The 55,740-nt window shown below is 61.8% G+C and carries 56 protein-coding genes (1 of these 56 only partly in view); 27 read left to right on the top strand and 29 right to left on the bottom strand.

Annotated features, from left to right (window positions below; translation table 11 throughout):
* Positions 1-275 precede the first annotated feature (275 nt).
* A complete protein-coding gene (locus tag LC298_RS04685) occupies positions 276-551 on the bottom strand; it encodes a hypothetical protein (protein ID WP_131568623.1) in 276 nt (91 codons plus the stop codon).
* Positions 552-1,013: 462 nt separating this feature from the next.
* Between LC298_RS04685 and ugpB the strand changes: the two genes are divergently transcribed.
* The 4 genes from ugpB (at position 1,014) to LC298_RS04705 (ending at position 5,193) form a co-directional block, all read left to right on the top strand.
* Positions 1,014-2,330, top strand: a complete 1,317-nt coding sequence (ugpB, locus tag LC298_RS04690) for a sn-glycerol-3-phosphate ABC transporter substrate-binding protein UgpB (RefSeq protein ID WP_131568621.1) — start codon at positions 1,014-1,016, stop codon at positions 2,328-2,330.
* A gap of 62 nt (positions 2,331-2,392) precedes the next feature.
* Positions 2,393-3,274, top strand: coding sequence for a sn-glycerol-3-phosphate ABC transporter permease UgpA (gene ugpA / locus LC298_RS04695; RefSeq protein ID WP_131568618.1), 882 nt, complete (start codon positions 2,393-2,395; stop codon positions 3,272-3,274).
* Between the two features lie 23 nt (positions 3,275-3,297).
* Complete coding sequence (ugpE, locus tag LC298_RS04700) at positions 3,298-4,134, top strand: sn-glycerol-3-phosphate ABC transporter permease UgpE (protein ID WP_131568855.1); 837 nt, start codon at positions 3,298-3,300, stop codon at positions 4,132-4,134.
* Positions 4,135-4,137: 3 nt separating this feature from the next.
* Entirely contained in the window at positions 4,138-5,193 is a 1,056-nt protein-coding gene (locus LC298_RS04705) for an ABC transporter ATP-binding protein (protein WP_131568616.1), read from the top strand.
* Positions 5,194-5,260: 67 nt separating this feature from the next.
* Here LC298_RS04705 and LC298_RS04710 read toward each other — a convergent pair whose 3' ends face one another.
* The 4 genes from LC298_RS04710 to LC298_RS04725 form a co-directional block, all read right to left on the bottom strand.
* Positions 5,261-5,584 carry a hypothetical protein gene (locus tag LC298_RS04710; protein WP_131568614.1) on the bottom strand — a complete coding sequence of 108 codons (324 nt, stop codon included), beginning with the start codon at positions 5,582-5,584 and terminating at the stop codon, positions 5,261-5,263.
* Positions 5,585-5,685: 101 nt separating this feature from the next.
* Positions 5,686-6,814, bottom strand: a protein-coding gene (gene prfB / locus LC298_RS04715; protein ID WP_131568612.1) for a peptide chain release factor 2 whose coding sequence is annotated in 2 segments (ribosomal slippage) — positions 5,686-6,744 and positions 6,746-6,814 — 1,128 coding nt in all. Because the reading frame shifts where the segments join, the coding sequence is not laid out codon by codon here.
* A gap of 75 nt (positions 6,815-6,889) precedes the next feature.
* Positions 6,890-9,337 (bottom strand): penicillin-binding protein 1A, encoded by a 2,448-nt coding sequence (locus LC298_RS04720; RefSeq protein WP_131568853.1) that lies wholly within the window; start codon positions 9,335-9,337, stop codon positions 6,890-6,892.
* A 170-nt stretch (positions 9,338-9,507) separates the two neighbouring features.
* A complete protein-coding gene (locus LC298_RS04725; protein ID WP_131568610.1) occupies positions 9,508-10,764 on the bottom strand; it encodes an N-acetylmuramoyl-L-alanine amidase in 1,257 nt (418 codons plus the stop codon).
* A 517-nt stretch (positions 10,765-11,281) separates the two neighbouring features.
* Here LC298_RS04725 and LC298_RS04730 point away from each other — a divergent pair.
* A complete protein-coding gene (locus LC298_RS04730; protein WP_131568608.1) occupies positions 11,282-14,104 on the top strand; it encodes an Rne/Rng family ribonuclease in 2,823 nt (940 codons plus the stop codon).
* Between the two features lie 77 nt (positions 14,105-14,181).
* On the opposite strand, the gene LC298_RS04735 is transcribed toward LC298_RS04730, so the two are convergent.
* A complete protein-coding gene (locus tag LC298_RS04735) occupies positions 14,182-15,336 on the bottom strand; it encodes a pyridoxal phosphate-dependent aminotransferase (protein WP_131568606.1) in 1,155 nt (384 codons plus the stop codon).
* 126 nt (positions 15,337-15,462) lie between these two features.
* Between LC298_RS04735 and LC298_RS04740 the strand changes: the two genes are divergently transcribed.
* From LC298_RS04740 to aat, 6 genes are all read left to right on the top strand, one after another.
* Positions 15,463-16,824 (top strand): M48 family metalloprotease, encoded by a 1,362-nt coding sequence (locus tag LC298_RS04740; RefSeq protein ID WP_223385551.1) that lies wholly within the window; start codon positions 15,463-15,465, stop codon positions 16,822-16,824.
* A 23-nt stretch (positions 16,825-16,847) separates the two neighbouring features.
* Positions 16,848-17,618 (top strand): DsbA family protein, encoded by a 771-nt coding sequence (locus LC298_RS04745; protein WP_131568604.1) that lies wholly within the window; start codon positions 16,848-16,850, stop codon positions 17,616-17,618.
* A 143-nt stretch (positions 17,619-17,761) separates the two neighbouring features.
* Entirely contained in the window at positions 17,762-18,235 is a 474-nt protein-coding gene (aroQ, locus tag LC298_RS04750) for a type II 3-dehydroquinate dehydratase (protein WP_131568602.1), read from the top strand.
* The gene (gene accB / locus LC298_RS04755; RefSeq protein ID WP_131568599.1) at positions 18,228-18,713 is read left to right on the top strand and encodes an acetyl-CoA carboxylase biotin carboxyl carrier protein; all 486 of its coding nucleotides are present in this window, start codon (positions 18,228-18,230) and stop codon (positions 18,711-18,713) included. Before aroQ ends, accB begins: the two co-directional genes overlap by 8 nt.
* A 19-nt stretch (positions 18,714-18,732) precedes the next feature.
* Entirely contained in the window at positions 18,733-20,079 is a 1,347-nt protein-coding gene (accC, locus tag LC298_RS04760; RefSeq protein ID WP_131568597.1) for an acetyl-CoA carboxylase biotin carboxylase subunit, read from the top strand.
* Positions 20,080-20,098: 19 nt separating this feature from the next.
* Complete coding sequence (gene aat, locus LC298_RS04765; protein WP_223385552.1) at positions 20,099-20,719, top strand: leucyl/phenylalanyl-tRNA--protein transferase; 621 nt, start codon at positions 20,099-20,101, stop codon at positions 20,717-20,719.
* Positions 20,720-20,741: 22 nt separating this feature from the next.
* Here aat and LC298_RS04770 read toward each other — a convergent pair whose 3' ends face one another.
* The 8 genes from LC298_RS04770 to LC298_RS04805 form a co-directional block, all read right to left on the bottom strand.
* Positions 20,742-21,158, bottom strand: a complete 417-nt coding sequence (locus tag LC298_RS04770; RefSeq protein WP_199223259.1) for a DUF2155 domain-containing protein — start codon at positions 21,156-21,158, stop codon at positions 20,742-20,744.
* A 67-nt stretch (positions 21,159-21,225) separates the two neighbouring features.
* Positions 21,226-21,624: an NADH:ubiquinone oxidoreductase subunit NDUFA12 gene (locus LC298_RS04775; protein ID WP_131568591.1), complete on the bottom strand. Its 399-nt coding sequence runs from the start codon at positions 21,622-21,624 to the stop codon at positions 21,226-21,228.
* A 96-nt stretch (positions 21,625-21,720) separates the two neighbouring features.
* Positions 21,721-22,389, bottom strand: a complete 669-nt coding sequence (locus LC298_RS04780; protein WP_131568589.1) for a DNA-3-methyladenine glycosylase I — start codon at positions 22,387-22,389, stop codon at positions 21,721-21,723.
* A gap of 6 nt (positions 22,390-22,395) precedes the next feature.
* Positions 22,396-22,794: a DUF427 domain-containing protein gene (locus tag LC298_RS04785; protein WP_131568587.1), complete on the bottom strand. Its 399-nt coding sequence runs from the start codon at positions 22,792-22,794 to the stop codon at positions 22,396-22,398.
* Positions 22,791-23,273, bottom strand: a complete 483-nt coding sequence (locus LC298_RS04790) for a DM13 domain-containing protein (protein WP_131568585.1) — start codon at positions 23,271-23,273, stop codon at positions 22,791-22,793. The genes LC298_RS04785 and LC298_RS04790 overlap by 4 nt, the downstream gene beginning before the upstream one ends.
* A 73-nt stretch (positions 23,274-23,346) precedes the next feature.
* Positions 23,347-23,835, bottom strand: coding sequence for a GNAT family N-acetyltransferase (locus LC298_RS04795; RefSeq protein WP_131568583.1), 489 nt, complete (start codon positions 23,833-23,835; stop codon positions 23,347-23,349).
* A gap of 14 nt (positions 23,836-23,849) precedes the next feature.
* The gene (gene gatB, locus LC298_RS04800) at positions 23,850-25,349 is read right to left on the bottom strand and encodes an Asp-tRNA(Asn)/Glu-tRNA(Gln) amidotransferase subunit GatB (RefSeq protein WP_131568581.1); all 1,500 of its coding nucleotides are present in this window, start codon (positions 25,347-25,349) and stop codon (positions 23,850-23,852) included.
* Positions 25,350-25,384: 35 nt separating this feature from the next.
* Positions 25,385-25,603 (bottom strand): hypothetical protein, encoded by a 219-nt coding sequence (locus LC298_RS04805; protein WP_131568579.1) that lies wholly within the window; start codon positions 25,601-25,603, stop codon positions 25,385-25,387.
* A gap of 164 nt (positions 25,604-25,767) precedes the next feature.
* Here LC298_RS04805 and LC298_RS04810 point away from each other — a divergent pair, with 164 nt between their 5' ends.
* Positions 25,768-26,058 (top strand): DUF6455 family protein, encoded by a 291-nt coding sequence (locus tag LC298_RS04810; protein ID WP_131568577.1) that lies wholly within the window; start codon positions 25,768-25,770, stop codon positions 26,056-26,058.
* A 16-nt stretch (positions 26,059-26,074) separates the two neighbouring features.
* On the opposite strand, the gene LC298_RS04815 is transcribed toward LC298_RS04810, so the two are convergent.
* Positions 26,075-27,715, bottom strand: coding sequence for a vWA domain-containing protein (locus LC298_RS04815; protein WP_131568575.1), 1,641 nt, complete (start codon positions 27,713-27,715; stop codon positions 26,075-26,077).
* A 125-nt stretch (positions 27,716-27,840) separates the two neighbouring features.
* The gene (locus tag LC298_RS04820; RefSeq protein ID WP_131568573.1) at positions 27,841-28,131 is read right to left on the bottom strand and encodes a hypothetical protein; all 291 of its coding nucleotides are present in this window, start codon (positions 28,129-28,131) and stop codon (positions 27,841-27,843) included.
* A gap of 128 nt (positions 28,132-28,259) precedes the next feature.
* On the opposite strand from LC298_RS04820, the gene LC298_RS04825 reads away from it, so the two are divergent.
* Positions 28,260-28,733 carry a hypothetical protein gene (locus LC298_RS04825; protein ID WP_131568571.1) on the top strand — a complete coding sequence of 158 codons (474 nt, stop codon included), beginning with the start codon at positions 28,260-28,262 and terminating at the stop codon, positions 28,731-28,733.
* Positions 28,734-28,751: 18 nt separating this feature from the next.
* Here the strand turns inward: LC298_RS04825 and gatA are convergent, their stop codons facing one another.
* The 4 genes from gatA to LC298_RS04845 all read right to left on the bottom strand — a co-directional run bounded on the left by gatA (position 28,752) and on the right by LC298_RS04845 (position 31,899).
* Positions 28,752-30,233: an Asp-tRNA(Asn)/Glu-tRNA(Gln) amidotransferase subunit GatA gene (gene gatA / locus LC298_RS04830; protein WP_131568569.1), complete on the bottom strand. Its 1,482-nt coding sequence runs from the start codon at positions 30,231-30,233 to the stop codon at positions 28,752-28,754.
* Positions 30,230-30,700 carry a GNAT family N-acetyltransferase gene (locus tag LC298_RS04835; RefSeq protein WP_131568567.1) on the bottom strand — a complete coding sequence of 157 codons (471 nt, stop codon included), beginning with the start codon at positions 30,698-30,700 and terminating at the stop codon, positions 30,230-30,232. Before LC298_RS04835 ends, gatA begins: the two co-directional genes overlap by 4 nt.
* 7 nt (positions 30,701-30,707) lie before the next feature.
* On the bottom strand, positions 30,708-30,995 hold the full coding sequence (gatC, locus tag LC298_RS04840; RefSeq protein ID WP_131568565.1) for an Asp-tRNA(Asn)/Glu-tRNA(Gln) amidotransferase subunit GatC: 288 nt from the start codon (positions 30,993-30,995) through the stop codon (positions 30,708-30,710).
* A gap of 196 nt (positions 30,996-31,191) precedes the next feature.
* The gene (locus LC298_RS04845; protein WP_131568563.1) at positions 31,192-31,899 is read right to left on the bottom strand and encodes a metal-dependent hydrolase; all 708 of its coding nucleotides are present in this window, start codon (positions 31,897-31,899) and stop codon (positions 31,192-31,194) included.
* A gap of 78 nt (positions 31,900-31,977) precedes the next feature.
* On the opposite strand from LC298_RS04845, the gene ruvX reads away from it, so the two are divergent.
* Positions 31,978-32,448 (top strand): Holliday junction resolvase RuvX, encoded by a 471-nt coding sequence (gene ruvX, locus LC298_RS04850; protein ID WP_131568560.1) that lies wholly within the window; start codon positions 31,978-31,980, stop codon positions 32,446-32,448.
* Here ruvX and LC298_RS04855 read toward each other — a convergent pair.
* Entirely contained in the window at positions 32,430-32,765 is a 336-nt protein-coding gene (locus tag LC298_RS04855) for a DUF6105 family protein (RefSeq protein ID WP_131568558.1), read from the bottom strand. The two genes, ruvX and LC298_RS04855, sit on opposite strands and share 19 nt — an antisense overlap.
* Positions 32,765-33,358 carry a hypothetical protein gene (locus LC298_RS04860; RefSeq protein WP_131568556.1) on the bottom strand — a complete coding sequence of 198 codons (594 nt, stop codon included), beginning with the start codon at positions 33,356-33,358 and terminating at the stop codon, positions 32,765-32,767. Before LC298_RS04860 ends, LC298_RS04855 begins: the two co-directional genes overlap by 1 nt.
* Positions 33,359-33,498: 140 nt before the next feature.
* Between LC298_RS04860 and LC298_RS04865 the strand changes: the two genes are divergently transcribed.
* A complete protein-coding gene (locus LC298_RS04865) occupies positions 33,499-34,437 on the top strand; it encodes an AEC family transporter (protein WP_131568554.1) in 939 nt (312 codons plus the stop codon).
* Here LC298_RS04865 and LC298_RS04870 read toward each other — a convergent pair.
* Entirely contained in the window at positions 34,419-36,080 is a 1,662-nt protein-coding gene (locus tag LC298_RS04870) for an acyl-CoA dehydrogenase family protein (RefSeq protein ID WP_158284766.1), read from the bottom strand. The genes LC298_RS04865 and LC298_RS04870 overlap by 19 nt on opposite strands.
* A gap of 134 nt (positions 36,081-36,214) precedes the next feature.
* Between LC298_RS04870 and LC298_RS04875 the strand changes: the two genes are divergently transcribed.
* Genes LC298_RS04875 through dprA form a run of 4 tightly spaced genes read left to right on the top strand, consistent with a single transcriptional unit; the run spans position 36,215 to position 40,286 of the window.
* Positions 36,215-37,177 carry an aspartate carbamoyltransferase catalytic subunit gene (locus LC298_RS04875; RefSeq protein WP_131568552.1) on the top strand — a complete coding sequence of 321 codons (963 nt, stop codon included), beginning with the start codon at positions 36,215-36,217 and terminating at the stop codon, positions 37,175-37,177.
* Complete coding sequence (locus LC298_RS04880; RefSeq protein WP_131568550.1) at positions 37,177-38,478, top strand: dihydroorotase; 1,302 nt, start codon at positions 37,177-37,179, stop codon at positions 38,476-38,478. Before LC298_RS04875 ends, LC298_RS04880 begins: the two co-directional genes overlap by 1 nt.
* Positions 38,479-38,513: 35 nt before the next feature.
* The gene (plsY, locus tag LC298_RS04885; RefSeq protein WP_131568548.1) at positions 38,514-39,122 is read left to right on the top strand and encodes a glycerol-3-phosphate 1-O-acyltransferase PlsY; all 609 of its coding nucleotides are present in this window, start codon (positions 38,514-38,516) and stop codon (positions 39,120-39,122) included.
* A 3-nt stretch (positions 39,123-39,125) separates the two neighbouring features.
* On the top strand, positions 39,126-40,286 hold the full coding sequence (gene dprA, locus LC298_RS04890; protein ID WP_131568546.1) for a DNA-processing protein DprA: 1,161 nt from the start codon (positions 39,126-39,128) through the stop codon (positions 40,284-40,286).
* Here the strand turns inward: dprA and LC298_RS04895 are convergent.
* Positions 40,251-40,448: a hypothetical protein gene (locus LC298_RS04895; RefSeq protein ID WP_131568544.1), complete on the bottom strand. Its 198-nt coding sequence runs from the start codon at positions 40,446-40,448 to the stop codon at positions 40,251-40,253. The genes dprA and LC298_RS04895 overlap by 36 nt on opposite strands.
* Positions 40,449-40,719: 271 nt before the next feature.
* Between LC298_RS04895 and topA the strand changes: the two genes are divergently transcribed.
* The 5 genes from topA to rpmG all read left to right on the top strand — a co-directional run bounded on the left by topA (position 40,720) and on the right by rpmG (position 47,162).
* Positions 40,720-43,371, top strand: coding sequence for a type I DNA topoisomerase (gene topA / locus LC298_RS04900; protein WP_131568542.1), 2,652 nt, complete (start codon positions 40,720-40,722; stop codon positions 43,369-43,371).
* Entirely contained in the window at positions 43,364-45,697 is a 2,334-nt protein-coding gene (rnr, locus tag LC298_RS04905) for a ribonuclease R (protein ID WP_131568540.1), read from the top strand. The genes topA and rnr overlap by 8 nt, the downstream gene beginning before the upstream one ends.
* Complete coding sequence (locus LC298_RS04910) at positions 45,694-46,125, top strand: DUF983 domain-containing protein (protein WP_131568538.1); 432 nt, start codon at positions 45,694-45,696, stop codon at positions 46,123-46,125. The genes rnr and LC298_RS04910 overlap by 4 nt, the downstream gene beginning before the upstream one ends.
* Positions 46,118-46,846, top strand: a complete 729-nt coding sequence (locus LC298_RS04915; RefSeq protein ID WP_131568536.1) for an NUDIX hydrolase — start codon at positions 46,118-46,120, stop codon at positions 46,844-46,846. Before LC298_RS04910 ends, LC298_RS04915 begins: the two co-directional genes overlap by 8 nt.
* Before the next feature lie 148 nt (positions 46,847-46,994).
* Positions 46,995-47,162, top strand: a complete 168-nt coding sequence (gene rpmG / locus LC298_RS04920) for a 50S ribosomal protein L33 (RefSeq protein ID WP_131568534.1) — start codon at positions 46,995-46,997, stop codon at positions 47,160-47,162.
* A gap of 82 nt (positions 47,163-47,244) precedes the next feature.
* On the opposite strand, the gene LC298_RS04925 is transcribed toward rpmG, so the two are convergent.
* From LC298_RS04925 to LC298_RS04940, 4 genes are all read right to left on the bottom strand, one after another.
* Positions 47,245-49,509 (bottom strand): amylo-alpha-1,6-glucosidase, encoded by a 2,265-nt coding sequence (locus tag LC298_RS04925; protein WP_131568532.1) that lies wholly within the window; start codon positions 49,507-49,509, stop codon positions 47,245-47,247.
* Positions 49,510-49,523: 14 nt separating this feature from the next.
* A complete protein-coding gene (locus LC298_RS04930) occupies positions 49,524-50,702 on the bottom strand; it encodes a glycosyltransferase family 4 protein (protein WP_131568530.1) in 1,179 nt (392 codons plus the stop codon).
* A gap of 193 nt (positions 50,703-50,895) precedes the next feature.
* On the bottom strand, positions 50,896-52,272 hold the full coding sequence (locus tag LC298_RS04935; RefSeq protein ID WP_131568528.1) for a PleD family two-component system response regulator: 1,377 nt from the start codon (positions 52,270-52,272) through the stop codon (positions 50,896-50,898).
* Positions 52,273-52,296: 24 nt separating this feature from the next.
* Positions 52,297-52,653: a response regulator gene (locus LC298_RS04940; RefSeq protein ID WP_317851175.1), complete on the bottom strand. Its 357-nt coding sequence runs from the start codon at positions 52,651-52,653 to the stop codon at positions 52,297-52,299.
* 128 nt (positions 52,654-52,781) lie between these two features.
* Between LC298_RS04940 and LC298_RS04945 the strand changes: the two genes are divergently transcribed.
* From LC298_RS04945 to LC298_RS04955, 3 genes are all read left to right on the top strand, one after another.
* Complete coding sequence (locus LC298_RS04945) at positions 52,782-53,084, top strand: DUF3572 domain-containing protein (protein ID WP_131568524.1); 303 nt, start codon at positions 52,782-52,784, stop codon at positions 53,082-53,084.
* Positions 53,069-53,752: a hypothetical protein gene (locus LC298_RS04950; protein ID WP_131568522.1), complete on the top strand. Its 684-nt coding sequence runs from the start codon at positions 53,069-53,071 to the stop codon at positions 53,750-53,752. The genes LC298_RS04945 and LC298_RS04950 overlap by 16 nt, the downstream gene beginning before the upstream one ends.
* A 122-nt stretch (positions 53,753-53,874) precedes the next feature.
* Positions 53,875-55,176 (top strand): DNA polymerase IV, encoded by a 1,302-nt coding sequence (locus LC298_RS04955; protein ID WP_131568520.1) that lies wholly within the window; start codon positions 53,875-53,877, stop codon positions 55,174-55,176.
* 10 nt (positions 55,177-55,186) lie between these two features.
* Here LC298_RS04955 and LC298_RS04960 read toward each other — a convergent pair whose 3' ends face one another.
* On the bottom strand, positions 55,187-55,740 hold the 3' portion of the coding sequence (locus tag LC298_RS04960) for a maleate cis-trans isomerase family protein (RefSeq protein ID WP_131568518.1). It continues 190 nt past the right edge of the window; 554 of the gene's 744 nt are visible here — the last part of the coding sequence; its start codon lies beyond the right edge, outside the window; its stop codon occupies positions 55,187-55,189.

Consider the following 55,740-nt stretch of genomic DNA (forward strand, 5'->3'; position numbering starts at 1 on the left):
CCTTCTTCCGGCCCGACGTGGGGGCTCATCACCCAGGCAGGGACCTCTCCCCGCCCCGTCAGGCGCCGGCCTCTCCCCTGTGCCGGTGTGCACCCAGGCTTCCTGCGAGAGACGGGAACAGTATGCGGCAGCGGCGAGAAGTGTGGATAAGTTTTTCGCGGGAAAATGCGAATGTCTCGTGATTTCAGCGGTGTGGGCGGAAGGCGGCAAAAAACCTGTCGACGTTTTGCGGGCTCTTTCACCAATCGCCAATGGTAGCCCAGTGGCAAGGCAACCTATGCCACGCGGCCAAGCCGTTCGATTTGCTGGGAAAATTCCTCGCACAGCGCAGTGGCTTCATCCTCCGGCAACCACCGGGTCATCTGCGGGAAGACCGTGCGGTAATACCCCTGTTTGGCACGATCCCACGGCATGGTCTTGGCGGCGCGCGCTTCCGCGAGGATGCGCTCAAGCTTCAGGCGCACCTTGTCGGGATCGGCGCGATAGACGACCGGGCCGGAAGGCGCCGGTTCCTCATGCGTCGAAAACATGTCGAGTTGATGCTTGTTCATTTGCCCGGAAGCGCTGTCACGAATCGTCTTCACTATCGCCAGCGGCGTTCAACTCTTCAAGCTTGACCAGAGGTTGTTCCAAGATTCTTTCGAGCAGATCGGCTTGCGCCGGTTCCAGCCGGACGAGTCCGTCGCACTCTGTCCGAAAAGGGAGACAATTTCGGCAAGTGTTGATTTGGCCATGTGATTCCCGTCGTTCCGCCAACCGTATGGAGCAGGATACGAAATTCAATAACCAAATCTGATGGGAGGCAAATACTTGAGCCGAATTATGGAATTGGGACGTTCACGGAAGCACCCTCACTCGCCGCACATCGCCCCTGTCATCGCCGTGACACATGCCGCATCCACGAATTGACAGCCGTCCGAGAAAGGACAAGTCTTGCCGGAGCCCCGCAGAGGGCACCCCGGAAGACGGTCCTGCCGCGAACGGGGATCAAATCAATTACGGGAGAAAACACCATGGGTGTGAAAACAGCTTACGTCGCCGCGCTTCTCGCGGGTTCGGTGGCCTGGTCGGGGCCCGCCCTCGCCGCAACCGAGATTCAGTGGTGGCACGCCTTCACCGGGCGCCTCGGCGATCTTCTGGCCGAGCAGGTGGAACAGTTCAATTCGAGCCAGGACGAATACACCGTCGTCGCGTCCCACAAGGGCAATTATTCCGAAACGCTGAATGCCGGCATCGCCGCCTTCCGCGCCGGCGAGCAGCCGCATATCCTGCAGGTGTTCGAGGTCGGCACGGCAACGATGATGGCCGCCGAAGGGGCGATCAAGCCGGTTTACGAGGTGATGGAGGAAGCCGGCGTCGAGTGGGACCCGGACGCCTATATGGGCGCGGTGAAGGGATACTACACCACGACCGACGGCAGGATGCTGTCCCTGCCCTACAATTCGTCGACGCCGGTGCTCTACGTCAACCGCGACCTGTTCAAGGAAGCCGATCTCGATCCGGACATGGATCTGTCGACATGGGAACAGGTCGGCGAGGCGCTGGACGCCCTGAAGGAAGCCGGCATCGGCTGCCCGTTGACCACCGCATGGCAGAGCTGGGTGCATCTGGAGAACCTGTCGGCCTATCACAACGTCCCGTTCGCGACGAAGGATAACGGTTTTGCCGGGGTCGACACCGAACTCAGCTTCAACGGGCCGGTGCAGGTGAAGCACATCGAGACGATGGGCGAATGGGCGAAGGACGGCAAGTTCATCTATGCCGGGCGGCGCAACGAGGGCGGCGCGAACTTCCGCGGCGGCGAATGCGCGCTGTTCACCGAAAGCTCCGCCGGTTACGCAGGCGTGAAGGCGGAAGCCGATTTCGAATTCGAAATCCGCCCGCTGCCCTACTGGTCGGACGCCGAGGGCGCCCCGCAGAACACGATCATCGGCGGCGCGTCGCTGTGGGTGCTCTCGGGCCATGAGCCGGAAGACTACAAGGGCGTGGCGGAGTTCCTGAAGTTCCTGTCCTCGTCCGACGTGCAGGCGGCATGGCACCAGAACACGGGCTATCTACCGATCACCACGGCGGCGGCCGACCAGACCAAGTCGGAGGGCTTCTATGACGAGAACCCAGGCACCGACATCGCCGGAATGCAGATGACCGGCAAGGAGCCGACGGCCAACTCGAAGGGCCTGCGCCTCGGGTCGTTCGACCAGATCCGCGGGATCATCGACGAGGAGCTGGAAGCCGTGTGGGCCGGGGACAAGGAAGCCCAGGCGGCGCTCGACAGCGCCGTGGAGCGCGGCAACCAGCTGCTGCGCCGCTTCGAACAGGCCAACAAATAAGCTGAAGACGCCCCCGTTCCGGCGGGGGCGTCCTCCGTTACGCGGAGGACGGTGGGGGGCCGATGGAAAAACGGGTCATCTTCAAGGGCTGGCTGCTGCCGCTCCTGCTTTTGACGCCACAGGTCGTGGTGACGGCGGTGTTCTTCTTCTGGCCGGCGGGCCAGGCTGTCTGGCAATCGCTGTTCATTCCCGACCCGTTCGGCCTGAAATCGCAGTTCGTCGGACTCGGCAATTTCGAGTTCCTGCTGCGCGACCCGTTCTACCGGGCGAGTTTCGTCACGACGGCGGTGTTCTCCCTGCTGGTGACGGCCGTCTCGATGGGCGTCGCGCTCTATCTCGCCGTGCTCGCCGACCGGCTGATCAAGGGCGCGGGCACCTACCGCACCCTGCTGATCTGGCCCTATGCCGTCGCGCCTGCCGTCGCCGGCGTGCTGTGGCTGTTCATGTTCAACACCCGCGTCGGCGTGGTGAGCTGGTATCTCGGCCTGCTCGGCTATGACTGGAACCACGTGCTGAACGGCGGCGAGGCCATGGGACTCGTGGTCGTCGCCTCGGCCTGGGGGCGGATCAGCTACAACTTCCTGTTCTTCCTTGCCGGCCTTCAGGCAATTCCGCGCTCGGTCATCGAGGCGGCGGCGATCGACGGAGCGCATTTCTGGACGCGGTTCCGCACGATCGTCTTTCCGCTGCTGTCGCCGGTGACGTTCTTCCTGCTGGTGGTCAACATCGTCTACGCGTTCTTCGAAACATTCGGGGTCATCCACACGATCACCAGCGGCGGGCCGCAGCAGTCGACGACGATCCTCGTCTACAAGGTCTATGCGGACGGCTTCGTCGGGCAGGATCTCGGATCGTCGGCGGCGCAGTCGGTGATCCTGCTGATCGTTGTCGGCATCCTCACCGTCATCCAGTTCAAGTTCATCGAGCGGCGGGTGCATTACTGATGGCGCGTCTTCCCGAAAGCGGAATGGTGGAAAAGCGCGGCGCGGGGCTGTGGCTGACGCATCTGGGGCTGATCGCGGGCGTTCTGGTGATCGTCTTTCCGATCTGGCTCGCCTTCGTCGCCTCGACCGTCAGCCAGCCGGAAATCGTGCGGCCTCCGATGCCGCTGTGGCCGGGCGACCAGTTCTTCGAGAACTACAGCAAGGCGCTCGTTTCGGGCATCAACGCACCGGTGGCGCGGATGCTTTTCAACTCGGCGGTGATGGCGTTCGGCATCGCGATCGGCAAAATCGTGATCTCCATCCTGTCGGCCTTCGCGATCGTCTATTTCCGGTTTCCGGGACGGAATTTGTTCTTCTGGCTGATCTTCCTGACGCTGATGCTGCCGGTCGAGGTGCGGATCGTGCCGACCTACGAGGTGGCAGCGAATTTCGGAATGCTGAACAGCTATTCCGGGCTGATCTTCCCACTGATCGCCTCGGCCACCGCAACCTTCCTGTTCCGGCAGTTCTTCATGACCGTCCCGGACGAACTGGCCGAAGCGGCGCGGGTGGACGGCGCGCGGCCGATGCGGTTCTTTTGGGACATCCTGCTGCCGATGAGCCGCACCAACATCGCGGCGCTATTCGTCATCCTCTTCATCTATGGGTGGAACCAGTATCTCTGGCCGCTGCTCATCACCACCGACCCGTCGATGAACACGATCGTCATGGGCATCAAGCAGATGTTCCCCTCCGGTGACGACATAGCCGACTGGCCGGTGATCATGGCGACCTCGATCCTGGCGATGCTGCCGCCGGTGGTGGTTGTGATCTCCATGCAGAAACTTTTCATCCGCGGCCTCGTGGACAGCGAGAAATAGACCATGGCAACCATCAGAATCGACAATGTGAAGAAACGCTTCGGCCAGACCGAGGTCATTCACGGCGTCGACATCGACATCAATGACGGAGAGTTCATCGTCATCGTCGGCCCGTCCGGCTGCGGCAAGTCCACGCTGCTGCGGATGGTGGCAGGACTGGAAACGGTCACCTCGGGCGAAGTGCAGATCCACGGCAAGCGGGTCAACGAACTGGAGCCGATGGACCGTAACATCGCCATGGTGTTCCAGAATTACGCGCTCTATCCGCACATGAGCGTGTTCGACAACATGGCCTACGGGCTGAAGATCGCGGGAACGGCCAAGGCCGAGATCGCCGAGCGTGTCGACAAGGCGGCGCAGATGCTGCAGCTCGGCGATTATCTCGACCGCAAGCCGCGGCAGTTATCCGGGGGACAGCGTCAGCGCGTGGCGATGGGCCGGGCGATCGTGCGCAAGCCCGCCGTCTTCCTTTTCGACGAGCCGCTCTCCAATCTCGATGCAAAGCTGCGGGTGCAGATGCGCCTCGAAATCAAGGCATTGCAGCGCGATCTGGGAATCACCTCGCTCTACGTCACGCACGACCAGGTGGAAGCGATGACACTGGCGGACCGTATGGTGGTGATGAATGCGGGCGTTGCCGAGCAGATCGGGGCGCCAATGGATGTCTATCAGGACCCGCGGACGATGTTCGTTGGCGGGTTCATTGGATCTCCGCCCATGAATTTTCTGCAATTACGGCAGGCCAGTGACGATTCGATGCGGCTGCCGCCCCAAATCGCCGACAGGATCGAGAAGGCGGAAGGACCGGTGACGGTCGGCGTCAGGCCCGAGCATCTCTCCCTAGACGCCAATGGCGAGGCGCGGTTTTCCGGCCGCCTGCGCTACGTGGAGCCGCTGGGTGCCGAGACGCTCGTCCATCTCGTGACGGAGGGCGGGGAGCAGATAACCGTAAGACAGGACGGCATCGCGCAATTGCCGGAGGCCGGATCGCAATGCGTGATGAGCAGCGCGGCAGAACATATCTGCCTGTTCGGGAAGGACGGCGCGCGCATCGACTGACGAAAAGAAAATGGCCCGCAGAGGCGGGCCATCCCAAATGTAATTTCTTTTCAGGAACTGCTGCGCTCTAGAACCGCTCGGCGCTGGCCATCTGCAGCTCGCCGCCAACAGTCATCGGCTTCGTATCGTCGATCCGCGCCTCGGCCAAAAGGCCGCCGGTGGGATCGAACTGCCAGTCGATTGCCACGCGCTCGCCCGTTGCGGCGCCCTCGACGGGCAGGCACTTGGCGACGGCGACGGGATAACCGTCGATTTCGCGGACGCGGGTCTCGATTTCATTCTCGCAGGCCTCGACGGACGCGTAATGCCGAACGGGCTCCGGATTTTCACGGCAGACCATCATGGCGTCGTCGCATCCCAGCATCAGCATTACAGCAATAATCGGTTCCATCGTTCCTCTCCTTGTCAGAAGATGAAACGATCTACCTGTGATCCGGTTCCATCGCTGTGCGTTCGATCACAAAACGTGGACGCCGGTTCCGCCGGCTGGCGTTATTCGACGTCCTCGATCTCGGCCCCGTCACCGCCGTGAACCTTATGGGCCAAAGCGGCTTCCATGAACGGATCGAGCGCACCGTCGAGAACGTCTGACGGGGCGGTCGACTCGACGCCGGTACGCAGATCCTTGACCAGTTGGTAGGGCTGGAGAACATATGAGCGGATCTGGTGCCCCCAGCCGATGTCGGACTTCGAATCGTGCGCCGACTGCGCCGCTTCCTCGCGCTTCTGCATCTCCAGGTCGTAAAGCCGACCGCGCAGCGCCTTCATGGCATTGGCGCGGTTCTGGTGCTGCGATTTCTCCGAGGATGTAACCACGATACCGGTCGGCAGGTGGGTAATGCGCACCGCCGAGTCGGTGGTATTGACGTGCTGGCCGCCGGCACCGGAGGAGCGGTAGGTGTCGATCCGGATATCCTTGTCCTGGATATCGATCTCGATGTTGTCGTCGATGACCGGGAAAACGCCGACCGAAGAAAACGACGTGTGACGGCGGGCATTTGAATCGTACGGGCTGATGCGTACCAGCCGGTGGACGCCGCTTTCCGTCTTCAGCCAGCCATGGGCGTTGTGGCCCTTGACGAGAATGGTCGCCGACTTGATGCCCGCCTCCTCGCCTGCCGAATATTCCTGCAGTTCGACCTTGAAGCCGCGGCGCTCGGCCCAGCGCGTGTACATGCGCAGAAGCATGTTGGCCCAGTCCTGGCTTTCGGTGCCGCCGGCGCCGGAATGAATTTCGACAAACGTGTCGTTGGGGTCGGCCTCGCCCGACAGCAATGCGTCGACCGCGCGCTTGTCAATCTCCGACTGAATGCCGCGAATGGCCTTCTCGGCCTCGGCGACGGTTTCCTGGTCGCCCTCTTCCTCGCCGAGCGCGATCAGTTCGACATTGTCCTCCAGATCCTGATCAAAGCGGCGGATGGCCGTGACCATGTCCTCCAGACGCTGACGCTCCTGCATCAGCTTCTGGGCTTCGGCGGGGTCGTTCCAGAGTTCGGGATCCTCGGCGCGTGAATTCAGATAGTCGAGGCGTTTGATTGACTGTTCCCAGTCAAAGATGCCTCCTCAGCAGGGCGATCGCCTGCTCGATTTCGTCGACGAGCGTCGCGGTTTCGGCGCGCATGAAGCTTTCCTCGGATTGCAGTGAATGTCTTGGGCGATGTAAGCGGCGCGTTCCAGCCTGTAAAGAGCGGAGGCATCAGAACAGACCGCCCTGCCCGCTCTGAATGGCTTCTTGGGCGCGCGGTGAAATTCGGCGCTGTTCCTCTGCCTGGATGGCGACGGTCTCGATGCCGATGACCTGATAACTGTCCGCCGGTCCCGTGCCGGGCTTGAACGCCTCGAGGATCGTGTCGCCACCCGACGAGCGCATGCCGGTCTTGCGATCGATCTCGACAACATTCATGCCATCGGGCAGACGGAAATCGGCGATCGGCTGACCTTCGAGCGCGGCCGCCATGAACTCCTTGAACACCGGCGCTGCCAGCTGGCCGCCGGTCGAGCCGCGCCCCATCGGCGTCGGCTGGTCGTAACCAATATAGACGCCCGTTACCATGTTCGGCGTGAAGCCAATGAACCAGGCGTCCTTCTCGTCGTTGGTGGTGCCGGTCTTGCCGGCGAGCGGGCGGCCGAGTTCCCGCAGGAGCGTTGCCGTTCCGCGCTGCACGACGCCTTCCATCATCGAGGTAATCTGGAACGCCGTCATGGGATCGAGCACCTGCTCGCGGTTGTCGACCAGTTGCGGCTCGTCCTGCTGCAGCCACTGCGAGGCATTACAGCCCTCACAACCACGCTGGTCGTGCCGGTAGACCGTCCGGCCGTAGCGATCCTGAACGCGGTCGATAAGCGACGGCTCGATCGAACGCCCGCCATTGGCGATGACGGAGTAGGCCGAGACCATGCGCAGCACCGTCGTCTCACCAGAGCCGAGCGCCATGGCGAGAACCGGGAGCATGTCGTCGTAAATGCCGAAACGCTCGGCGTATTCCGCGACAATCGGCATGCCCATATCCCTCGCGAGGCGGACCGTCATCAGGTTGCGTGATTTCTCGATGCCAAGCCGCAGCGTGGAAGGGCCGGCAAAGCCGCCACCATAGTTCTTCGGCTCCCACACATCGTTGCCGCTGGTGATCGAGATCGGCGCATCCATCACCACGGAGGCGGGGGTGTAACCGTTGTCGAGCGCGGCGGCGTAAACGAACGGCTTAAAGGCCGATCCAGGCTGCCGGTAGGCTTGCGTGGCGCGGTTGAACTGAGAATCGGAGAAGGAAAAGCCGCCGGCCATGGCGAGGACGCGGCCGGTATTGGGATCCATGGAGACGAGCGCGCCGGATACTTCCGGCACTTGCTGGAGTACGACCCCGGCGTCGCCCTTGTCTTCCACATAGACGACATCGCCCGGTGCGACCACTTCTCCGAGCGACTTGACCTTGGTGACCTTGCCGTCCTCGTTTCTGGTGAACGCCCACTTGGCGTTTTCCGCCGCCAGCGTCACGGTTTCGCGTTTCGAGGCGATCCTGCCCGAGATTTCGCGCTTCGGCTGGAGACCGAGTTCTGCGCCCTGCTCGCCGATCGACAGAACGGCGGCGAGTTGCCACTCCGGCACGTCGGACAGGCGCTCGACATCGGCGAGCGGGACACCCCAGTCCCCCGCCACGTCTATCCGGGCAACAGGACCTCGATAGCCGCGCTTCCGGTCGTAGTCGATCAATCCATTGTGGAGCGCCTCGCGGGCGAGAACCTGAAGGGCGGGATCAAGGGTCGTGCGGACAGACAACCCGCCTTCATAAAGCGCATCGTTGCCATAGCGGTCGATGATTTCCTTGCGCACTTCCTCAGTGAAATATTCCGAAGCGAACACGAAATCTCCAGAGCGGCGGAAGTTGACGCCAAGCGGCTCCGCCTTGGCGGCATCGGCCTCCTCGCGGGTGACGTAGCCATTGTCCAGCATCCGGTCGACGATCCAGTTGCGGCGCGTGATCGCGGCTTCGGTGTCGTCGAACGGGTGATAGTTGCTGGGTGCCTTTGGAAGCGCCGCCAGATAGGCCGCTTCCTGGATGTTCAACTCGTTGACGGACTTGCCGAAATAGGTCAACGCAGCGCCGGCGATACCGTAGGCGCCTGAACCGAAGAATATCTCGTTGAGATAAAGCTCTAGAATGCGGTCCTTCGAATAGGCCTGCTCGATACGGAACGCGAGGATCGCTTCGCGGATCTTGCGGTCGATGGTCCGATCGTTGGTCAGGAGGAAGTTCTTCGCCACCTGCTGTGTAATGGTGGACGCGCCAACAAGGCGGCGGCCGCTCTGGTAATTCTCGAGATTGGTCACCATGGCGCGCGCAAGCGCAACGAAGTCGACGCCGCGGTGATGGTAAAAGTTCTTGTCCTCGGCCGACAGGAACGCCGCCTTAACGCGATCGGGGACGGCCTGGATCGGCAGATAGAGGCGCTTCTGACGCGCAAACTCGCCCATCAACTGGCCGTCGGACGAATAGACGCGGGTCGTTACCGGCGGTTCGTAACTGGAGAGAACCTCGTAGTCGGGCATATCCTTCGTCAGACCGCCGATATAAACAACAACGCCACCGGCGACCAGCAGAAACAGGACCGTTGCGATTCCAAAGAAATAACCGAGCAGTCGAAGCATCATCTCACTTTCGTACGCTGACGAGGCGCGTCGTCCAGACCGTAGATTAATAGACTCTCGCCACCCGCGAAACAGGCTTCCGTCGCAATTGGGACCTCAACGTGGCATCCCAGGGAAAAAGTCGTGGCTTTTCAGCAACAAGTGTGTGCGGAGTCGTCAATCAGCGCTGGCTATTGCGCATCGGGCGCGAGTGCAAGGTCTTTTGACGAAAGGGCAGCGAACTTTTCTATGGCGGCGGCAAGGCGATCCGCCAGACCGTCCCGCCATTCGGCATCGTTCATGAGCTTTTCGTCGTCCTGGTTCGAAAGATAGCCGAGCTCGATCAGGACAGACGGCACGTCTGGCGCCTTCAGCACGTAGAACCCGGCGTAGCGGTGCGGGTTCTTGATAAGCCGGGCAAACCCCCGGAGATCGGAAATAGCCAGACGCGCGAACTGAACGGAAAAGCCGAGCGTCTCGCGACGGGTCAGGTCGACGAGGATGTCCGTGACTTCATCACCGCTATCGGGCAGTTCGACGCCGGCGACCGAATCCGCAAGATTCTGATCCTTGGCGATTGCCGCCGACACCGCGTCGGATGCTTTCTCCGAGATGGTGTAGATCGTGGCGCCGCGCACATCCTGCTGGCGCAGGTAGTCGGCGTGAATGGAGATGAACAGATCCGCACCATGCTGCCGCGCGAAACCGGTGCGATCGCCAAGCGCAACGAAAACATCGCTGTCGCGCGTCATGAACACCTCGGCGCCCATGTAGCCGGAGAGACGATCGCGCAGAACCTCGGCAAACTCGAGCGTGATGTCCTTCTCCATCGTTCCCTGGGTGCCGCGCGCGCCGTCGTCGATGCCGCCGTGGCCGGGATCGAGCACGATCGTGAAGGTGTCGTCGCGATTACGCACCGCACCGAGCCGGTCACGTTTCTGTGCCGTGTTCACCAGCGAAGTCGTGGTCAGCTTGCGGTCGAGCGCATCGGCAAAGGTGCGGGCGTCCGTCACTTCAAGATCGATGACCAGATTGTGGCGGCCGTCCTGCGCTGCCGCCCGGGTATCTATCGTGCGCACCTTGAAAGGCTTGCCGGTCTCGAAAATGATCCGGGAGTGCTCTTCGCTCATGTCGCCATAACGGACGCTCTCGATAAGGTTCGAATTGCGCACCGCGCTATCGTTGAAGCCGTAAGCGATCTTGCCGAGATCGAGTACCAGCCGCCAAGGCCGGTCGAGGATCGTGTGGGTAACCTCTACCGGCTCATCGAACTCGATGACAATGCGCGAGACTTCGTGATCGCCGGCAATCCGCATATCGAGCGCGACCGGTGGCGTTGCGAAGGCAATTGGCGGTTGAAAGAGGAGAAAGGCGAAAAAAAACAGCGTCGCGCGGACAGTGCGCCCGGCGACTTTCCCGAATCGATATGTGCTTCTCAAGCGAGCCATCGTGCGGTTCTGTCTCACAATGGGACGCCTATGCAAACATCGTTAAACAAAGGTTTCATACGGGTCCTTGTCCCTTCCCAAGTGGGTGGACCATATCGCGACGCAATTAAAACGCTTGCAGCGCGACTGGCAAAAATCTAAATTGCGGCGGCGCAGTTGCGTCAATACGCGTGCGGCGCAATCAAAAGAATTCGCCGGTCAGTTCGGTTGTAGGCTGACGGCATCTCCCAGCGGGTCTCCGAAACGGGGATCCCCGCCCTTCGAGAGAGGGCGAACCAAACCGGCTCCGGTACCGGAGTCCCAGTGAAGTCGTTTTGTTGGCCGATATTGATGGCATTTTTTTGCACCATGTCAGACGAGAGTATGCAGCAGCCGCACGGAGAATCCGAGGCTGTCGCCACGTCGCGCGAGCCGGCAAGACATCTATTAAGCAGCACAAGGTCATCCAGAATGAGCGAGATGACGCGCACCCGGATACAACCTTCGGATGCATGCGCGGCTGCTGGAACAAGAATCAATGTCAAACAGAATGTTCATCGACGCCTCCCATCCGGAGGAAACCCGAGTTGTCGTCGTAAAGGGTAATCGCCTCGAAGATTTCGATTTCGAATCCGAACACAAGAAGCAAATTCGCGGAAACATCTACCTCGCCAAGGTAACGCGGGTCGAACCGTCGCTGCAGGCGGCGTTCGTGGAATATGGCGGCAATCGCCACGGTTTCCTCGCCTTCTCCGAGATCCATCCCGACTACTACCAGATCCCGCTGGCCGACCGGCAGGCGCTGCTCGCCGAAGAAGCCAAACTGGCCGAACAGGAGGACAATGACGAGGCTGAGGCGCCGGAACCGCGCAAACCGCGGCGCAAGCGCAACAACCGAAAGGGACGTGGCCAGCGCCAGGAAGCGTCCTCGGAATCGCCGACTCCCGAAGCCGAGCCCGTTGCCATGGAGGCGATTCTCGCCGAGTGGGAGGCCAATGCGCCCGAAGAGGACGACGGGGACGATACGCGGGAAGCGGTCGCCGCGAGAACTGCTGACGACGGCAATGTCATATCCGAAGATGTCGACGATGACGAAACCGACGATTCGCCCGATGGCAACGATCAGGACGATGACGATGACCGCGGATCGCGCCGCGGCAGGCGCCGGCGTGAACGCGGCGGCCGGAACCGGCGGTCCGCACGCCATTCGGACGAGGGAAATGGTGACTCCGACGATTCCGACGATGACGGCCGCGACGAAGGAATCGACACCGTCGGCAGCGAAGACGCCATGGATGAGGCGCGCCCGCGTCAGCGGGTGCAGCGCCGCCAGTACAAGATCCAGGAAGTCATAAAGCGCCGCCAAATCATCCTTGTCCAGGTTGTGAAGGAAGAGCGCGGCAATAAGGGCGCTGCGCTGACGACCTACCTGTCGCTTGCCGGCCGCTATTCGGTGCTGATGCCGAATACAGCGCGCGGGGGCGGGATCTCGCGCAAGATCACAAATGCGCCGGACCGCAAACGGCTGAAGGAGATCGTCCGGGATCTGCAGGTGCCTGAAGGCATGGGCGTGATCCTGCGCACCGCCGGCGCCAATCGAACCAAGGCCGAAATCAAGCGCGACTACGAGTATCTGATGCGCATGTGGGACAGCGTGCGCGATCTGACGCTCGCCTCCACCGCGCCGACCCTGGTCTACGAGGAAGGCAGCCTGATCAAGCGCTCGATCCGCGATCTCTACAACAAGGATATCGGCGAAATTCTGGTCTCCGGCGAAGACGGCTACCGCGAGGCCAAGGACTTCATGCGGATGCTGATGCCCAGTCACGCGAAAATGGTTCAGCCCTGGCGCGAATCACAACCGATTTTCGCCCGCACAGGGATCGAGGCGCAGCTCGACGGGCTGATCCAGCCGAGTTGCCGGCTGAAGTCGGGCGGCTACATCATCATTAACCAGACCGAGGCGCTGGTCGCCATCGACGTGAATTCGGGCAAATCCACCCGCGAGCACTCGATTGAAGACACCGCGCTCCAGACCAACCTGGAAGCTGCCGAGGAAGTCGCTCGGCAATTGCGCCTGCGCGACCTTGCCGGACTGATCGTGATCGACTTCATCGACATGGAGGAAAACCGGAACAACCGGGCGGTCGAAAAAAAGCTCAAGGAATGCCTGAAGAGTGATCGCGCCCGCATCCAGGTCGGACGAATCTCGCATTTCGGGCTCCTGGAAATGTCTCGCCAGCGGATGCGCGCCAGCGTTTTGGAAAGCACGATGCAGCCGTGCCCTCATTGCGGCGGCACGGGCCATGTTCGGTCGCAGCAGTCGGTCGCGCTGCATGTGATCCGGTCGCTCGAAGACTACCTCATGCGCAACGGGCAGCATCATGTCACGGTGCGCACGAGCGGCGACACGGCGCTCTACATTCTGAACCACAAGCGCGAAACGCTGACCGACATGGAGGCGCGCTTCGGCCTTCGTATTTCCGTACTTGCCGATCCGGCGATCGGAACCGAGATGTTCGCGATAGACAAGGGCGAGGTTTCCGATCTGCCCCGCACGCAGCCGGTTCGTCCCGATTATGGCGATGAAGACGATGATCCTGATCTGCCGATCGAGGATGACGAGGAAGAGACTTCGGCGGAGGCGCAGCCGGCCGACGAGGAGCGCGACGAAAGCGACGGCGACGACGAGCGCAACCGAGGCCGTGGCAAGCGCCGCCGCAAGCGCCGGGGACGCAGGGACCGTGACGAAAGCCAGAACGGCGACGCTGCTGATCAGGCTGCGCAAGAAAGCGCGTCCGACGACGAGGGCGAGGATGACGAAGGACGAGAGCGCGGGAAGAAGCGCCGCCGTTCGCGCGGACGCCGAGGCGGCCGCGACCGGCGCAAGCCGCGCATTCCGTCAGCCGAACCTGTAGGCCCGCTTGCTGACTCCATTGCGGCGGAAGCAGAGGCCGAGGAACGGGAATCGATGGCCAAGGCCGAGGCAGCCAAGTCTGCCGCGGAGGAACAGGCGCGGGAAGAAGAGCGAACTGTCGCCTCGGTGCCGGAGAAGGAGCCGGAAGAAGCGCAGCGCGCGCCGGCGCCCGTTCAGGACAACGCCGATGCGGCGCCTGCCTGGGCCGAGACGAACGGCGCGAATTCAGCCGAGCCGATCGAGACCGGGGATGTGGCGGGCGCAAACGATAATGACAACGACGCGTCGACACCGCCCGGCGAAGCCGAGCAGCGCCCGGCGCGCCGCCGCGCCGCCGCCGACTCGCTCAACCACGAGGCGGAGCCGGTGGTAACGTCCGAGGGAGATACGGCGGAGAAAAAATCCAAAAAAACCGGATGGTGGTCGCGAAAAGGATTTTTTTGATCGGCTGGTAATCAAACGGCTTTGAAGGGCGGGGTAATTCCCGCCTTTTTCTTCTGATATTCAGAGCGTTATCGCATTTACTTCCCGATCCAGTTCTCCATCCGGGCGATCGCGCGGGCGACCGTCTCGCCGCTCCCGGCATAGGAGAAGCGCATGAAGCGGTGGCCATTCACGGGATCGAAATCGAGACCGGGCGCGGCCGCGACGTTGATTTCCGCAAGCATCCGCCTAGCGAGGTCCATCGAATCATTGGTGTGGCGGCTGACGTCGCACCACGCATAGAACGCACCGTCAGGCGGTGCGGCGAATGAGATTCCCATGGCTGGCAGGCGCTTCAGGAGAAGTGCACGGTTGGCGCGGTAACCGTCCTTGATGCGATCCAGTTCCTGCGTGCATTCGAAGGCTTTCGGCGCGGCTATCTGGGCGAGGTCCGGCGCCGAGATGTAAAGGCTCTGCGCGAGCCGCTCGACTGGCCGGACGAGCTCCTCCGGCAGCACCATCCAGCCAATGCGCCAGCCGGTCATGCAGTAATATTTCGAGAATGAGTTAATGACGATGACGTCATGCGAGTGCGCGAGCGCGGTGCGATCATCGCCGGTGTAACGCAGGCGATGATAGATCTCGTCGGAGATGAAGGCGATTCCCTCGTCACGGCAGAAATCCATCAGGCCGTTCATGTGATGGCGATCGGTGACGGCGCCGGTCGGATTGGCCGGGCTTGCGATGAGAAGCGCGCTCAGCGGCTTCTCGCGGTGCGCTGCCTCCAGCATGGCGACCGTCACCATGTGGTCTTCGTCCGGATCGGTTTCGATCTCGACCGCTTCCAGCGAAAGTGCCTTGATAATGTTGCGATAGGCCGGATAGCCGGGCGCCGTAATGGCAATGCGTCCGCCAGGGTCGGTTACCGCCAGAAACGCGAGTGAGAACCCGGCCGACGAGCCGGTCGTGAGCGCAATTCGCTCCGCCGGCACCTCGACGCCATAGTGATCGGCATAATGGCGGGCGACGGCGCGGCGGGAATCGGTGCGGCCGAGCGCATCGGTATAACCAAGACGCGCATTGCGAAGCGCATGCTCCGCAGCATCAAGGACGCCGACCGGCGCCGAGGCGGACGGTTGGCCGACAGCAAGCGACAGCACATCCCTGCCGGCGTCGGCGAGCGCATTTGCCTCGCGCAGCACGTCCATTGCGTGAAACGGCTCCACAGCGCCGCGCGCCGACATTCCGGCCATATGGGATTTCTCCGAGTTGTCTGGCCATCACGATAGGGTGCGGGGCCATGTTTTTGCTATGATTGACGGGCATTTCGCGATAGCGAAACCAAGTCCCTATGAGCACATAACACGGGAAGTTGCCAATTGGTCAGAACGCTGGCGACCTGGATGACGATGATCGCGCTTTCGATCAGCGCGGCCACAACGGCACGGGCGCAGGCGTCGCTGCCGATCGTGCGCGACGCCGAGATCGAACGGCTGCTCAGTGACTATGCGACGCCGTTGCTCAGAGCGGCAGGGGTCAAGCGAGACCGCATCGACATCGTCCTGGTCAACTCGCCTGCATTCAACGCATTCGTCTCGGGCCGCAAGATTTTCGTCAATACGGGCACGATCGTCACTGCGGAGACACCGAATGAGGTGATCGGGGTGCTTGCGCACGAGATCGCCCATCTGGCCGGCGGTCATCAGGACCGCCTGCGCCAGCAGATCGATCGTGCGCAGACGATCGCCGCGGTGACCGCCGTGCTCGGAGCGTCGGCCGCCGTCGCTGCGGGCATGAGCGGAAAGGGTTCGGTCGCGGGCGCCGGGAGCGGGCTTGCGCTGGGCGGCGCCGAGGCGGCAAGGCGCGGTCTGCTGACCTACCAGCGAAGCGAGGAGCTTGCCGCCGACCGTGCAGCGGTCGATTATCTGGACAAAACCGGTCAGTCCCCGAAAGGAATGCTGGTCACTTTCGAGCGGTTCCAGCGCGATCTGGCGCTTATCAGCGACCGGATCAATCCGTACCGCATCAGCCACCCCCTGCCCCGCGAGCGCATCTCGGCGCTCGAGACGCTCGCCCGCAAGAGCCCAAATTTCAGCAAGTCCGATCCGGCAGGATTGCAACAACGCCATGACATGGCGCGCGCGAAGATCATCGCGTATACGTCGGGTCCGGCGGCCGCCGAGGGTTTCGCGCAGAAGACGGCGTCCAGCCGGGCCGCGCTCTACGGGCGCGCGATTGCCAAGTTTCTCTACGGCTCGCCGCAACAGGCACTTCCCATGATCGACAAGCTAATCGCAGGCGATCCGTCCAATCCCTATCTCCACGAGATCAAGGGAGAGATACAGCTCAAGGCGCGCAATGCGGCGGCTGCAGCGGACGCCTTCACGCAGGCCGCGCGGCTCGACAAGGGCGACTCCGGCCTAATTCAAAGCGCACTCGGTCATGCTCTCGTCCTGCAGGGCGACCGGCAAAGCCTCCAACGCGCAGTCGGCGAACTGGAAGTCTCGCTCTCGCTCGATCCGGTCAATCCGGTCGCCTACCGGAATCTCGCCATGGCCTACGGCCGCCTCGGCGACACGGGGAGCGCCGAACTTGCAACGGCGGAAGAAAACTTCCATTCAGGACGTTACAAAGATGCCAAGGTGTTTGCGGCACGCGCCAAGCGGAAATTCGAACCGAATTCGCCGCGATGGTTGCGCGCCGACGACATTCAGCGTTTCAAGACGCCCGACAAACGATAATCAGGTCCATGAAAGGCCCAGACATGACATACGGATTCCGCTCCCTCCTCGCCATCATCGCGCTCGGCGCGGCCGTCGCGCTACCAGGCGCGACCATCTCTGCGGGCGCAATCGACGCCTCGGACCGCGCGGAAATCGAGACTATCGTGCGCGAATATCTTCTGGAAAACCCGGAGATCCTGCTCGAAGTCCAGCAGGCGCTCGAGGAGCGCCAGGCAGTTGCCCAGCGCGAGCAGCGGATCGACGCGATCGCCTCCCGCAAGGAAGCCATTTTCGAGGACAAGAACGATCCGGTTCTGGGCAATCCCGAAGGGAACATCACGATCGTCGAGTTCTTCGACTACAATTGCGGCTTCTGCAAGCGCGCCATGAACGACATGATCACGATGATCGAAAACGACGACGAACTACGTTTCGTCCTGAAGGAGTTCCCGATCCTGGGACCGGATTCGGAAGGCGCCCACCGCGTGGCATTCGCATTCAACGACCTGATGCCCGAGAATTACGGCGAGTTCCATCTTCGCCTGCTCGGTTTCGACGGCCGCGCCACCGAGGATGTCGCGATGCGCATCGCAACGGAACTGGGGGCCGACGAGGCGGCGATTCGCAAGCAGATGGCAGCCGGAGGCATTCCGGCCCGCGTACGCAATACCTACGATCTGGCGAATGTCCTCGGCATCAACGGCACGCCCGCGTATGTGGTCGGCGACGAAGTGGTTGCGGGCGCACTCGGAGAAAGCGTTCTGACCGCCAAGATCGCCAATGTCCGCCAGTGCGGCTCGACGCTCTGCTGATCGGCGGGGAAACCCCAAAACACACCGATTCATGTGCGCATCTTGCGCCCCGGCGGGAAAATCGGCCGCGCGCCCTTGTCGCGCGCCGCCTCACATTCTACCGAAGTTCTACCGGATCCGCGCGACAACAAGAAACGTAATACATGAAGAAGCGCATTCTCATATTGAACGGCCCCAATCTGAACATGCTCGGCACCCGCGAGCCGAGCGTGTATGGCGCCATGACTCTTGCGGATATCGACGCGGAATGCACCAAGTTGGGCTCCGAGCTTGGCCTGGTGGTGGCGTCGTTCCAGTCCAACCATGAGGGCGAACTGGTCGAGAAGCTGCAGGAAGCCGGACGCGAGAAAATCGGCGTCGTGTTCAATCCGGGCGCCTATTCGCATACGTCGATCGCCTTGCGCGACGCTATAGCCAGTTCCAAGGCGATGGTCGTCGAGGTGCACATCTCGAACATTCATGCGCGCGAGCCGTTCCGGCATCATTCCTACATCTCCGCAGTCGCCAAGGGAGTGATCTGCGGGCTCGGCACGCAAGGCTATTTGCTTGCGATGCGCGCGCTTGCCGTTCATATGAACCCGGACGGGGAAAAACCAATCGAGGACAACAATGGCTGAACGCAAGCCGGCAATCGATACCGGGCTGGTGAAGGATCTCGCCGATATCCTGACCGAAACCAATCTGACCGAAATCGAGATCGAACAGGGCGAACTGCGGATTCGTGTCTCGCGCGATAACCCAGCGCCCAGCTACGTTCAGGCCAGTGCCCCCGTACACCAGCAGGCCCCGCCCGCCGCCGCTCCCAACGCTCAGCCGGCCAGCGCGCATCAGCCGCAGAAGACCGAAGGCGAGAAGCGCGACGGGGAGGAAGTGCCCTCGCCGATGGTCGGAACTGCCTATCTGGCCGCCGCTCCGGGCGCAGCGCCGTTCATCGAGGTCGGGCAAAGCGTCAAGGAAGGCCAGACCCTGCTGATCATCGAGGCGATGAAGACGATGAACCAAATTCCGGCACCGCGCGCCGGCACAGTAAAGGAAATCCTGATCGCGGATTCAGAACCGGTGGAATTCGGACAGCCGCTCGTGGTTCTCGGGTAAGGCCGGAGCGGGCAAGGACATGTTCAACAAGGTTCTCATCGCCAATCGCGGGGAAATCGCGCTACGCGTTCTGCGCGCCTGCAAGGAACTCGGTATTCCCACCGTTGCCGTGCATTCGACGGCAGATGAATCGGCAATGCATGTGCGGCTCGCCGACGAAAGCGTCTGCATCGGCCCGCCGCCGTCACGCGACAGTTATCTCAACATCCATCAGATCGTAGCGGCCTGCGAAATCACCGGCGCGGACGCAGTGCATCCCGGCTACGGCTTCCTCTCGGAAAACGCGAAATTCGCGGAGATTCTCGAGGCGCACAACATCACCTTCATCGGCCCGACCGCCGAGCATATCTCGGTGATGGGCGACAAAATCGAGGCGAAACGCACCGCTGCAAAGCTGGGAATCCCGGTCGTCCCCGGTTCGGAAGGCGGCGTCAGCGATGAAGGCGAGGCAAAGAAGATCGCCGCCGACATTGGCTATCCGGTGATCATCAAGGCGACCGCCGGCGGCGGCGGACGCGGCATGAAGGTCGCACGCTCGGAAGACGATTTGCTGGTCGCCCTGCAGACGGCCCGCTCGGAAGCGGGCGCGGCATTCGGCAACGACGCGGTCTATATCGAGAAATACCTCGGCCAGCCGCGGCACATCGAGATTCAGGTCGTCGGCGACGGCGCCGGAGCGGGCGTACATCTCGGCGAGCGCGACTGCTCGCTGCAGCGCCGCCACCAGAAGGTGTGGGAGGAAGCGAATTCCCCTGCCCTAAACGAAAAGCAGCGCAACGAAATCGGCATGATCTGCGCCAATGCGATCGCCGAAATGGGCTATCGGGGCGCGGGCACGATCGAATTCCTGTACGAGAACGGCGAATTCTACTTCATCGAGATGAACACCCGCCTGCAGGTGGAGCATCCAGTCACGGAGGCAATTACCGGCATCGACCTGGTCCATGAACAACTTCGCGTCGCATCGGGCGCGGGGCTTTCCGTCACCCAGGACCAGATCACGTTCGAAGGTCACGCAATCGAATGCCGGATCAACGCCGAAGACGCGCGGACATTCGTTCCCTCGCCCGGCACGATCACCCATTACCACACGCCGGGCGGGCTTGGTGTGCGGGTCGATTCCGGCGTTTATGCCGGTTACCGTATACCGCCCTATTACGACAGCCTGATCGGCAAGCTGATCGTGCACGGCCGCAACCGGGTCGAATGCATGATGCGGCTTCGGCGGTGCCTCGATGAATTCGTGGTCGACGGTATCAAGTCCACGCTGCCGTTGTTCCAGGACCTGGTGCAGAATCCGGACATCGCCAATGGCGATTATGATATCCACTGGCTGGAAAAGTACCTGGCAAACCACGCGGCGTAGCGGCGCCGGGACATGCCTCATGAAGCGTAACGCAGACGACGCGAAACTGCGCGGCGTGACGCCGCAAATCCTGCTGCGTGCCTATGCGGCGGGGATCTTTCCGATGGCGGACGATGCGGACGATCCGGAAATCTTCTGGGTGCAGCCCGACGTGCGCGGCGTGATCCCGCTCGACGCCTTTCACGTTCCCCGAAGCCTGGCGAAAAAGGTACGCCAGGCGCCCTTCGACATTCGTTTCAACACGGCTTTTGCAGCAGTGATTGGATTCTGCGCGGAGGCGACCGAAAACCGCGAAAAGACCTGGATCAACCGGACGATCCGGGAGCTTTATCGCCAACTCAACGAGATGAAACACGCCCATTCCGTGGAAGCGTGGGAGGGCAACGAGCTGGTCGGAGGACTTTACGGCGTCACCCTCGGGCGTGCCTTTTTCGGCGAGAGCATGTTCTCACGCAGGACGGACGCGTCGAAGATATGCCTGGTGCATCTGGTCGAGCGCCTCCGGGAGCGCGGGTTCATTCTGCTCGACACGCAATTCACCACGGGACATCTGAAGCAATTCGGAGCAATCGACGTATCGCAGGAAGAATATCAGGCGATGCTGGAGGAGGCGCTGACCGGCGAAGCCCGGCTCGACTGACCGGCCTGCGCAATCGCCGCGGTCAGGATTTCGCTTCGGGCGCCGGGACCTGGGAGTCCTGCTTGCAACCCTTCAGCCATACGTCGTAGACAGCATGTTCAACCGCATTGAGCCCGGGGCTGTCGGCGAACATCCAGCCGGTGAAAATGCGCCTGATCTTCCGGTCTAGCGTAATTTCGTCGATCTCGACAAAGGTGTTGGAACCGGGAGCCTCGTTTTCAGAGCGCGAATAACAGACACGGGGCGTCACCTGCAGAGCGCCAAATTGTACGGTCTCATCGAGATAGACATCGAAGGTGATGATACGTCCGGTGATCTTGTCGATGCCAGAAAATTCGGCCACCGGATTGGTGGCACGCTCGGCAATCGCCGGTGCAGCCGAAAGTGCCGGGATCAGCGCGAGAAGTCCGATAAGTCGTGTGAGTTTGCGCATTGTCATTCCGCGGCGTTTGGACCAAAAGCACGGTGAAAATTTGGCAGACCGGCCGATCACCAACAAATTTCGGTCATTCGCCCGGTGTCCAGGCATCGTAATCCCCGGTCACCACCGGACGTGTCTGCGGATTCAGCATCGACCCGTCGGGGCGATAAGCGCCGGCCGTCCCGGTCAGGTTCGGCTTATGCGGCTTCTGCCATTCACGCGGGCTATAATCCTCCTTCGAGGGCGGCGTGTCGACACGATGATGCATCCAGCCGTGCCAGCCAGGAGGGATTTTCGAAGCTTCTGCATAACCGTTGTAAATCACCCAGCGGCGCGTGCGGCCTTCCTGATCAAGGCCACCCTGATAGTAAACATTGCCGAACTCGTCCTGACCCACCTTCTCGCCGTGGCGCCAAGTGTGAAAGCGCGTGCCAAGCGTGGTTCCGTTCCACCATGTGAAGACCTGAATCAGAAACTTCTTCATTGCCTTGAGTCCGAGCGTTTTGCTGTGCTGCTTATGGCGCTGCCCGGGTGCGAATGCAACCGCAGAACAACGGCCGACGCGCCACGGCACCCGTCCTCATCCTATGCTCATGGCAAGCGTGCGGCTTATCTCTTTCGCCGAACGGCCGGATTCCTCCATCCACCGGTTGAACGCGGACTGCACGGCGCTCATTGCCTTCTTCGAGGCCGGCGTCCTGTCGACGACGCCCTCGGCAATCAGCCGCGCCACCACGTCCCGCGAAAGGACGTAGCTATCCTTTCCCATGAAGCGCAGGAAATACTGACCGGTCGCGCCGCCAAGCCGCGTCCCGCGCCTCTTGAGAGTTTCGAGAAGGCCCGCCTGATCGGTTGCCGGCCAATCGGCGAAGAACTGCGCCGCGCTGCCGTGTTCACCGGCAAGCTCCTGCAGAAACACCGCATTGTGCTGAACAGAGCGTATCTTGCCGCCGTGGCGAACTATCCGGACATCGGCTGCCAGCCGCGCGATATCGTCTTCGTTCAGCATCGCGCAACGGCCGATGTCGAACCCCTGGAACGCCTCCTCGAAGCCGGGCCACATGTTGTCCACGACCTTCCAGTTGAAGCCGGCGTTGAAGATGCACTTAGTCATGCAGGAGAGCCAGCGATCATCGGGAATGGCCGCGAGCTGTCGCGGCAGGAGCGGCGGATCCAGTTTGGCTTCCAGCGACTGGTGTCCTCCCTGGCGTTCGGCTGCGATTTCGAATATCTCGTCAAAGCTGCGCATCGTGGATCAGGCGGCGTCCGCTCCAGCCTCCGCGATCACGACCTTGCTGGAATAAAACGCGACATACCCTCCCAGTTCACGCGCGACCTCAAGGGGACGGTCGTAGCTCCATGCGATCTCCTCACCTTCGAGTGAAAAGTACGATGCATCGCCTTTGAGCGGGCAGTGGGTACTCTTGGCCTCGACCGGCACCAGTTGTCCCGACACATCGGCCCGCGGAAAGTAGATCACCGGGTCGTAGACGTCCCTGCCCGTTTCCATGACGCGCAGCGCGTCTCCCGATTCCGCCAGCAACCTGCCGCCCCGGGTGACACGAACGGTACCGGCGATCGGCTTGATTCGCATGAAATGGGCCTCGTTGTCGGGGTTGTGAATCGTCTTGCGCTCCATGATCGTGTTCTTCAAACCTCCGAGAGCGGCGCAGGTGAAAACAGCACGCCGAACTGCGCACACCAGATCACGACCGAGCCAAATGAGTCGATGTCAGCACCATCTGGAACAATATAGGTCTGGTCGCCCTTGTTGCCCTTCAGGGGGCCCAGCGAAATCCAGGTGCTCGCCTTCACATCGTCGGAGGATTGCGGATCAGCCTCCCCGACCAGCCAGACTTCCAGATCGGGGCCATTCGTCACGGAGAATTCAGTCAGGCGAACGAGCACGGTCCCGGCATCGCTGACCATGATCCGGACGCGCCCCTCTCCCTTGTGGGCGAAATCGGCATCACGGAACCGGCCTTCGCGGATCGCGGTGAGCATGAACTCGGCTGGCAGCGCCTCGGAGACCTCGCGGTCTATCCATAGCGGCGAGAACAGGTACCAGAAGGCATTTCCCGTCACGAAACCGATGACGAATACGGGGATGGCGATCTTCAGGAAGCGCAGCATGCCGACAGTCCCGATTACGGTCCCATCGTATGGCGGTTTGAGCCTGGGCGCCAGTGGAAGACGGCGACTCCGCCTACCAGATGACCTTTTCCATTTTGACCGCGGGGATGCCGGAGCCCTTTACGCCGCAATCAGGCGTCATGCCGGTGCGCTTGAAACCGTTTTCCTCGTAGAACCTGACCGCCCGGTCGTTCGCTTCCTCGACTTCCAGCTTGATCTTCCGGACATCCGGAAAACAGGCCTCGACCTCCACGAGAAGCATCTTTCCGACGCCCTGCCCCTGTGTGGATGGGCGGACATAGAGCTGATGCAGCATCGAGGTCTCGGAGTCGACCTGGCTGACGAAAGCCATACCGGCGATCTCCGACCCGTCATCGCAGACGATGAATTCGCTGCGCGGCTTGGTCAGTCTCTGCTTCAGTGCGGGGACCGAGTGCCACGTGCCGGTCAGTTCGGCAACCTTCTCGTGGCCGTATATGTCGTCATAGGTGTTGTGCCACGTCTCTGACAGCATGGCGCTGATGGTCTCGAGATCCTCCAGCGATGCCGTCCTCAACCACATGATCCGGTTTCCCTCTAGTCTTCTATTCCGAGCTTCGCTCTGACGAGCGCCTGCACGGCCTGCGGGTTGGCCTTGCCCTGCGTCGCCTTCATCACCTGGCCGACGAACCAGCCAGCAAGCGAGGGCTTGGCCTTCGCCTGCTCGACCTTGTCTGGGTTGGCGGCAATGACCTTGTCGACTTCACCCTCGATGGCGCCGGCGTCGGTCACCTGCTTCATGCCGCGTTCGTCTACGATGTCAGCCGGATCTCCCCCATCGTGCCAGACGATTTCAAAGACATCCTTGGCGATCTTGCCCGAAATGTCACCGCTCTTGATCAGATCGATAATGCCGCCGAGCTGCGCCGGGGAAACCGGCGTCTCCTCGATGCCGAGACCGGCCTTGTTCAGCGCCCCGAGGAGATCGTTGATCACCCAATTAGCAGCGGTCTTTGCGTCGCGGCCGGCGGCCACCTGTTCGAAATAGTCGGCGATGGGCTTTTCCGAGACCAAAATGGAGGCGTCGTAGGCGGACAGGCCAAGCGAAACCAGCCGCGCCTTCTTCTCGTCCGGCAATTCCGGAAGATGCTGCGCGAGGTCCTCGACGAATGCATCGTCGAATTCCAGCGGCAACAGATCCGGGTCCGGGAAATAGCGGTAATCGTGCGCCTCCTCCTTGGAGCGCATCGACCGCGTCTCGCCCCTGCCCGGGTCGAACAGCCGGGTTTCCTGGTTGATCGAGCCGCCGTCCTCGATAATGGCGATCTGGCGGCGCGCCTCGGACTCGATCGCCTGGCCGACGAAGCGGATGGAGTTGACGTTCTTGATCTCACAGCGCGTTCCGAAGTCGCCGCCCGGCTTGCGCACGGAGACATTGACGTCGGCGCGCATGGAACCTTCGTCCATGTTGCCGTCGCACGTGCCCAGATAGCGCAAAATCTGGCGCATCTTGGTCAGATATGCCTTGGCCTCGTCGGACGAACGCAGATCGGGCTTGGAGACGATTTCCATCAGCGCCACGCCGGAACGGTTGAGATCGACATAAGACATGGTCGGATGCTGGTCGTGCATCGACTTACCGGCATCCTGCTCCAGGTGGAGCCGCTCGATGCCGATCTCCACATCCTCGAACTCGCCGTTTCGGTCGGGTCCGACCGAGATCACGACCTCGCCCTCGCCGACAATCGGCTGCTTGAACTGGGAAATCTGATAGCCCTGAGGAAGATCGGGATAGAAGTAGTTCTTCCGGTCGAACACGCTCTTCTTGTTGATCCTGGCCTTCAGGCCCAAGCCAGTTCGCACCGCCTGCTTGACGCATTCCTCGTTGATGACCGGGAGCATGCCCGGCATAGCAGCATCCACCAGCGAGACATTGGCGTTAGGCTCGGCGCCGAATTCGGTCGATGCACCCGAGAACAGCTTGGATTCGGAGATCACCTGGGCGTGGACTTCCATGCCAATAACGATCTCCCAATCACCCGTAGCGCCAGGAATTAAGCGTTTGGGGTCCGGGGTACGCGTATCGATAATGCTCATCGGTGCTGTGGATAAAGAACTCTTTGAACTCTTGGCTATGCGAAATCGCGGGGCAGGACAAGCCCCTCCTCACAGAGGTCCGGGGACCGGGACGCATAAGCAATCCCTCCATTCCGATTCCACGGACAGGCCGCCTTCGCCGACTTGGATTTGTATCCGCGAAGGTTTCCGACGCTCTCGATGAAACCGGTAACCAGAACCAATACGGTCACCGCGAGGACGCCGACGACAATCCAGAGAACGTTGCGACTCATGATGGTGGGCCTCGCGCCGACGCTGCTGCAGCGCGGTCGACAACCGATCCAGCTCTCGGTACGGACACACTGCGGCTTTCGGAGTTTTCCTCACATTTGACGAGGATCAAGGCGGAGGCACCAGAGGCGGATGAGACTGTGCGGACTGGACAAGGGGAAAATCGATGTTTTCCATCCGCAATCTCTTCGACCACTCCGGGAATCAGCTGCTATTTCAGGCCATGTTGGACAAGCTGGGTCTGCGACAGGCCATCCTGACGCGGCACAACAGCGGCACCGTGATGAGGCGTGCCGAGGAACGCTGCGCCGAATGCGGACGCGAGGAAAGCTGCCGAATATGGCTCGACGAAATGGACGAGCCAATCGAGGCGCCGCGCTTCTGCAGGAACCACGACCTGTTCGAGCGGCTGAAGCACGACATCGAGGCGGAGGAGTTGCTTCAAACGGCCCGCTGAACGCGATGCGCGCCGCCTACTCCACCATGACTTCCGTACGTTCGGCTGCCATAACGCTGGCAGGCATCTCCTTCTTTTCACCCTTCGAATCGCCCATGGTGGCGACGACCGCGTAATCGCCGGGGTGGAGCGTTGTCTGGAACGTCTCGCCGTAAGTTCCACCGAAATCCGTGCGCTTGCCCTGAAGGTCGGGTTTCGCGGCGAATACGTCGATACGGTAGGCCCCAGGCACCGAAATTGCGAGGACGCCGGCATTGAGGTCAACGACCACATCCGTCGCTCCGCCGCGCGCCACCGTGACCGGAGCCTCGGAGACCGCCTTGTCGAGACGCGCCCGGACCACGTAGTCCCCAGGAGGAAGCTTGAACTCGTTCCCGGGGCCGTAGCCGCCGCCAAAATCCTTGCGGGTGCCGTCCAGCGCCTTCCTGGCCGAGAACACGTCGACGCGCAGTCCGCTCGTTTCCACCGCGGGACCGCCGGCCGCATAGACGGCATTGGCTCTTACAATGCCGATACCGAGCACGAGATCACGCTCGACAATTTCGCCCGGCGCAAGCGTCAGGCTCTCTGCCAAGTCACCCTTGCCAAGCCGGGCCTCGATGACCACGTCACCAGCCGGAACGACGAGCGTTCCGGATCCGTATCCGCCGCTTTTCGCCCCGAAGGCCAGGATATCGAAGCGACCTGCCGTGTCGGGTTCCGCTCCGTCGTCCGGCAGGACCGCGACCGAAATCACCCCCGCACCAAGCACGAGATCCCGCTCGATCTTCTCGTCCCCGGTCACCTCGATCACCGTTTCGGCGCCGGCCATGTCCTTCTTGTAGCGAAGCAGGTAGCGGCCAGGCTCGAGCGTCGCGGTGAAAGTGGTGTCGTATCCGCCGACGACCGATTTCGCGGCCGGCGTATCGTCCTCCATCGGGAAGTAGTCGTACCGGCCGTTCAGATCGTAGTCCGCTGCGCCTTCGGCAAGCCGCGCGGTGATCGTCACGTTGTCTTCAAGGGCGGCGGGCTCGGGTTCCGGCTCCGGTACGGGAGGTGCCGCGGCGACAGTCTTCGTCAATGCGTCGGTCAGTTCGGCCGCGTCATCCGCCTCGAGGAACACGCCGCCGGTGTTTTCGGCGATGCAGGAAACCTGGACGCCTTCGCCCTCCTGCAGACCGAAACCCACAACATGGGCGGTGAAGTCGACGCCTGCCCGCTCAAGCTCCGAGGCGACCGCGCATGGATCGGCCTCGCAGGTTTCAATGCCGTCGGTGACGAGGATCACCGTCGCCTTATCCTCGGTGTAGCGCAGTGATTCGGCGGCCTGCCGAACCGCGTCGGTCAGTGGCGTCTTGCCTTTCGGGTTGAGCTTGTGAACGGAGGCGGCGATAGCGGTGGAAGTTCCGGCGGCCGGTGCGACAATCTGCTCGATATCGGAGCACTGTCCCTTCCGGCGATGCCCGTAGGCGATCAGACCCAATTCAAGATCTGCGGGAATGGTGGACAGCACGTCGCCGAGCGTTTCGCGGGCGATCTCGATCTTGGTTTTGCCTTCAATCTGGCCCCACATCGACCCCGACGCGTCCAAGACGATGATCGCCCTCTCGCCGGCCAGTGCCGATCCGGCACATAGGAAAGAAGATGCGGCGAAAGCTGCAAGCGTATTGCGAAACATGGCGGCTCCCTCGATTGAAGAGTTCGGCCCGATTGGCGCGATAGTACAGGCGCTACATGACAAGGCAAAAACGTTCTGTGCGCAGTTTCACACGCCGGACAACGGAAAGCGAGCCGCCGGTCGAGTCATTCCGATCCAGGACATTTCAATCTGGCGGTGAGAGCGGCACGCAGGTGCGCCCATTCCTCCTCAAGGTCGTCGCTGTGACGCGGCTTGCCGGCGCGACGATACCAGTAAGCCGCGTTTCCCTCGTCACCTTCGATGCGATGGCATAGTGCGTGAATCCGGTCGAATTCGGGCTTGCCCTCATTGGCCTGCGCGATCTCGTGCGCCCGCTTCCATTCCGGACCGGTCTTGAAGTCGCCGGATTTGAGAAGATCGAGCGCCGCCAGAGCGGCATTGCGGTCGCCTTTCATCTCTTACTCCCGGATCTTCGGCAGGGCCAAGGTTGCAGCTCGGCCCTGGCTCCGGCAAGCCGCAGCGGATGAAATCCGTGAAAATGTGGCTAAAAATACTGAATGACGAGGAAATTGTTTCTTCACGGATGTCGGAGAAAATTGCCAAAAGGACCAATGACGTGGGCTTCAAGGTGATTCTGATCGCGGCCATGTTTGTCGCCGGGACGCTCGGCGGCGCCTGGTCGTATTTCAGCGCGACCGGAGAACTGCCGTCGGCCTACGGGCTATACGCGTCCGCTGATTCCACGGTGCGCAAGACGATACGCCGCTTCGACTCCAGGTACTACACTCGCGGCGCGACCTACGACGCCTGCATTGCCGGCTATGGCCAGGCTGCCTCCGGTCTTACCAACGCCGAACGGGTCTGGCGCTGCGAATGCGTCGACAAGCGCATCGGCTCCGTCGGACGCAGCAGCCAGGATGCGGTGATGAGTGTGGTCAAGGCACGGCCGAAAGCTCAGGCCTCGCTGACCGTGACGGCCTCGCGCCTCCTCGACAAATGTCTCATCGAACCGGTCGATCGGCCGGGCATATCGATGGAAATCCGCGGGACGAGTTAGCGGTCCGGCGTTCGGTTCCTACCACCATTTCTCGACAGGGAAATGCCCTGCCGCCTGTTCCAGTACATGTGCGGTGCGGAACAGCGTCTCCTCGTCGAACGGCTTGCCGATAAGCTGAAGGCCGAGCGGCAGGCCCTGCGCGTCGAGTCCGGCGGGAACGGCAATGCCCGGCAGACCGGCCATGTTGACCGTCACCGTGAAGATATCGTTCAGGTACATCTTGACCGGGTCTGCGGCCATGTCCTGATCGGCGATGCCGAACGCAGCCGAAGGGGTGGCTGGCGTGAGGATCGCGTCCACGCCATCGGCGAACACCGTCTCGAAATCGCGTTTGATCAATGTGCGGACCTTCTGGGCGCGCAGGTAATAGGCGTCGTAGTAGCCGGCGGAGAGCACGTAGGTTCCGATCAATATGCGGCGCTTGACCTCGTGGCCGAACCCCGCTGCGCGCGTCTTCTCGTACATCTCGGTAATGTCCTTGCCCGGCACGCGCAGGCCGTAGCGAACGCCGTCGTAGCGGGCGAGGTTGGAAGAAGCTTCAGCCGGGGCGACGATATAGTAGGCCGGAAGCGCGTATTTGGTGTGCGGCAGGGTGATGTCGACGATCTCGGCGCCGGCGTCCCGCAGCCAGGCCATGCCCTTCTGCCACAGCGTCTCGATCTCTTCCGGCATGCCGTCCATGCGGTACTCCGCCGGAATGCCGATTTTCATGCCACGCACCGACTGGCCGAGCGCCGACTCGTAATCCGGCACCGGACGATCGACAGATGTCGTGTCCTTCGGATCCACGGACGCCATGGACTTCAGCATGATCGCGGCGTCGCGCACGTCGCGGGTGATCGGACCGGCCTGATCAAGGGATGAGGCGAAGGCGACGACGCCCCACCGCGAGCACCGGCCGTATGTCGGCTTGATGCCGACCGTGCCGGTGAAGGCGGCGGGCTGGCGGATCGAGCCGCCGGTGTCGGTCGCGGTCGCTCCGGCGCAAAGGAAGGCGGACACCGCCGCAGCCGAGCCGCCCGAGGAGCCGCCCGGGACGAGGTCCTTGTTCGATTCTCTGGCCCGCCACGGGTTTTTCACCGGGCCGTAATACGATGTCTCGTTGGACGACCCCATCGCGAACTCGTCCATGTTGAGCTTGCCAAGCATCACAGCTCCGTCGGCCCACAAATTCGCGGTAACGGTGGATTCATAACGCGGCTCGAACCCGTCCAGAACGTGCGAGCAGGCCTGGGTGTGCACGCCCTCAGTGCCGAACAGATCCTTGATGCCGAGCGGAATGCCCTCCAGCGCGCCGCCGGCGCCATTGGCGAGCCGTTCGTCCGACGCCTTGGCCATCTCGCGCGCCTTGTCCGCCGTCACTTTCACATAGGCGTTCAGCGTGTCGTTGGCGGCATCAATCGCGGAAAGATAGGCGTCGGTCAGCTCGGTCGAGGTGATCTCCCGGCCGCGCAGCTTTTCGCGGGCTTCGGCGATGGTCAGCGATGTCAGATCGGTCATTTCGAAAGGTTCTTTTCGTAGAAGACGTTGTAGGCGGAGTCCGGGTAGTCGGCGAAAGGGCCGCATCGGGTAAAGCCGTTTCGCTCATAAATGCGCCAGGCTGGCTCGAAGCCGGCAGTCGATCCGGTCTCCAGGCGAAGCAGGCGCAGGCATTTGCGACGCGCCTCCTTCTCGATCGCATCCAAGACGCGCTTGCCGACACCGCTCCCGCGGACCGCGTCGGCGGCATACATGCGCTTGACCTCGCCGAACGCATCGCCATGCACTTTCAGCGCGCCCATACCGATGGCCCGTCCCTCCCGGTTGCGGGCGACGAACACGGTCGTGTCGTCCGCCATCATCTGCTCGGCGGTCAGTTGAAACTGGAACTCACGCGGCGACAACGGGATGAGGTACTCGTTCAGCCGCTGGACCATTGCGCGCACATCGTCCTGCAGAGGCGTTTCGCTTGCGACGGAAACTTCCATCCGGCGATCACTCCACCACTTTCGGGACGAGGAAGAAATTGTCTTCCGAAGCGGGCGCGTTTGCGGTGATATCATCCGCCTTGTCGCCATCGGTGACGGCGTCCTTGCGTTTGCGCATCTCCATAGGAATGACCGATGTCATCGGTTCGACACCCGAAATATCGACCTCATTCAATTGCTCCACGAAACCGAGGATAGTGTTCAATTCGCCCTCGAGGCTGGAGGCTTCATCATCGGTGACGGCGATACGGGCAAGCTTGGCGACACGCTTGACGGTTGCAAGGTCGACGGACATGGATGTCTCCGGAAAGTCTTTGTTCCCGCCCGCTATAGACGCGCCGATTGCGCGGCGCAACACGGCCGGGGTCCGCGGTCAACCCACTCCCTGGCGCCGCAACTCATGGCGCACCGCGCTCCCGAGGATGACCATCACCAGAACCATCTCACCAATCGCAAGGGCCCCTCAGCGGCGCTTCATGAATGACCGTGCTTCACACATCAACGGCCTCGCCGATGGGAGGCACAAGAATCCGGTTGGCGTCCTCTTCCATCGCGGCAAGAAAGGTGTCGGCGGTGGCGTCGATTATGGGAAACGAGCCGTAGTGGCAGGGGACGATCTTCGAAAAGTCGAAATAGCGCCGGCATGCGACCGCCGCCATGGCGCCGCCCATCGTGAACCGGTCACCGACCGGGACCAGACCGATCTCGGGACGGTGGAACTCCGCGATCAGGGCCATGTCCGAGAATATGTCCGTATCGCCCATGTGATAAAGCGTCGGCGCATCCCGGAAATGCAAAACGAGACCGGCAGGGTTGCCCAGATAGGTATTGGCGCCGCCACCGATCTGCGCTGACGACGAATGATGCGCCTGCACGAAGGTTGTCGTGAAGCTGCCGCACTCGACCGTGCCGCCGTGGTTTCCCGGATTGAGCTTGTCCTCTGAGACTCCTTTTGCTGCGAGGTACATGCAAATCTCGAAGTTCGCGACCAGCATCGCCCCGGACGCTTTGAGAATTTCGACGGCGTCGCCGATGTGATCGTCATGGCCGTGAGTAAGCAGGACATGGGTGACACCTTCTGCGGGCTCTTCCCACCCCGCGTCCCACGACGGATTGCCGGTGAGGAACGGGTCGATCAGGATTCTGGTGCCGCCGTGCTCCACGCGGAATGCCGAATGTCCGTACCAGGTGAGTTTCATGATCGCGCCTCCTCGCAAACGGCGTTCGTCCGTATTATGAGCCGACCACAGGCATAGCGGGGACTGAAGGCGCGGGCCATGGCAAACATCGCAATCGAGGAAATCGCGGCAGTGCTTGCGGAAGGACAGGTCGTTGCCGGACTCGATCTAGGCACGAAAACAATCGGGGTTGCCGTCAGCGATCAGCGTCTCTCGCTGGCCTCGCCACGGCCGGTGATCAGACGAACGAAGTTTACCGCCGATGCTGAAGCGCTGCTCGGACTGTTAAAAAAGGAAAACGCCGGTGCGATCGTGCTCGGCCTGCCGCTCAATATGGACGGGACAGAGGGACCACGAGCGCAGGCCACGCGCGCCTTTGCACGCAACCTCGCCCAAAAAACCGCAATCCCGATCACGTTCTGGGACGAGCGACTGTCGACGGTTGCCGCGGAACGGTCACTTCTCGAGCGGGACGTCTCTCGCGCCAAACGCGCCGACCGTATCGATTCGGCGGCGGCTGCGTTCATCCTGCAGGGGGTTCTCGACCGGATCTACTCTGCCGGAATGTGAGCGGCGACTTCCTGCGTCATCGGCGCATCGTCCCTATCCCGCTGCCTTCTCGCCTCCCACCAGGCGCGGATCTGACGCCGCTTGCGAAAGGCTACAATAGCGAAGATGAGCGCCGAATCGAAAATGCAGGCCTTCAGGAACATGATCGGAATTGCGGCCGGATCGACGCCTAGCAACGAACCGTAGATGTTGAATACCAGATCATGAAGGTCGCGGCTCAGGAACATCAGACCGAAATTCACATCGTTGTAAGACAGGCCGAACCAGCTCCAGAAAACCGAGAGCGGAAGAAACCATAGCCAGAACAAGTATCGCATCACGCGTTTCCCGGTTTGCTCTCCGCCAGCGCAAATTTGCGCGGGGCACTTCCCTTATGTGTTCTCTCTGCCAGCCTGGCACTGCTCAACGCCATGTGGGCGGCGAGGCGCCTGGCCATCCGTTCCTCGGCATGCTTCGCATTGCGCGCGACGGGCCGCCCTTCCCAGGCGAATTCGACGCCGCCGGCCGCAAGCATCGAGACTAGTGTCACCATGTAAATAACGAAAAGCGCGGGAAGCGCCGAGGTTCCACCGATCGCCATTGCAATCAGCATCCAAAGGCCGGTGACGCCGAGCGTCCACGAGAAAGCTGCGGCCTCGGCCGTCATCCGCTCGGGATAATCATCGTCCCCGCCGGTCAGCGAGAACATCAATGCCCACAGCATCAGCGCCAACGTGACCGCGACCATCACAGTGATGACACCCTGCGCCATTCCGGACGAAAGACCCAGAAACGCCGGTTCGGTCAACAGGCGCTGCATTTCCCTCAAGAGCCCTGCCGACGCACCGGTCTGTGGCAAGCCGCCAACCGTGACGGCCAGCGCAAAAGCCATCCAGCTGAAGAAAATACTGCCTGAAAGAAGTTGTCTCATACCAATTCCGTTCGTTTCCCGGACTATCGGCCTCCCGTCTTCGAGTCGCAACGTTTACCCACGATTAACCTTAACACCTGTGGACGAACCAGCCACTGTTGTTGCATGGGTGAACGTCCCGCCCACATGTCCGAGCGCTCATGCTTTCCGTCCTTGCCGCCATTCTCCCGATATTTCTGTTGATCGTGTTCGGACAGCTCCTGCGCAAATTGCCGCTGTTCCCGGCCGAATTCTGGCGCGGCATGGACATGATGGGGTTCTACGTCCTTTATCCAACGCTTCTTTTCGTCACGATCGTCCGGGCGGACTTCGCTCGGCTCACCTTCGACATCATCATCATCGCCCTCGCCGTCGGCGGTGTCCTCATCGCTGCGTTTACGCTCGCGATCTGGCCGGTGCTGCGCGATCGGTTCAAGGTCGACCGGCCCGCCTTCTCATCAGTTTTCCAAACGACGGTGCGCTGGAACGGCTTCATCGCTTTCGCCGTCGCCGAGAAGCTGTTCCCGCCAGAGGGCGCGGCAATGGTGGCGCTCGTGATGGCGGTGGTCATCATCCCGATCAACATCGAAGCGGTCGCGGTGGTTGCCTGGTTCACCGACCGCTCGCCCGACTTCGCCGGCGTACTGCGCCGCATCGCCGTCAATCCGCTGATCCTGGCCTCGGCGGCGGCGCTCATCGTGCGTGTTCTGCCGTTCGCCTTGCCGGTTCCGGTGATGGAAATGCTCGACCTTCTCGGGCGGGCGGCGCTTGGAATGGGGTTAGTGGCGATCGGTGCCGGGCTCAGACCGCAGGACGCCCTTCGCCCCGGATTTCCCGTGATACTGGCCGCCGCTAACAAACTGATGGTGTTTCCGTCTCTCGTGATATCGGCCGCGGTGGTGCTCGGCCTCGGCGGACAGCAACTCGCCTACCTGGCCCTATGTGCGTCGGTGCCGACGGCCATGAACGGATATGTGCTGGCGCGACAGATGGGCGGTGACGCCGAACTCTACGCCGCGATCGCGACGGTGCAGACGGCCGTCTCGTTCATCTCGATCCCCATGGTGCTGGCCGTGGTCGCTCAATTATCCCCGGGGTAGAGCGCATCGAGCAACTGGCTTGCGTCAAAACGGGCATCGAGCATGCCATAGCTCATGCGCCAGGCACCGCCGAGCCTCGTCTCGGAAAACGCATCGGCAAGCCTCCCCGCGCCAATGTGATACAACTCGGCGGCGGCTGCTGCCAGGGCGAGTTGCTCAATCACGATGCGGGCGGCGCCCTCGTCCTTGCGCAGCAGATCGAAGGCCGCGTTCAAGACGTCGCGAGTGCCCGCAGCGCGCCGGCCGAGTTGGTCGGTAACATGTTCAATGACGCGCTCGTAAGTTTCCGGCGAGCGGCGGAAGACACGCAACAGGTCGAGAGCCATGACATTGCCGGAACCTTCCCAAATCGAATTGACCGGCGCCTCGCGATAATGGCGTGCCAACACAAAATCCTCTGTGTAGCCATTGCCCCCGAGGCACTCCATCGCCTCGCCGATCATCGCAGGGGCAGCCTTGCAGACCCAGTATTTCACGACCGGCGTCATCGCCCGGGCGTAGGCGGCTTCGAAATCGTCGGTGCGCGCGCGGTCGAACGCCTGGGCAAGCCGCATTGAAAGCGCTGTAGCCGCTGCTGTGTCGACCGCCATGTCGGCCAGCACGCGTGTCATCAGCGGTTTATCGATCAGTTTTTCGCCGAACGCGCTACGATGGCGGACATGGTGCACTGCTTCTGAAAGCGACCCCCGCATCAGGCCTGCCGAAGCAACGGCGCAGTCGAGACGCGTCAACGTCACCATCTCCAGAATGGTGCGGACACCCTCGCCTTCCTCGCCAACCGCCTGCGCGACAGATCCATGAAATTCCGCCTCGGATGACGCGTTGGAGCGGTTGCCCAGCTTGTCCTTCAAGCGCAGGAACTGAATGCCGTTAGATGCGCCATCCGGCAGAACGCGCGGTAGCAGGAAGCAAGTCAGTCCGGTCTTCGCCTGCGCAAGTACCAGAAACGCGTCGCTCATCGGCGCCGACATGAACCATTTGTGTCCTGTCAGCCTGTAGATGCCCTTGCCTTCGGCTTCCGCCCGCGTGGTGTTAGCGTTGACATCCGTTCCGCCCTGCTTCTCCGTCATGCCCATGCCGACGGTCAGTCCCGCCTTCTCCACCGGCGGCTTGTGGGACGAATCGTATTTCCGTGAGGCGATGCGCGGGACCCATTCGCGGGCGAGCTGCGAAGAGGTGGTCAGGGCTGCGACCGAAGCGTTGGTCATTGTCATGGGGCAGAGGTGACCGGTCTCGAGCCCGGCCACCATATAGAAGGTCACAGCTCGCCGGACATGGCCCGGGCTTTCGTCGCGGCTGCGCGATTCCCACACCGAGCCCGACAATCCCCATCCTGTCGAACGGCGCATCAGCGCATGGTATGCGGGGTGAAAATCGACCCTGTCAATGCGTCTCCCCTGCCGGTCGTGGGTCTTGAGCTTCGGCGGTTCGGTGTTGGCGAGACGCGCGAGATCGACTGCTTCTGGCGCGCGCACATAAGCTCCGATCTGCTGCCACTCTGTCAGGGCGACGTTCGAGCCGCCGGACGCGTATTGCATCAGCAGCGGGTCTTCCTCAAACGCATTTCCGCCAAGCGGCGGGCTTTGGTTCTCGACGGAATGAGTGGCAGTCAATGGGGCTGGCTTTCTTTTGATTCTGTGAATGGCGTTGCAGCCATTATCGGGGATGGCCGACGCGCGGTCCACGGTCAATCCACGCAATCAAGCGACGATAACTGTCAAGGTCGGTCGATCGGGCTTGCCCGTTTCATTGCGAGCGCTTACAGCGTGGCCTCGACATGAACGCCGCGACCGACTTCCCAATCTTCCCACACTCCCATCTTCTGGGAATTGCGGGGCTTTCCTATCCGGATGTCGAGACGCTTCTCAACCGTGCGAACGCCAATGTGGACGTGTCGCGACAGCGCGACAAGAAAAAGTCGGTCCTGCGGGGTCTGACCCACATCAACCTGTTCTTCGAGGCGTCCACCCGCACGCAGGCGTCGTTCGAACTGGCAGGCAAGCGGCTGGGCGCAGATGTGATGAACATGGCAGTCGCCTCATCCTCGGTGAAAAAGGGCGAAACGCTTATCGACACGGCGATGACCCTGAACGCCATGCGGCCGGATATCCTCGTGATTCGGCATTCGGCGGCCGGCGCGGCAGCCCTGCTATCGCAAAAGGTCGGCTGCGCGGTGATCAACGCCGGCGACGGCGCGCACGAACACCCAACCCAGGCACTGCTCGACGCGCTTACCATTCGCCGGGCCAAAGGCCGGCTCGACGGGTTGACCGTCGCGATTTGCGGCGATGTCCTGCACTCGCGCGTCGCCCGCTCCAACATCATTCTGCTGAACACGATGGGCGCGCGGGTGCGCGTGGTCGGGCCGTCCACGCTAATGCCGACCGCGATCAGACAGATGGGAACCGAGGTCTTCACGTCGATGCGCGAGGGGCTCGACGGCGCCGATGTCGTGATGATGCTACGCCTTCAGCGCGAGCGAATGGGTCAAGCGCTCGTGCCCTCGGTGCGCGAATATTTCCGCCATTACGGGCTGGACGCCGCCAAACTGGCCCATGCCAAGCCGGATGCGCTGGTGATGCATCCCGGCCCGATGAACCGCGGTGTCGAAATCGCATCCGGGATCGCGGACGGACCGCAGAGCGTGATCGAGGAACAGGTGGAGATGGGCGTTGCCGTGCGAATGGCGGTGATCGAGGCGCTGCTCGATCCGCGCAAGAACGACGGAGCGACCGGCTGATGCTGCCCGATCACACCGGCACCTCGGTTTACCGGAACGCGCGGATCGTGGACCCGTCGCGCGGCATCGACGAGACCGGAACTCTCATCGTCACCGACGGGAAGATCGTCGCGGCGGGGGCAAACACGCTCAACCAGGGATCGCCCGAGGGCGCCGAAACTCACGACTGTACCGGCCAAACGATTGTTCCGGGCCTCGTCGACATGCGCGTCTTCATCGGCGAGCCGGGCGGCGAGCATCGCGAAACGATCGCATCGGCAAGCAAGGCCGCAGCTGCGGGCGGGGTCACGTCGCTAGTCATGATGCCGGACACGGATCCGGTGATCGACGATGTCGCGCTGGTTGAGTTCGTACTGCGAACCGCCCGCGAGACCGCACGCACGCGCATCTATCCGGCCGCGGCCATCACACGGGGCCTGGACGGGCGCGAGATGACCGAAATCGGCAATCTTCTCGGCGCCGGTGCGGTCTGCTTCACCGATGGCCGCGAGACGATTGCCAGCGCAGCGGTCATCCGCAATGCGATGCGCTACGCGCGTGACTTCGGCGCTCTGATTGCCTGCGAGACGCAGGATGCCGATCTGTCGGCCGGGGGAATCATGAACGAAGGGCTGTTTGCCAGCTGGCTCGGGTTTTCCGGGATTCCGCGCGAGGCGGAAGTGCTGCCGCTCGAGCGCGACCTGCGCCTCGCGGCGCTGACAGGCGCGCATTATCATGCGGCGAAAATCTCGACGGAAATGTCGGCGGACGCCATCCGTATAGCGAAGGAAAGAGGCATCGACGTCTCGGCGGGTGTCTCGATCAACCATCTGTCGCTCAACGAGAACGACATCGGCGAGTACCGCACCTTCTTCAAGCTTTCACCGCCTTTGCGCCACGAAGACGACCGGCAGGCGATGATCGCGGCGCTTGCGGACGGGACGATTGACGTGATCGTCTCCTCGCACGATCCGCAGGATGTTGACACGAAACGCCTGCCCTTCTCCGAATCGGCGGACGGCGCGGTCGGGCTCGAGACAATGCTCGCAGCGGGACTTCGTCTCGTCCACTCCGGGGATGTGTCGCTTTCGCGGCTGATCGAGGCAATGACCGCCGGACCGGCAAGGCTGCTCAGCATCGACGCAGGAACACTTGCTCCCGATGCGCCTGCCGATTTCGCGGTGCTCGATCTCGACGCGCCGTGGGTGCTCGATGCCGAAGCCTTGCATTCCAAATCGAAGAACACCGCATTCGAGGGTGCGCGGTTCACGGGCCGGGTACTGCAAACAGTGGTTGCCGGACAGCAGGTTTACAGCGCATAAGGTGCATTGAACGACACGATCGCACTGCGGACGCCATGGATTTTGCCGAAATACCGCCCTTCGCGCTCTTTCTTGCGCTGGTCACGGGCTATCTTTCGGGTTCGGTGCCTTTTGGCCTGCTGCTGACGCGAATGGCCGGTCTCGGCGACGTCCGTTCGATCGGGTCGGGCAATATCGGCGCGACCAACGTCCTCAGAACAGGCCGCAAGGGCCTTGCGGCCCTGACACTCCTCCTCGATGCGCTCAAGGGAACCGTGCCGGTGCTGATGGCGAAGCAATTTCTCGGCATGGAAGCAGCGATGCTCGCCGGTCTCGGCGCGTTTCTGGGTCACCTCTACCCGGTCTGGCTACGGTTCAGGGGCGGCAAGGGTGTCGCCACCTTTGCCGGAATCTCGCTCGGCTTCTCCTGGCACGTTCTGCTGCCCTTCGCCGTGGTCTGGCTCGCCACCGCTGCGGTGACCCGGTATTCATCGCTGGCAGCCCTGATCGCCAGCGCGGTGACGACGGTCAGCCTGTTCTATGTCGGGGAAGCGGCCCTTGGCTGGCTGTACGTGCTGCTGACTGCCATCGTGTTCTGGAAGCACCGGCAGAACATCCAGCGCCTGATGTCCGGAGCCGAAGGCAAGATCGGACAGAAGGGCTGACCCTTGGAGGCGGACGGCGGTAAGGAAGACCAACCCGTTCGTTTCGTTCTCTCGGACCGTCAACGGCTTGCCTGGCTTCGGCTTTACCGGTCGGAGAATGTCGGACCCGCGACCTTCCGCGACCTGATCAGCCATTGCGGCTCCGCCGAGCTGGCGCTGGAAAAGCTGCCGGAACTGGGATCGCGCGGCGGCAGGCTGGGTAGCGTAAAGATCGCCACCGAGGAGGATGCAGAACAGGAACTGCAAGCCGTAGAACGGTACGGAGCACGGATAGTCGGCTTTGGCGAACCCGACTATCCCGGGCTGTTGCGCCAGAGTGAACCGGCGCCTCCGCTGGTCACAATAAAAGGTGACGCCGGGGTCTTTGCCCTCCCCTGCACTGGTATCGTCGGCGCTCGCAATGCATCCATGACCGGCATCAAGCTTGCCCGGGAACTGGCCGCCGGTCTCGGCGAGGCGGGCTACGGGATTGCCTCGGGTCTGGCGCGGGGGATAGACCGCGCCGCCCACGAGGCTGCATTGAAGACCGGCACGATCGCCGTGTTGGCGGGCGGCATCGACAAGGGCTATCCGCCCGAGAACCTTCCCTTGCTCGAAGAGATCGAAACCGGCGGCGGCGCAGCGATCACTGAAATGCCTTTCGGCTGGGAGCCGCGCGCCCGCGATTTTCCGCGACGCAACCGGATCATCGCCGCACTTTCGCTCGGCCTGGTCGTTGTCGAGGCAGCGACACGTTCGGGATCACTGATCTCGGCGCGGTTTGCAAACGAGATGGGAAGGCTGGTATTCGCCGTGCCCGGCTCGCCGCTCGATCCGCGCGCCGAGGGCGCCAATTCGCTCCTGAAGAACGGCGCGATCGTCACGACTTCAGCGCGCGACGTCATCGAAGCCCTCGAGCCGCTCGCCGGCATTGCGCCCGCCCGGCCCATCGGATCTCAGACGACGCTATTCGAACCTGGCGAACTGTTGTCGCTGCCCCCCAACGACGACCAGCGTGCACGAATTCTTTCGCTGCTCGGCCCAGCGCCCGTCAATATCGACGACATCATAAGCCACACGGGCCTGGATCCCGCGCAGGTTTTTTTGACAATTCTCGAACTCGACATCGCGCAACGCATCGAGCGGCACTCAGGCAACCGCGTTTCGCTCGTCGCGGCTGTCTAGCTCCGTAAGCCGGTCGAGGAGTTCCAGCGCGTCCATCTGCGCCATGCCCAGATAATAGGAAATTGACGGGAGCTGTCCTTCCTCCGCCATCCCTCTCAGTTCCGCGAGCATGCCGGCTATGTATTCAAGCCGGTCGAGGTCGGGTTGCTGCAGTTCGGCCATCCACTTCTTCTCCTATCCGACGCCGCACCGTCGAAACAGTTCCGATCGGGACGACAGATCCGACAAACGAAAGATCCTGCCAGCTGCGGGAAGAAAGTAATCATACCCACTTTTGATTGCAACTTTCTGTATTGCAATCTTTACGTGTGATGCGGACGATACGCGCGCATTTGCAAGGTCTGCCTCTTGACCAATCCGTGCCATACCGCCATGTGCGGAGCCTGTGGCGGCTGTCGGCCGCCGATCTTGACCTCTTTTCTAGCAGCAAGTCATGGATGTCGTTGTCGTAGAATCGCCCGCAAAGGCGAAAACCATCAACAAGTATCTCGGGTCCGGCTTCAAGGTTCTGGCCTCCTTCGGTCACGTGCGAGACCTGCCGGCCAAGGACGGTTCGGTTCGGCCGGACGAGGATTTCGCCATGTCTTGGTCAGTCGACACTGCATCCAGCAAGCGTCTGAACGAGATCGCGACAGCGATGAAATCGGCAGACTCGCTGATCCTGGCGACCGACCCGGATCGCGAAGGCGAAGCGATTTCCTGGCATGTGCTGGAAGTGCTCAACAAGAGGAAGGCGCTGAAGGACAAGCCGGTCAAGCGGGTCGTCTTCAACGCCATCACGAAAAAGGCCGTTACCGAAGCGATGGCGCAGCCGCGCGACATCGACACTCCTTTGGTGGACGCCTATCTGGCGCGCCGCGCACTCGACTACCTTGTCGGGTTCACGCTGTCTCCGGTGCTTTGGCGCAAACTTCCCGGTGCGCGGTCTGCAGGCCGCGTGCAATCGGTGGCCCTGCGACTCGTTTGCGACCGCGAAGGCGAGATCGAGCGGTTCACGCCCGAAGAATACTGGCAGATCGCGGCGCATCTGAAGACACGGTCCGGCGAGCCCTTCGTCGCCCGGCTGAACGGTTTCGATGGCAAGCGGATCACTAAAATGGATGTCCGCGACGGCGAGCAGGCTGGCCGCATCAAGTCGATGCTGGAATCGGCATCGTTTCAGGTCGATTCTGTCGAGGCGAAACCGCAGAAACGCAACCCCGCTCCGCCCTTCACCACGTCCACGTTGCAGCAGGCCGCGTCGGCGAAGCTCGGCTTTGCGCCTGCCCGTACCATGCAGGTCGCGCAGCGACTCTATGAGGGCATCGATGTCGGCGGCGAGACCGTCGGCCTGATCACCTACATGCGGACCGACGGCGTTCAGATGGCGACCGAGGCTATCAACGCTGCCCGGGACGCGATCGACAAGGAATTCGGCGCCGATTACGTGCCGGAAAAGCCGCGCTTCTATTCGACCAAGGCGAAGAACGCTCAGGAAGCGCACGAAGCCATTCGCCCAACCGATTTTACCCGTTCACCGTCGAAGGTGCGCGGCGCGCTCGATAGCGACCAGGTGAAGCTCTACGAGCTGATCTGGAAACGGGGCATCGCCAGCCAGATGGCGTCCGCCCAGATCGAGCGGACGACGGTGGAGATCGCCGCAACGGACGGTTCGGCGAGCGCTACGCTGCGGGCCACGGGCTCGGTAATCAAATTCGACGGCTTCATCGCGGCCTACACCGAACACCGCGACGACATGAAGACGGACAGCGATGACGATGACGACGCCAACCGACTGCCGGCGATGCAGAACGGCGAGGAACCGACGCGGGAGAAGATCGAGGCGACCCAGCACTTTACCGAACCACCGCCGCGCTTTTCCGAAGCTTCCCTTATCAAACGGATGGAGGAACTCGGCATCGGCCGGCCGTCCACCTACTCGGCAACGCTGACGACGTTGCGCGACCGCGAATACGTCAGGCTCGACGGCAAGAAACTCATCCCAGAAGCAAAAGGGCGGCTGGTCACTGCATTTCTGGAGGGCTTTTTCGAGCGTTATGTCGAGTACGATTTCACGGCATCGCTGGAAGAAAAGCTCGACGACATTTCCGCCGGAAAACTCGCATGGAAGGATGTACTGCGCGATTTCTGGAAGGAATTCTCGGCCCATGTGGACGAGACCAAGGAACTGCGGATCACCAACGTTCTCGACGCGCTCAACGAACAGCTCGAGCCACTCGTGTTTCCGACGCGGGAGGACGGGTCCGATCCGCGGATCTGTCCCAAATGCGGGACTGGTAATCTCAGCCTGAAGCTCGGTCGCTACGGCTCGTTCGTCGGTTGCTCGAACTATCCGGAATGCGGTTACACGCGCCAACTCGGAGAGGATGGCCCCAAGGGCAAGGAAGCCGAGCTTGCCGATGGGCCCAAGGTGCTCGGCAAGGACCCCTACACGGAGGAGGATATCACGCTTCGATCAGGCCGCTTCGGCCCATACGTTCAGCGTGGCGAGGGCAAGGGAGCCAAGCGTTCGAGCCTCCCCAAGGGCTGGAAGGTCGAGGATATCGATCACGAAAAGGCGTTGGCGCTGCTGTCCCTGCCGCGCGATGTCGGGCCGCACCCCGAGAGCGGCAAGATGATCTCCGCCGGCCTTGGCCGCTACGGGCCCTTCATTCTGCACGACGGAATGTATGCAAATATCGAGAGCATCGAGGACGTCTTCTCGATTGGCCTCAACCGCGCGGTGGCGGTACTGGCCGAAAAGGCCGCCAAGGGGCCGGGACGCGGCCGCGGTGCGGCTGCAGCCGCATTGAAGGAATTGGGTGAGCATCCGGAAGCTGGCGGCCCGGTTACGGTCCGCGACGGCCGCTACGGACCCTATGTCAATCACGGCAAGATCAACGCCACGCTACCAAAAAACACCGAACCGATGTCGATAACGCTGGAAGACGCCGTGCGCCTCATCGCCGAGCGGGCCGCGAAAACCGGCAAGAAGGTCGGCGCAGCGAAGGCGAAAAAGGCAGCGGCGAAAAAGCCGGCTGCCAAGAAAACCACGGCGAAGAAAAAGGCTCCGGCGAAGAAAAAAGCCGCCACCCAAGATGGCTAGACGAAAAGGCGATCCGAAGCCGCAGCCCAAGGAGCGTACGGCAAAGCTGCCGTCGCGCGACGAGATCGTCGGCTTCATCCTCGAAAATCCCGACCGTTCGACCAAGCGCGATGTCGCAAAGGCCTTCAACCTGAAGGGTGAGGACCGGCTCGCACTGAAGCCCCTGTTCAAGGAGTTGGAAGAGGAAGGCGTGTTCCAGCGGCGGGGAAAACGCCTGGTCGCCGCCGGCGCGCTTCCCAAGGTCATGGTACTCACGATCACCGGCCGCGACGCGGACGGCGGCCTGCTCGCCAGACCGCTGGAATGGAACGAGGCCGAAAACGGCCCGCCGCCGCTGATCGCGACACGCGTGCCCCGGCACAACAAGCAACGCCAGGTTTCCGCGGGCGTCGGCGACCGGGTGCTGGCCCGCATCTCGCCGCCGGACAGCGGTGACGGCGTTCATGTCGCGCGGGTGATCAAGAAGCTGGAGGCCCGGCGCACCGGAGTCCTCGGCGTCGTTCGCCGCATGGATGACGGCGGCTACCGGCTGGAGCCGGTGGATCGCAAGCAAAGCGAACTGATTATCGACAAGGACCAACTCGCGGATGCGCGCGTCGGCGATCTCGTGGAGGTCGATGTCACGCGCACCGGGCGGTATGGCCTGCCCCGCGCGACGGTCACCCAACGCATCGGGTCGTTCGCCTCCGAAAAGGCGGTCTCGATGATCGCCATTCACGCCAACGGAATTCCGCACGTCTTCCCCCAGGAAGTTATGACGGAAGCAGAAAAGGCGGAACCGGTTAAGCCCGGCGGCAAGCGCGAGGACTGGCGAAAGCTGCCGCTGATCACGATCGACCCCTCCGATGCAAAGGACCACGACGACGCCGTGCACGCAGAACCCGACCCCGACGTCGGCAATGCCGGCGGGCATGTTCTGACCGTCGCGATCGCCGACGTCGCACATTACGTCAGGCCCGGCTCAGCGCTCGACCGCGAGGCGCTTAAACGCGGCAACTCGGTCTATTTCCCTGACCGGGTGGTGCCAATGCTGCCGGAGCGCATCTCGAACGATTTGTGCTCGCTGCGCGAGGGCGAGGACCGCCCTGCCCTTGCCGTGCGCATGGTCTTTGGCGCGGACGGTCACAAGCGCAGCCACAGCTTCCACCGAATCGTCATGCGCTCGGCGGCAAAGCTCTCCTACAATCAGGCGCAAGCCGCCATAGACGGCGCTCCGGACGACAAGTCGGGCCCGCTACTCGAACCCATCCTCAAGCCACTCTGGGCGGCCTATGCCTGCCTGAAAAAGGGCCGCCATGCGCGCGGGCCGCTTGAACTGGACCTGCCGGAGCGCAAGATCATCCTCAACAGCGAGGGGCTGGTCGACCGCATCACCGTCCCGGATCGGCTGGATGCGCACAAGCTGATCGAAGAATGCATGATCCAGGCGAACGTCGCCGCCGCCGAGACCCTGGAAAGCAAAGAACAGCTACTCGTCTACCGTGTCCATGACTCGCCCTCGATGGCGAAGGAAGAGGCGCTGCGCGAGTTTCTGAAGACCATCGAGATTCCACTCGCGCAAGGCGCGCAACTGCGGCCGTCGGCCTTCAACACCATTCTCGACCGCGTCAAGGATACCGATCACGCCGCGCTGGTGAACGAGGTCATCCTGCGCAGCCAGGCGCAGGCCGAATACGCGCCCGAAAATTACGGCCATTTCGGGCTGAATCTGCTCCGCTACGCCCATTTCACCTCGCCGATCCGACGCTACGCCGATCTGATCGTTCACCGGGCGCTGATCCGCGCACTCGGTCTTGGCGACGGCAAGGACGGCTTGCCGGACATCACGCTTGATCAGCTGCGCGAGATCGCCGGTTCGATATCGATCGCGGAACGGCGGGCGGTCGCCGCAGAACGGCAAACAGTAGACCGGCTAATCGCGCTGCATCTGGCCGACAGCATTGGCCAGTCGTTCGACGGTCGCGTTGCAGGTCTCTCCTCGGCCGGATTGTTCGTGGCCCTGCCCGCATACGGCGCCGACGGTTTTGTGCCCGCCTCGACGCTTGGGGACGAATATTTCCGTCACGATGAGGGTCTACACGCCATGGTCGGCGAGCGCTCGGGTACCGGCTATCGGTTGGGCGATGCCGTAACGATCAAGATCGTCGAAGTGCTGCCCCTCGCCGGCTCGATGCGTTTCGAAATGGAAACCGAGCCGCGCAAGCTTGAAAGTTCCAACCGGTCGTACCACAAGTCCCGCAAGGGCGCCCGCGCCGGACGCGGCGCGATGAAGGGGAAACGGCCCGGACAGAGCCGCGGACGGCCAAAAGCAGGACGCAGACGATGAGCCAAATCATCTATTCAAGCGACGGTCAGACGGCCCGCGCGAAACGGCCGCTTTTTCAGTCGATGCTGCGTGGCTTTTGCGGACGTTGCCCGAATTGCGGTGAAGGAAAACTCTTTGCCCGCTTTGTGAAAGCTGTCCACGAATGCGCGGTCTGCAGTGAGAAAATGCATCATCATCGCGCGGACGACCTTCCAGCCTATCTCAATATCGTCATCGTAGGGCATGTGGTTGTCGGCGCGTTCATGATGGTCGAAGCGGCTGTCGACCTGCCCGGCTGGGCGCATGTCACGATCTGGGGAACGGTTCTGGTCACCATGTCGCTCGCGCTGATGCAGCCGATCAAGGGTGCAGTGATCGGGTTGCAATGGGCAAACCGGATGCACGGCTTCGGCGGCGAAGACAACGACGCTTTCGAGACGCATGGATAAGCAGCCGGACATCAAGATCGGCAGCGCGCCAACAGTCAGACCCAAGAATGCGGCGACGCTTCTGTTGTTGGATCTCGAGGGAGACGTGCCCGCGGTACTGATGGGACGGCGCAGCCGCAAGCTGGCCTTCATGCCGGGGCTTTACGTCTTTCCAGGTGGGCGGACCGACCGTTCTGATCACGCCGCGCCGCGGACGGGAAACCTTCAAGAGAGCGATCTGGTGCGCCTGACCCGCAGTTTCGGCGCGCGGGGAACGCGCAGCAAGGCAGAGGCTATCGCACTGTCCGCAATTCGCGAGACGTGGGAGGAGACCGGTCTCATGATTGCTGCGCCCGACGACTCGCATGGCAGCGTTGCATCCGGGGCGGACTGGACGGCATTCGGTGATGCCGGCGTTGCCCCCGACCTGTCAGCATTGCGTTATGTGGCGCGCGCCATCACGCCGCCCGGCCAGGTTCGCCGCTTCAATACGCGCTTTTTCGCCGCCAAGCGCTCGTCGGTCGCCAATCCCGGCGGCCTCCACACCAACGCCGAGGACGAGATCGAGGACGTGTGCTGGGTGCCGCTCCCCGAAGTCACGGACCTTCCCGTGCACCCGATAACAACGATAATGCTCGAAACCGTCACCAAACGGCTGGCCAGCGACCCGGACCTGACGCGGGATGCCGAAATACCGTGTACATTCTACCGCTACGGACGATTTCACCGGGTGATGGAGTAACGGAAGGGACACGGAGCGGCCGAAGACAAACTCCGTTGGATCGCCGCTTGACTTTTGACGCGCAATCCGTAGGTTCCGGCAAAATTCGCCGACGGTCTTGCGAAGGCCCGGTTACGGCTTGCTTTCTCGAAATTACAGGTACAGGACCATGGCAAAGGCCACGACGATCAAGATCAAATTGCTGTCCACCGCGGACACGGGCTACTTCTACGTCACCAAGAAGAACAGCCGCACGTTCACCGAAAAGATGGTGAAAACCAAATACGATCCGATCGCCAAGAAGCATGTCGAGTTCAAGGAAGCCAAGATCAAGTAAGGCTTCCCTATCGCGATCACGACCAACCGCCGCTCGCAAGACCGGCGGTTTTTTGTTGCCGTCACATGCTCTTCTGCGCGCCTTATTCGATGTCGGTGACGACGCGAATGTTTGGCGGCGCCTCCAGCACCTCGACGCCAGCGGACATCTCGCCGGTCCGGCAAAATTTCAGGGTGACCGGGTGTCCGCGCAGATGGATGTCGGTCAAGGTCAGTTCGTCCACCCCGGGTGGCAGGACAGGGTTCCGGACTGTCACGGTCATCGTCAGGGCGTCCAGCGTCAATCCGAGGCAGGCCTCGAGGCAGAGAAACGCAGCGCCGGCCGCCCAAGCCTGCGGGGAGCAGGCTGACGGATAGGCTACCGGTTGGCCGTAGCTGCTCCGGTCGAAACCGCACCATAGTTCCGGCAACCGGTATTCAGGGAATTCCCGCGCGGCGTGGAACAGCGCCTCCGAAACACGACAGGCTTCGTTGTGAAAACCGTTTCGCGCCAGCCCGGCGGCGATCAGGCTGTTGTCGTGCGGCCATATGCTTCCGTTGTGGTATCCCATCGGATTGAACCGGGCCGCTCCGGCCGCCACCGTGCGCACGCCCCATCCGGTGAAGATGTCGGGTTTCAGCAAGGTCTGCGCAAGAACTTTGTTGCGGTGAGGCAACGCTGCGCCGGCGAAGAGGACGTGTCCCGCATTCGAGGTGTTCACCCGAATTGGCTTCTTCTTTCCGTCTAGGCCGATACAGTAGCTGCAAAGTTCATCGTCCCAGAACGCCGAATCGATGCGTTCCCGCAGATCATCGGCCCTAGCGCGAAGCGCGGTGCCCCTTTTCGGATTCTTCAGGGCCTCCGCGATATCCGCGCCGGCCCGCAGCGCGGCATACAGATAAGCCTGGACCTCGATCAATGCGATTGCGCCTTCGCCAAGCGTGCCATCCGCATGGAAAATCGAATCTTCCGAGTCTTTCCAACCCTGGTTGCGGAGCCCGCTTTCGGAGGCCCGCTCGTACTCGACGAATCCGTCACCATCCCGGTCGCCATAGTTGTGCGCCCATTCGAGCGCTGCATCGATGGCGGGCGCCAGCCGCCGTATCAACTCGATATCGGCAGTGCGGCGGTAGTAGGCTCCAGCGAGAACGACGAAGAGCAGCGTCTGGTCAATTCCGCCGTAATAGCGCTCGAAGGGAACCTCGCCGGTGCGCGCCATCGCGCCCCCCCGTGTTTCATGAAGGATCTTTCCGGGTTCGGAATCGCGGAAGACCGACATTTCCTTCGCTTGGCTCTCAGCCAGAAATGCGAGCACACCTGCGGCTAGCGTTGAATCGATCCAAAGCGTCTGCAACGCGGCGATCAGTCCATCACGTCCAAACGGAACGGAGAACCACGGCACACCGGCGTGAGGATAGGGGCCGGTCGGCAATTCCGCTGTCAACATCGTCAGGTCCGAGGCCGAGCGCCAAAGCCAGGCGTCGAATTCAGGCCGGTCGGAGGAAATTTCCCGCATTCGGGTGGCTCGATCCGCAAATCGGGCGCGCGCACCGGCGAGCGCAGTCGCTCTTTCCCGGGGCGGTCGATCAAGGTCGCAGGAGCCATGGCACGCAACGTCGTCATGCTGCTCCGAAGCTTCCCTTTCCTCGCAGGCCCGCACGATGCATTGCAGCGCAGCGGACCCGCCGGGAGGTAACCGTACGTCGAAATGAGCGCGGCTCCCCATCATTTTAACGGGGCGATCAAAGGAAATATCCGTAGTCAGACAGTGCCCGTCGGTGGTCTCATAGGAAAAAACCACCCCGTTCTCATGGCGCTCTGGTGGCAGGTTCGTGCCGAATATTCTCCGCCGCGTGCCACGTATCTCGAAGATGTCGCGAAAGTCGGAGTAGCAATCCAGGACCACGTCCAGATCGGCCTCGACCGTTCCGTAATTCGCGATCTCCACGCGCTCGTACATGGCGTCGCTGAGGAAGCGTTCCCGGCTGATATGGATTTCATAGGGCTTGATCTCGCGTCCGCGGGTGTCAATCAAGCGGGCATTGGCAAGGTCGCAACGAAGCAAAACGCCATCGTCGTCCCCGCTCACGGCCATGGGCACGAGAGAAGTGTCGTTTATGCTGAGTACGAACCGCGAGAGCACGCGCGTGTCGCGAAAGAAGAGGCCATCCTTCGAATAGAGTTCGGCGCGGCCGCCGAGGGGCCCGTTCATGTCCCCATTCGTTGCGAACACGGCGAACAGGTCACCGTCTTTCAGCACCTCAAATTCGCCCCGTGTATCCGGACCGAACTCGTTGGGTGCAAACGCCTGCTCCGCGAGATCGTCTTGCGGATTATCGAAGCTCTCCTCGGAGAGCCCTCTCGTCATCTGTTCTATTTCGCTCAATTCTCAACTGATCGCTTCGGGTCCGCCGGCTTCTCGATGGACGTCTGCCTCCGGGTGGTTGCAAGAGACGCCGTAATCGCCGCCATGCCCTTTTCCACTTTGCGTACGTTAGGCGTCAAGTATCGCGGCAATGCCGACCGCTCCGAGCGCGCCAACTTGCGGTACACCCTGACGTAGTCGTCTTTCATTCTTTCATCGGAAAATCGGGTCTCGAAACGTGAGCGAATACGCGCCCGGTCCAGCGAACAGCAGGAGGGAACCGCCGCTGCAGCCTCATCCGCGCTATTCACGATCCGACCTGTCACTCCATCCTCCAGCACCTCGGGGACTGCACCGTGACGGAAGGCGATCACAGGTGTTCCGCAGGCCATCGCTTCGATCATGACGAGCCCGAACGGTTCTGGCCAGGAAATAGGAAACAGAAGAGCATCCGCACCGCTGAGGAAGGCCGATTTCTCCGCATCGTTGATCTCGCCGACATACTCGATCCGGTCGCCATCAATCCGAGGCAGGACCTCCTCATGCCAGTACTGTTGGTCGAAACGATTGACACGCGCGGCAATCTTCAATTTCCGACCGGAACGCAGCGCGATTTCGATGGCTTCCAGAATCCCTTTCTCGGGACTGATCCGTCCCAGAAAAGCCAAATACCCCTCGCCGTTATTCGTGCGCGGGATCGCCCGGTACTGGTCGAGCGCATAACCATGGTGGATCGTCGCCTGCCAGTTGAGCCATGGCAGCGGCTCGCGCTGTCTGTCCGAAATAGAGACGACCGGAAAATTACGATAGGCGCGATAGAAGGCAGGGAGGCCGATCAGATCAAGCCGTCCGTGAAACGTGGTCAGGCATTTGTGCGAGATCGAATTGAAGAGCGGAAACTGCAACGTATCCATGTGGAAATGTATGATATCAAATTCCGCCTCGCGTTCGCGGACCTGACGCAGCATGGTGAGTTGCTCAGCGATCGGATCGGCCAACCGGTTGTCAGTCAGGAGCGGCCGGTCACGACACGCCACGAGTTTCGCATCCACCTGGCTTCCCGCTGTCGCAAAGACCGTTACGTCATGGGAGTCCCAGGTCAACGAATTCGCGAGCGACCCGACCGCCCTTTCTGTGCCCCCGTAACCTCTGGGTGGAACATCTTCCATAAGCGGGGTGACGAGCGCGATGCGCATGATGCGGTACTCCCTCTCTCACGTGAGCGCGTGGTGGCGTGACAGCGAGACGGTTTCCGGGCACAGAGCCCATGTCCGGCCTCCTGTGCCATATCAATACACGTGAAAGATGTTGGTTCCTTGACGCCAGTCAATTACATGACGATTTTTGACGTAGAAATATTTGCGCCAAATAAAGTCTGGAAAAACCCACTCAAGCCGCCTTGCTTACAACCCGGTTGCGACCGGCGGATTTCGCCTCGTAAAGCGCCTCGTCGGCGCGTTTGAGCAACGTCTTTCCATCTTGGCCTTGGGCGTGACGCAGACTCGTTACCCCGACGCTTATGGTCAAATCGATCATCTGCTCGCCATTGCCGATGCGAAATCTGTCCGCCTCGATCTGCGTACGCAGGCGTTCGGCGACTTCCTCGGCCACGTCGGGCGGCGTGTCGGGCATGACGATGACGAATTCCTCGCCGCCATACCGGCAGGCGAGGTCCATTCCGCGCACGTTGATGCGCAGCCGCCGCGCAAATTCGCGCAGCACGTCGTCGCCGGCGTCATGGCCGTGGGCGTCGTTGATCGCCTTGAAGCGGTCAAGATCGGTGATGAGCAGCGAAAGCTGTTTCCCGCGGCTCTCCGCGCGCGCGACCAGAGTCTCGAGATGGGTGTCGAGATACCGGCGGTTATGCAGCCCCGTCAGACCATCGGTCACAGCCATTTCGATGGACGCGGCGACGTCGTCACGCAGGCCGTCGTGGTAACGCTTGCGGCGCACCTGCGTGCGCAACCGGGCGATGAGTTCATTCGGGTCGACAGGCCGGACAATGTAGTCGTTGACGCCCAGATCGAGCGCCCGACCGATCAACGTCTCGTCCTCGGCGTCGGCGACGAGGATGATCGGCGCAAAGCGGGTGCGGTCCAGCGAGCGCAATTGCGAGCAGACGCGCAGCGAATCGAAATTTGCGAATTTCGCGGCCACGAAGATGCAATCATAATTACCTTCTGCCGCCTGCAGAACGCCCTTCTGCGGAGCGTCTGCATGGCTAAGCGCGACGTGACTCCGGAGGGTCGTGGCGAGCTTATCGAACGACGCCTTGCGATCGTCGATGACAAGCACCTGCGGCCGGTCGAACGCGTTTTCGCCGCCCGACCTGAATAATTCCTCCAAGCCGATATCGCGCGCCGTGACGGCGCGGAGACGTAGCTCGTCCGTCAACATCTTCAGGCGCAAGAGGCTGCGCACCCTCGTCAACAATTGCATCTCGTTGACCGGCTTGGTCAGGAAATCGTCGGCGCCCGCCTCGAGACCGCGCACCCGGTCGGCCATCTCGTCCAGCGCGGTAACAATGACCACCGGAATGTGGCTCGTTGCGGCATTGGCCTTGAGCCGCGCGCAAACCTCAAAGCCATCGATTCCCGGCATCATGATGTCCAAAAGAACGAGATCGACCGATGTCTCGGCGCACCGGTCAAGCGCCTGCTGGCCATTTTCGGCCGTCAGAACGTCGAAATACTCAGCCGTGAGGCGGGTTTGCAGCAGACTGCGATTCGCCTCGATGTCGTCGACGACCAATATGCGCGCGGTCATGGGATGGCGTCCCGTTTCACGAGTTTATGCATCGCCAAGGTAAGAGCGAATGGTTTCTATAAATTTAGGAACCGAGATCGGTTTCGACATGTACCCCTCACATCCACCTTGGCGGATTCGTTCCTCATCGCCCTTCATGGCAAAGGCGGTTACGGCGATGACCGGAATTGCGTGCAATTCGTCGTCTTCTTTCAGCCATTTGGTGATTTCTAGCCCCGACACCTCAGGCAATTGGATGTCCATGAGAATGAGATCAGGGCGGTGCGCACGCGCCAAATCAAGCGCCTCTAGCCCGTTTCGGGTACGCACCGTCTCGTAACCGCTTGCCTCGATGAGATCGCGAAAGAGCTTCATGTTGAGCTCGTTGTCTTCCACGATCATCACGGTCTTCGCCATCTGTCTTTCCTCACCAGCGGTTGCGGTCCGCGCAGGTCGTTCTGCCCTGCCCTGTCGAATCTGCCAACATCCATCGCTATAACGTCATTTCCTTGCCAAAGAGAGAACAAGCCATGTCCCCGCGCAACACCCCAGACGAAACGGCACCAGACGCGGTTGCGGTCGCCGCCCTGGGATGGATTGCCAAAAGCCCGGACATGCTCGGCCGGTTTCTGGCCCTGACAGGAATCGAGGCCGCGCAGATACGCGAAGCGGCCAGCGAACCAGGCTTTCTTGCCGGCGTGCTGGATTTCGTGCTCGCCCACGAACCCACCCTGACCGCATTTTGCGAGGACAGTGGCATAGCGCCTGCACAGGTTCAGAAAGCGCGGCGCAGCCTCGGCTCCGGCGACGAAGATGCGTGGCTTTTGACATGACGGCGGAAGAGATTCGGCGCATCGAAGCGCTAGCGCGATCGAAATCGCCGCTGATCGTCTGCGACGTCGACGAGGTGGTCCTTGAGTTCGTCGCGCCGTTCATTCGCTTTCTTGAAAGCCGCGAACACGAATTCCGCAGCGATTCATTTCACCTCACCGGCAATATTTATGTTAAAAACACCGGTCATCCCGTTGAAAAAAAGAATATTTCTCGATTTCTGAACGACTTTTTCGCCGAGCATGACGGCTGGCAAACCCCTGTCTCGGAGGCCCGCGCAAGCTTGCAGTCCCTAGAAGCCGAACATGGCGCCGAGGTCGTTTTCCTGACGGCAATGCCCCCGCGCCATCACGCCCGTCGCCGCGGACTTCTCGATGCGCACGGCCTTACCCAGCCGATGATCGCCACCGAAGACGCCAAGGGCCAGGCTCTTGCTGTCCTGCTTCAAACCCACCCGGATCGGCCGGTCGCCTTTCTTGACGATTTGCCTGCAAATCATCTCAGCATTCTAGAGGCTGCTCCCGCCACGCTGGCGCTCCACATGATGGCATATGAGCCGCTGCGGCGGCATTTGCCGCCCCTGCCTGATGGCGTGAAGTCGGTGAAAGACTGGCCGCAGGCCAGAACTGAGATTTCGACCTTTCTGGCGAACACCGCCGGACTGCGCTAATCCAAACCTGCAAGCTGCTCACCCGTTGCCGATTACGCCTCATCTTGTTGATGATCGTGGTGGCATCGTTTCGGCGAATATCCGTTCGTGCTATGTTCCCGCTCCAACCACCGCAGGTCAAAATGGCCGAAACAACCGGATTTTGCCGAGACTGCATGACACCGGCAACAGCGGGCGAGCGCCGCTGCCTGCAATGCGGAAGTCCGCGTCTGGTGCGCCACGCCGAACTTGAAGCGCTCCCAATCGCGCATATCGATTGCGACGCCTTCTATGCGTCAGTCGAGAAGCGGGACAATCCTGACCTTCGCGACAGGCCGGTGATCGTGGGCGGCGGCAGACGCGGCGTTGTCTCGACCTGCTGTTACATCGCGCGGATCAACGGCGTGCGCTCGGCAATGCCGATGTTCAAGGCGCTGAAGGCGTGCCCCGAGGCAGTGGTCGTGAAGCCGGAAATGGAGAAATACGCACGGGTGGGGCGCGAGGTGCGCGACATGATGCGAGCGCTGACGCCGCTCGTAGAACCGCTGTCGATCGACGAGGCGTTTCTCGATCTGACCGGAACGGAAAGACTGCACAAGGACACCCCGGCGCGCGTACTCGCGCGCTTCGCCACGGCCGTCGAGCGCGAGATCGGCATCACCGTTTCGGTGGGGCTTTCCTACTGCAAGTTCCTCGCCAAGGTGGCCTCGGACTTCGAAAAGCCTCGCGGCTTCTCGGTCATCGGCAGGGCCGAAGCGCTAACCTTCCTCCGTGACCAGCCTGTCACCCTGATCTGGGGGGTGGGCAAGGCATTCGCGGCAACTCTCGAAAGCGACGGAATCCGCACGATCGGACAGTTGCAGCAGATGGATGAAAACACCCTGATGCGACGGTATGGCATGATGGGAAAGCGCCTTTTCCGGTTGTCGCGCGGCGAAGATGAGCGCGCCGTGCATATCGACCACGAGGCCAAAAGCGTGTCCGCGGAGACGACCTTCAATCACGACTACGGCACGGCCGCCGAATTGTTGCCTATCCTGCGGACGCTTTCGGAAAAGGTGGCCAACCGGCTCAAGGCGTCGGACACCGCTGGCCGCACGGTCGTTCTCAAGCTGAAAGACACGGAATTCCGCATCCGGACGCGCAACCGGCAGTTGCCGGACCGGACGCAACTTGCCGACAGGATCTTCCGGGTGGCGGCGCCGATGCTCGATCACGAACTGGACGGCACGAAATACCGGCTTCTGGGCGTCGGGGTGTCCGACCTGGCCAGCGATGCGATGGCCGATCCGATGGACCTTGTCGACACCGGCGCGACACGCCGGGCAAAGGCCGAGGAAGCAATGGACGCCGTGCGCGCGAAGTTCGGGACCAAGGCGCTCGAGACCGGCTATACGTTCGGCACCGGCAGCCGCGGAAAGCCGCAACGCGATCAGGAAAACTGACGACAAGCGCTCATACGCGAAACAGCCGCCCGGGACCGTTCGACGGCAGGGCCAACCCGGCCAGCGAAAACATGTGCCAGGCGAGCGCCTGGTTGCTGGTGATCAAGGGTTTTCCGATCGCTGCTTCGGCTTCGGAAATCAGCCCGAACGTGCGCAGATTCGTGCACGATGCAAACACCGCGTCCACCTGACCCCTGGCGTCGATCTCGCGGATGGCATCGATAACGGACGCGCGCGATATCCGGGCGACAGCTCGGTCGCTCTCCTGCTCGAAAGAACCAAACGCGGTGACCTCCAGCCCATGTCCCTCCAGCAATTCCCGCATTGCGCGCGACACTGGCGGAAGATACGGCGTGAGGAAGCCGAGCCTGCGCGCTCCAAGTTTCTCGCAGGCTGCTAGGACAGCGGCGACAGGGTTGGTCACTTTTGCGTCCGGTTTGATTGAGTGGATGGCGGCCTCAACCTCCGCGCTACCGATCATCGTCGCGCCGGACGTGCATCCATACGCGATCACGTCGAATGGCGTTTCGGACGGGAAGAGCGCGACGGCGGACGGCAGATCCC

The organism is Oricola cellulosilytica (assembly GCF_019966575.1).
GTDB lineage: Bacteria > Pseudomonadota > Alphaproteobacteria > Rhizobiales > Rhizobiaceae > Oricola > Oricola cellulosilytica.

Coding starts and splice junctions, on each gene's coding strand:
- LC298_RS04685 (WP_131568623.1), bottom strand. CDS start 551: ATGAACAAGCATCAACTCGACATGTTTTCGACGCATGAGGAACCGGCG.
- ugpB (WP_131568621.1), top strand. CDS start 1,014: ATGGGTGTGAAAACAGCTTACGTCGCCGCGCTTCTCGCGGGTTCGGTG.
- ugpA (WP_131568618.1), top strand. CDS start 2,393: ATGGAAAAACGGGTCATCTTCAAGGGCTGGCTGCTGCCGCTCCTGCTT.
- ugpE (WP_131568855.1), top strand. CDS start 3,298: ATGGTGGAAAAGCGCGGCGCGGGGCTGTGGCTGACGCATCTGGGGCTG.
- LC298_RS04705 (WP_131568616.1), top strand. CDS start 4,138: ATGGCAACCATCAGAATCGACAATGTGAAGAAACGCTTCGGCCAGACC.
- LC298_RS04710 (WP_131568614.1), bottom strand. CDS start 5,584: ATGGAACCGATTATTGCTGTAATGCTGATGCTGGGATGCGACGACGCC.
- LC298_RS04720 (WP_131568853.1), bottom strand. CDS start 9,337: ATGCTTCGACTGCTCGGTTATTTCTTTGGAATCGCAACGGTCCTGTTT.
- LC298_RS04725 (WP_131568610.1), bottom strand. CDS start 10,764: ATGGCTCGCTTGAGAAGCACATATCGATTCGGGAAAGTCGCCGGGCGC.
- LC298_RS04730 (WP_131568608.1), top strand. CDS start 11,282: ATGTCAAACAGAATGTTCATCGACGCCTCCCATCCGGAGGAAACCCGA.
- LC298_RS04735 (WP_131568606.1), bottom strand. CDS start 15,336: ATGGCCGGAATGTCGGCGCGCGGCGCTGTGGAGCCGTTTCACGCAATG.
- LC298_RS04745 (WP_131568604.1), top strand. CDS start 16,848: ATGACATACGGATTCCGCTCCCTCCTCGCCATCATCGCGCTCGGCGCG.
- aroQ (WP_131568602.1), top strand. CDS start 17,762: ATGAAGAAGCGCATTCTCATATTGAACGGCCCCAATCTGAACATGCTC.
- accB (WP_131568599.1), top strand. CDS start 18,228: ATGGCTGAACGCAAGCCGGCAATCGATACCGGGCTGGTGAAGGATCTC.
- accC (WP_131568597.1), top strand. CDS start 18,733: ATGTTCAACAAGGTTCTCATCGCCAATCGCGGGGAAATCGCGCTACGC.
- aat (WP_223385552.1), top strand. CDS start 20,099: ATGAAGCGTAACGCAGACGACGCGAAACTGCGCGGCGTGACGCCGCAA.
- LC298_RS04770 (WP_199223259.1), bottom strand. CDS start 21,158: ATGACAATGCGCAAACTCACACGACTTATCGGACTTCTCGCGCTGATC.
- LC298_RS04775 (WP_131568591.1), bottom strand. CDS start 21,624: ATGAAGAAGTTTCTGATTCAGGTCTTCACATGGTGGAACGGAACCACG.
- LC298_RS04780 (WP_131568589.1), bottom strand. CDS start 22,389: ATGCGCAGCTTTGACGAGATATTCGAAATCGCAGCCGAACGCCAGGGA.
- LC298_RS04790 (WP_131568585.1), bottom strand. CDS start 23,273: ATGCTGCGCTTCCTGAAGATCGCCATCCCCGTATTCGTCATCGGTTTC.
- LC298_RS04795 (WP_131568583.1), bottom strand. CDS start 23,835: ATGTGGTTGAGGACGGCATCGCTGGAGGATCTCGAGACCATCAGCGCC.
- gatB (WP_131568581.1), bottom strand. CDS start 25,349: ATGAGCATTATCGATACGCGTACCCCGGACCCCAAACGCTTAATTCCT.
- LC298_RS04805 (WP_131568579.1), bottom strand. CDS start 25,603: ATGAGTCGCAACGTTCTCTGGATTGTCGTCGGCGTCCTCGCGGTGACC.
- LC298_RS04810 (WP_131568577.1), top strand. CDS start 25,768: ATGTTTTCCATCCGCAATCTCTTCGACCACTCCGGGAATCAGCTGCTA.
- LC298_RS04815 (WP_131568575.1), bottom strand. CDS start 27,715: ATGTTTCGCAATACGCTTGCAGCTTTCGCCGCATCTTCTTTCCTATGT.
- LC298_RS04820 (WP_131568573.1), bottom strand. CDS start 28,131: ATGAAAGGCGACCGCAATGCCGCTCTGGCGGCGCTCGATCTTCTCAAA.
- LC298_RS04825 (WP_131568571.1), top strand. CDS start 28,260: ATGTCGGAGAAAATTGCCAAAAGGACCAATGACGTGGGCTTCAAGGTG.
- gatA (WP_131568569.1), bottom strand. CDS start 30,233: ATGACCGATCTGACATCGCTGACCATCGCCGAAGCCCGCGAAAAGCTG.
- LC298_RS04835 (WP_131568567.1), bottom strand. CDS start 30,700: ATGGAAGTTTCCGTCGCAAGCGAAACGCCTCTGCAGGACGATGTGCGC.
- gatC (WP_131568565.1), bottom strand. CDS start 30,995: ATGTCCGTCGACCTTGCAACCGTCAAGCGTGTCGCCAAGCTTGCCCGT.
- LC298_RS04845 (WP_131568563.1), bottom strand. CDS start 31,899: ATGAAACTCACCTGGTACGGACATTCGGCATTCCGCGTGGAGCACGGC.
- ruvX (WP_131568560.1), top strand. CDS start 31,978: ATGGCAAACATCGCAATCGAGGAAATCGCGGCAGTGCTTGCGGAAGGA.
- LC298_RS04855 (WP_131568558.1), bottom strand. CDS start 32,765: ATGCGATACTTGTTCTGGCTATGGTTTCTTCCGCTCTCGGTTTTCTGG.
- LC298_RS04860 (WP_131568556.1), bottom strand. CDS start 33,358: ATGAGACAACTTCTTTCAGGCAGTATTTTCTTCAGCTGGATGGCTTTT.
- LC298_RS04865 (WP_131568554.1), top strand. CDS start 33,499: ATGCTTTCCGTCCTTGCCGCCATTCTCCCGATATTTCTGTTGATCGTG.
- LC298_RS04875 (WP_131568552.1), top strand. CDS start 36,215: ATGAACGCCGCGACCGACTTCCCAATCTTCCCACACTCCCATCTTCTG.
- LC298_RS04880 (WP_131568550.1), top strand. CDS start 37,177: ATGCTGCCCGATCACACCGGCACCTCGGTTTACCGGAACGCGCGGATC.
- plsY (WP_131568548.1), top strand. CDS start 38,514: ATGGATTTTGCCGAAATACCGCCCTTCGCGCTCTTTCTTGCGCTGGTC.
- LC298_RS04895 (WP_131568544.1), bottom strand. CDS start 40,448: ATGGCCGAACTGCAGCAACCCGACCTCGACCGGCTTGAATACATAGCC.
- topA (WP_131568542.1), top strand. CDS start 40,720: ATGGATGTCGTTGTCGTAGAATCGCCCGCAAAGGCGAAAACCATCAAC.
- rnr (WP_131568540.1), top strand. CDS start 43,364: ATGGCTAGACGAAAAGGCGATCCGAAGCCGCAGCCCAAGGAGCGTACG.
- LC298_RS04910 (WP_131568538.1), top strand. CDS start 45,694: ATGAGCCAAATCATCTATTCAAGCGACGGTCAGACGGCCCGCGCGAAA.
- LC298_RS04915 (WP_131568536.1), top strand. CDS start 46,118: ATGGATAAGCAGCCGGACATCAAGATCGGCAGCGCGCCAACAGTCAGA.
- rpmG (WP_131568534.1), top strand. CDS start 46,995: ATGGCAAAGGCCACGACGATCAAGATCAAATTGCTGTCCACCGCGGAC.
- LC298_RS04925 (WP_131568532.1), bottom strand. CDS start 49,509: ATGACGAGAGGGCTCTCCGAGGAGAGCTTCGATAATCCGCAAGACGAT.
- LC298_RS04930 (WP_131568530.1), bottom strand. CDS start 50,702: ATGCGCATCGCGCTCGTCACCCCGCTTATGGAAGATGTTCCACCCAGA.
- LC298_RS04935 (WP_131568528.1), bottom strand. CDS start 52,272: ATGACCGCGCGCATATTGGTCGTCGACGACATCGAGGCGAATCGCAGT.
- LC298_RS04940 (WP_317851175.1), bottom strand. CDS start 52,653: ATGATCGTGGAAGACAACGAGCTCAACATGAAGCTCTTTCGCGATCTC.
- LC298_RS04945 (WP_131568524.1), top strand. CDS start 52,782: ATGTCCCCGCGCAACACCCCAGACGAAACGGCACCAGACGCGGTTGCG.
- LC298_RS04955 (WP_131568520.1), top strand. CDS start 53,875: ATGGCCGAAACAACCGGATTTTGCCGAGACTGCATGACACCGGCAACA.